Source organism: Escherichia sp. MOD1-EC6842 (genome assembly GCF_002965705.1).
GTDB lineage: Bacteria > Pseudomonadota > Gammaproteobacteria > Enterobacterales > Enterobacteriaceae > Escherichia > Escherichia ruysiae.
The window spans coordinates 229,862-285,371 of sequence record NZ_PTRF01000005.1 but is presented as its reverse complement, the minus strand read 5'-3'; the positions used below and the strand labels follow the sequence as shown (position 1 = coordinate 285,371).

Genomic DNA, 55,510 nt, shown 5'->3' with positions numbered 1-55,510 from the left:
TGCAGTGAAAGTTACCCTCGGTCCGAAAGGCCGTAACGTAGTTCTGGATAAATCTTTCGGTGCACCGACCATCACCAAAGATGGTGTTTCCGTTGCTCGTGAAATCGAACTGGAAGACAAGTTCGAAAACATGGGTGCGCAGATGGTGAAAGAAGTTGCCTCCAAAGCTAACGACGCTGCAGGCGACGGCACCACCACCGCAACCGTACTGGCTCAGGCTATCATCACTGAAGGTCTGAAAGCTGTTGCTGCGGGCATGAACCCGATGGATCTGAAACGTGGTATCGACAAAGCCGTTACCGCTGCAGTTGAAGAACTGAAAACGCTGTCCGTACCGTGCTCTGACTCTAAAGCTATTGCTCAGGTTGGTACTATCTCCGCTAACTCCGACGAAACTGTAGGTAAACTGATCGCTGAAGCGATGGACAAAGTCGGTAAAGAAGGCGTTATCACCGTTGAAGATGGTACTGGTCTGCAGGACGAACTGGACGTGGTTGAAGGTATGCAGTTCGACCGTGGCTACCTGTCTCCTTACTTCATCAACAAGCCGGAAACTGGCGCAGTAGAACTGGAAAGCCCGTTCATCCTGCTGGCTGACAAGAAAATCTCCAACATCCGCGAAATGCTGCCAGTTCTGGAAGCTGTTGCAAAAGCAGGCAAACCGCTGCTGATCATCGCTGAAGATGTTGAAGGTGAAGCACTGGCAACTCTGGTTGTTAACACCATGCGCGGCATCGTGAAAGTCGCTGCGGTTAAAGCACCGGGCTTCGGCGATCGTCGTAAAGCAATGCTGCAGGATATCGCAACCCTGACCGGCGGTACTGTAATCTCTGAAGAGATCGGTATGGAGCTGGAAAAAGCGACCCTGGAAGACCTGGGTCAGGCTAAACGTGTTGTTATTAACAAAGACACCACCACCATCATTGATGGCGTGGGTGAAGAAGCTGCAATCCAGGGCCGTGTTGCTCAGATCCGTCAGCAGATTGAAGAAGCAACTTCTGATTACGACCGTGAAAAACTGCAGGAGCGCGTAGCGAAACTGGCAGGCGGCGTTGCAGTTATCAAAGTAGGTGCTGCTACCGAAGTTGAAATGAAAGAGAAAAAAGCACGCGTTGAAGACGCCCTGCACGCGACCCGTGCTGCGGTAGAAGAAGGCGTGGTTGCTGGTGGCGGCGTTGCGCTGATCCGCGTAGCGTCTAAACTGGCTGATCTGCGTGGTCAGAACGAAGACCAGAACGTGGGTATCAAAGTTGCACTGCGTGCAATGGAAGCTCCGCTGCGTCAGATCGTCCTGAACTGCGGTGAAGAACCTTCTGTTGTTGCTAACACCGTTAAAGGTGGCGACGGCAACTACGGTTACAACGCAGCAACCGAAGAATACGGCAACATGATCGACATGGGTATTCTGGATCCAACCAAAGTTACCCGTTCTGCTCTGCAGTACGCAGCTTCTGTGGCTGGCCTGATGATCACCACCGAGTGCATGGTTACCGACCTGCCGAAAAACGATGCAGCTGATTTAGGCGCTGCTGGCGGTATGGGCGGTATGGGTGGCATGGGCGGCATGATGTAATTGCCCTGCACCTTGCAGAAATAAAGAAACCCTCAGGCAGAAATGTCTGGGGGTTTTTCTTTTGGTCATCTTTCTAGTATAAGATTCAGACACGGACGACACGAGTTGCGTCCAGCTCATTGATTATGGGGAATAACATGCACGTAAAATACTTAGCAGGGATTGTCGGTGCCGCGCTACTGATGGCGGGTTGTAGCTCCAGTAACGAATTGAGTGCTGCCGGTCAGAGTGTGCGCATTGTTGACGAGCAACCAGGTGCAGAGTGCCAACTGATTGGTACTGCGACAGGTAAGCAAAGTAACTGGCTTTCCGGGCAACATGGTGAAGAAGGCGGTTCTATGCGCGGCGCAGCAAACGATCTGCGCAACCAGGCGGCTGCAATGGGCGGTAACGTGATTTATGGCATCAGCAGCCCGTCGCAGGGAATGTTGTCCAGTTTTGTCCCGACGGATAGCCAGATTATCGGTCAGGTTTATAAGTGCCCGAACTGATGTGATCCAGAGGCTGGATGACAAACGTGTAATTGCCTGATGCGCTTCGCTTATCAGGCCTACATCGGGCATTGCAACTGATTGAATGCTCGAGAATTTGTAGGCCAGATAAGGCGTTTACGCCGCATCCGGCATGATCAACGATAACGTTATCAGTAATTTCAGGCTGGATGGCTCCAGCCTCGCATTCAAAAAGATGAGATTATTTCGCCTGTGGCGCGGCCTTGCTGATGGACTGAACTCGTAAGTGATGTATTGCGCGTAAGCATTGATCCTGAGTCAGTGGTTGGGCGTTATTCGCCGCTACGGTGCGAACATAGACCTGACATGGCACACCCGCGAGTTTTTTCAGCCGTGGGCTGAAATCAAGCATCCGGCGTGTGATAGCCTCAATTTCTTTACCCGCTGTCGCTTCACGCGTTTTCACCACCGCGCCGCTAAATTGTTCTTTACCACTTTCATCTTTAAAGCGATAAAGCACCGCCAGATAATGGCTAAACAGATTATGTTTCCATTCCGGCTGAGAATAGGTGTCATATTCCAGATTGCCATTGTCCTGGCAGTCGACGTCATATAACGGCAGGAAATCTAATAGCGATGTAATACGCAATGCCAGTTCACGCATTTCAGCATTATTAATTGCATGAATGATTGCTCGCGCCAGCATTTCAATCTGCAACTCATTGACAATTAATTCACATTTGCTGCCATCATGCAGAGTTAATGTGAATGTGAGATTTTCGCCCTGGTTATCGGTAAGTTCCAGAGTGTTGACCCGGCGATTAATATCGGCATTTTTAAGCTCATCAACCAGAATTTCTGGGATATTCTCTGCCATTTTCTTCATGACTTTATCGCGAGCCTGCTCATACTGAATACGTGTATCAGCATCCAGTTTATGCTTTTGATGCAGACGACTTTCCAGCGCAATCAGCAGGTCTCGCAGTTCCATGACAGACATAAAGAATAACGACTCTTTATTGCGAGGCTCTTTAATTTTCAGTGCCAGTGCAATGAAATTATTACTTTTGCGAATAACACCGGTATTAACACCCTTGATGCTTATGGCCATGTAGGTTCTCCCTAACCATTTCTCAATAAAATAATTAATTTTAATTAATAAGCCAGATAAATGAGCTTGGTAGTAATAGTTGTTAAAATAACATAAATAGCCGTGCTCACTCTATATAAACAGAAAAGAAAGGTTAATTATTGGTGTTGGCTATATAAAAAGTAAAAATAGCAACGTAAATGAATAATTAAAGGTTATGCAACGGGCAAAGATTAAACTTCTCTGTTTAGTGACCTGTCTCTGTTCTCGTGTTCGTTGCTCTTGGCGGATGCGGCGTAAATGCCTTATCCCGCCTACAGCTCATTGAGTTTCAATGCACGATGTAGGCCTGACAAGCGAAGCGCATCAGGCAATTTTCTGTTTAACTTCCCTGTTAATCAGTTACTGCTGGCGTAGCTGGAGATCCAGAGGCGTTTTGCTGGGTTCACCGCCAATCTCGCGCGCCAGTTTCGGCACCAGATATCCCGACACCAGTGTCAGTAACTCACGCATAATCTGCCGTGCTTCATCATCACTCACCATAAAATGCGCCGCGCCCTGCACTTTATCGAGCACATGCAGGTAATAGGGCATCACGCCCGCATCGAACAACGCATTACTCAGGTTTGCCAGCGTTTGCGCGTTATCATTCACGCCACGTAACAGAACGCTCTGGTTCAGCAAAGTAACGCCCACGCGGCGCAACTTAGCCATTGCCTGACGGAATGTTTCATCTACCTCATTGGCATGGTTGATGTGATTCACCAGCAAGATTTGCAACGTAGAACGGGCAAAGCGTTCAGCCAGCGACTCTGTGATGCGCGCCGGGATCACAATCGGCAGACGGCTGTGAATCCGCAGACGTTTGATATGCGGGATCGCCTCCAGTTGCGTCAGCAGCCAGTCCAGCTCGTGATCTTTCGCCATCAGCGGATCGCCGCCGGAGAAAATAATCTCGTCCAGTTCCGGATGCGCCGCAACATACTCAAGCGCCGCCTGCCAGTTACGCTTGTTGCCCTGATTTTCGGCATACGGGAAGTGGCGACGGAAACAGTAGCGACAATTTACCGCGCAGCCGCCTTTAACCAACAGTAGCGCCCGGTTGTGGTATTTATGCAACAAACCAGGCACTACGCTGTGCTGTTCTTCCAGCGGGTCGGTGGAGAATCCGGGCGCGACGACAAACTCATCTTGCGAGGTAAGTACCTGACGCAAAAGTGGATCGTCAGGATTGCCTTTCTCCATGCGATCGATAAATGAGCGGGGCACGCGCAGTGCAAACAGCTTTTTGGCGCTGCGTCCGGCCAACAGTTTTTCGTCCGCGTCTATATTCAAAAGACGCAGAAGTTCATCAGGATCGGTCACAACATCGGCAAGTTGCGTTAACCAATCTTCTCTGGATGGGGTATTTAGGGTTACAATATGCGCCATTTTGTGGCTTAGCTACCAATTAACAAATTTCAGAGGGCCTTATGGCAACGTACTATAGCAACGATTTTCGTGCTGGTCTTAAAATCATGTTAGACGGCGAACCTTACGCGGTTGAAGCGAGTGAATTCGTAAAACCGGGTAAAGGCCAGGCATTTGCTCGCGTTAAACTGCGTCGTCTGCTGACTGGTACTCGCGTAGAAAAAACTTTCAAATCTACTGATTCCGCTGAAGGCGCTGATGTTGTCGATATGAACCTGACTTACCTGTACAACGACGGTGAGTTCTGGCACTTCATGAACAACGAAACCTTCGAGCAGCTGTCTGCTGATGCAAAAGCAATTGGCGACAACGCTAAATGGCTGCTGGATCAGGCTGAGTGCATTGTAACTCTGTGGAATGGTCAGCCGATCTCCGTTACTCCGCCGAACTTCGTTGAACTGGAAATCGTTGATACCGATCCGGGTCTGAAAGGCGATACCGCAGGTACTGGCGGCAAACCGGCTACCCTGTCTACTGGTGCTGTGGTTAAAGTTCCGCTGTTCGTACAGATCGGCGAAGTCATCAAAGTGGATACCCGCTCTGGTGAATACGTCTCTCGCGTGAAGTAATGCGGTTGTGGTGCGGCCTGTTGGCTGCACCATCACTTATTCAGGTCAGAGATGATGAAACGCCTTATCGTTCTTGTTTTGCTTGCCAGCACGCTGCTTACGGGCTGTAACACCGCTCGGGGTTTCGGCGAAGACATCAAACATCTTGGTAATTCCATCTCCCGCGCTGCCAGCTAATTTATTCTTCACTTCCGAAAAATCATCAGATTTCCGTCATTTTTGGTGATGTTGTCTATTATTAATTTGCTATAGGCAAACACAAATAACATTACCTAAAAGGAAGACGTTATGGTTAAGAAGACAATTGCAGCGATCTTTTCTGTTCTGGTGCTTTCAACTGTATTAACCGCCTGCAATACCACGCGCGGCGTTGGTGAAGACATTTCTGATGGCGGTAACGCGATTTCTGGCGCAGCGACGAAAGCGCAGCAATAAGCAATAACGGTACGGCAGATTTGTCGTGCCGTTTGTTTTTCTCGGCGGTAATCACTGTCGTAACCGTTGAAATTTCCTCTTAAATCGGCAAAATACCTCCTTCACCATCAGCTTTGCAGGACGACCTGCAAACGCTTCTTTTCACCGGGGACGGCCCCAAATCTTCGGAGCCTGATATGTCCTGGATAATCTTAGTTATTGCTGGTCTGCTGGAAGTGGTATGGGCCGTTGGCCTGAAATATACCCACGGCTTTAGTCGTTTGACGCCGAGTGTTATTACTGTGACGGCGATGATTGTCAGTATGGCGCTACTTGCCTGGGCGATGAAATCGTTACCAGTAGGGACGGCTTATGCCGTGTGGACGGGTATTGGCGCAGTCGGCGCGGCCATCACCGGCATTGTACTGCTCGGTGAGTCCGCTAACCCGATGCGCCTGGCGAGTCTGGCGTTAATCGTATTGGGGATTATTGGTCTGAAACTCAGCACTCACTAACTACCGGGCTGCTGTACCCAAATAAACTTACTGACATCAAACCCTTCCCGGGTCGCGACTGCCAGCATCTCCTGTTTAACTTCGTCAGAAATGGTTGGCGTGCGAGAGAGAATCCACAGGTAATCGCGATCCGGGCCGCAAACCAGCGCATGGCGGTACTCCCGATCTAGCGCAATGACGTTATAGCCGCCATAGAAAGGGCCAAAGAACGACACTTTCAGCGCGGCGCGATGCGGGTCTCCCGTAAAGTACGCTTTTCCTTCGCTTTGCTGCCACATCTCTCTGTCCGGATTATAACCCTTGTTGATGACATTCAGGCCGCCGTCATCCCGCAGGCTATACGTCGCAGTCACTTTCTCCAGCCCGCGTTCAAAACGGTGATCAAAACGGGCAATCTCATACCACGTACCCAAATAGCGTTTGGTATCGAAATTATTTACCACAGTAACGCCACGAGGCGGTGTGGGAGAACTACAGGCAACGACCAGAAATGCCGCAGTCGCTGCGGCAACGAGAGGGAGCAGGCGCATAGATGTTTCCTTACTGGTTTTTTTCTAAGTGTAGATGACAGCAAGGAAAAGCGGATAAAAGGTCCGAAAATTCGAACCATCTGCGTTGTTATTGCAAAGCGTTGAGAATCTGCCAGGCGGCAGCGACTCTCGCTGGATTGGGATAGTTTTTGTTAGCCAGCATCACAATCCCCAGCTCTTTCTCTGGAATAAATGCGATGTAGCTACCAAATCCGCCGGTCGCGCCTGTTTTATGTACCCATGATGCTCGTACCGCAGGGGCGGGGGGCGTAATCGCTTTTACTGGTCGTGCTGCCAGCGCAATTTTACTGTCGCTGCCATTAATGATGCTGTCTGGATCTACCGGCCAGTCGAGCATTTCCCAGCCCAGACCTTGATACATGTCGCCAGTTTGCCAGTAGCGTGACTGCGCCAGCTGGATACCTTGCTGAAGTGTTTTGTCGTTGATATCACGGGGATTCATATTGCTCTGCGCCCAGCGAGCCATATCTTCAATGGTTGATTTCACACCGTAAGCTTCAGCATCTAACGCCCCTGGCGAAACATGCACGGCCTTGCCTTCACGATATCCCCAGGCGTAATTCTTTTCTTCTGCGGGCGGCACATTAATCCACGTATGGGTGAGTTTGAGTGGCTGGAAAACACGAGTTTGCATCGCCTGTTCAAAGCCCAAACCGGATGGTTTCACTGCCAGCGCACCGAACAAACCGATGCTGGAGTTAGCATACAGACGCTGTGTTCCTGGTGCCCAGGTGGGTTGCCAGTTTTGATAGAAACGTAGCAAGTCGCCTGAGGACTTCACTTCATCGGGCACCTGTAACGGCAGCCCGCCAGCGGTGTAGGTTGCAAGATGTAATAGCGTGATTCCGTTCCACTGTTTAGCAGTAAGTTCAGGCCAGTATTTTGTTGCGGGATCGCTTAGGTTGATTTCCCCTCGTGCAATAGCATCGCCACCGAGCACACCCGTAAATGTTTTGCTAACAGAACCTAACTCAAACAACGTTTGCTGTGTGACGGGCTGCTTTTTTGCTACGTCCGCATAGCCCCAGGTAAAGTAATAGGGCTTGCCCTGATAAATCACCGCCACCGCCATGCCAGGGATTTTGTGTTGCTCTATAAGCGGAGTCATTGTGCGATGCACAATATCGTTGAGCTGTTGGGGGGCGGAGAGTGCGGAGCAAGAGGCGGTAATTAATAAGGCGCAGAGCGTCGTTTTGAACATAGGGTCTGGTTTCCATACAAAACGGCCCGCCATAGGCGGGCCGGATTTACATTGGTGATGCGTTAGATTGTAACGATACCAATCAGCGTGACAACTGTCAGGATAGCAGCCAGACCGTAGAAAACCCATTTGCCCGCAGGCACGTGGATTTTCAGATCGTGCATCGCGTGATGCATACGGTGTAAACCACACCACAGCGGCAGGACGATCATCAGGAACAGGAATACGCGACCAATGAAGCTCTGTGCAAACGCCAGAATGCGCTCATAGCTCAGTGCATCGCCCGGAAACAGGCCCAGTGGTAGCAGAATGCCAACCAGCAGGATCATCACCGGCGCAATGATGGCGCTCCACATACCACCGGCCCCGAAGAGGCCCCAGAATACCGGTTCGTCAGAACGCTTTGGATTTGGATTAATCATCTCAGGCTCCTTACCAGTACAGGGCAACAAACAGGATTACGATGGTGGCAACCACAGTTACCGCCCAGAGACTTTTGATAATTGGCTCTGGTCCCATTTTTTCGTCTTTTACAATGATATTGGCCGCTTTCGGTGCCAGCTCAAACCAGGTTTTGGTGTGCAGCAGAGCTGCCGCCAGAGTGATCAGGTTAATGATCACAATAACCGGGTTTTGTAAAAAGTCGATGAATCCCGCCCAGGCTTCCGGGCCATTTTTCAGGGCAAACAGCCCGAAAATCAGTTCAATGCTGAACCACACAGCCGGAACCGCCGTGCCTTCGCGCAGCATGTAAAAGCGATAAAACGGCAACTTCTTCCACCAGGTGGACGTCATTGGCCGTACATACGGTTTACGTTTAGTCGTCATGTTGCACTCCTTAGCGTGGTTTCAGGGTCGCGATAAGAAAGTCTTTCGAACTTTCTACTTTGCCCTGCTGAATGGCCGCAGCCGGATCGACGTGTTTCGGGCAGACTTCGGAGCAGTAGCCCACGAAAGTACAGCTCCATACGCCGTTCTGGCTGTTTAACTGCGCCATACGCTCCTTCTTACCGTGGTCACGGCTATCTTCGTTATAACGATGCGCCAGCGTAATGGCAGCCGGACCAATGAACTCTGGGTTCAGGCCAAACTGCGGGCACGCGGCGTAGCACAGACCACAGTTGATGCAACCGGAGAACTGGTGATACTTCGCCATCTGCGCCGGGGTCTGGATGTTAGTACCCTGATCCGCAGTGCGGGAGTTGCCGATGATGTACGGTTTGATCGCTTCCAGACTTTCGATGAAGTGGGTCATATCGACGACCAGATCGCGTTCGATCGGGAAGTTAGCTAACGCTTCAACCTTCATACCGTCGGTGTAATCACGCAGGAAGGTTTTACATGCCAGTTTTGGCACGTTGTTAACCATCATGCCGCAGGAACCACAAATCGCCATACGGCAGGACCAGCGGTAGCTCAGGTCCGGTGCCAGGTTGTCTTTGATGTAGCCCAGCGCATCCAGTAATGAGGTAGTTGCGTCATAAGGCACTTCATAGAATGCGCTATGCGGTGCGGTATCGACTTCCGGGTTATAGCGCACCACCTCGATTTTCAGGTTCTTCATCTCAGCCATTCGCCTTCTCCTTCTTATTGGCTGCTTCCGCCTTATCGGCTGCATCCGCTTCGCCACCGTAAACGCGTTTAGCTGGCGGCAGCGTAGTAATCTTCACGTCGCTGTACTCCAGGCGGGTAGTGCCATCAGCATCGCGGAAGGCGAGGGTGTGTTTGAGGAAGTTGACGTCGTCACGCTCGGTGCAACCTTCGTCCAGACGCTGGTGTGCGCCGCGAGATTCTTTACGTGCCATTGCGGAGTGCGCCATACATTCAGCAACGTTCAGACCGTGACCCAGTTCAATGGTGTAGAGCAGGTCGGTGTTGAACACGCTGGAGGTATCGGTGATGCGCACGCGCTTGAAGCGTTCCTGCAGCTCCGCCAGTTTGTCGATGGTTTTCTGCATCAGTTCCGGTGTACGGTAGATACCGCAACCTTCTTCCATGGACTGACCCATTTCGTCGCGGATCTTCGCCCAGTTTTCGCCGCCATCCTGGTTAACCAGATCTTTCAGACGCTGCTCAACGCCAGCAACCTGGGCATTGATTGCCGCATCGTTGCCATTACCGGCGGTAGATGCGCGTTCCATAGCTTGCTCACCCGCCAGACGACCGAAGACCACCAGTTCTGCCAGCGAGTTGGAACCCAGACGGTTTGCACCGTGCAGACCAACAGAAGAACATTCGCCAACGGCAAACAGGCCTTTAATACGGGTTTCGCAGTTCTGATCGGTTTCGATACCGCCCATGGTGTAGTGTGCGGTCGGACGTACCGGAATCGGTTCTTTAACCGGATCGACGCCAACGTACGCTTTCGCCAGTTCACAGATGAACGGCAGACGTTCGTGCAGTTTTTTCTCGCCCAGATGACGCAGGTCGAGATAAACCACATCGCCACGTGGCGTGGAGATGGTGTTACCTTTACGCCATTCGTGCCAGAAGGCCTGAGAAACTTTGTCGCGCGGACCCAGTTCCATATATTTGTTTTTCGGCTCGCCCAGCGGCGTTTCCGGGCCCATACCGTAGTCTTGCAGATAACGGTAGCCGTTTTTGTTGACCAGAATACCGCCTTCACCACGGCAACCTTCGGTCATCAGGATACCGGAACCTGGCAGGCCGGTCGGGTGATATTGAACGAATTCCATATCACGCAGCGGAACGCCATGGCTCAGCGCCATACCCATACCGTCACCAGTTACGATACCGCCATTGGTGTTGTAGCGATATACACGACCCGCACCGCCGGTTGCCATGACTACCGCATTAGCGCGGATCTGTACCAACGTACCTTCCATCATGTTCATGGCTACCAGGCCGCGAACATGACCATCATCGACCAGAATATCCAGCACGAAGTGTTCGTCAAAACGCTGGATCTGCGGGAATTGCAGAGAGGTCTGGAACAGCGTGTGCAGCATATGGAAGCCGGTCTTATCGGCGGCGAACCAGGTACGCTCGATTTTCATGCCGCCGAAGCGACGTACGTTGACGCTACCATCCGGGCGACGGCTCCATGGGCATCCCCACAGTTCCAGTTGGGTCATTTCGGTTGGGCAGTGGTGGACGAAATAATCCACGACATCCTGCTCACACAACCAGTCGCCACCCGCTACTGTATCGTGAAAGTGATATTCGAAGCTGTCATGATCCTGCGCGACAGCGGCGGAGCCCCCTTCAGCGGCAACGGTATGGCTGCGCATCGGGTATACTTTTGAGATTAGTGCGATTTTTGCATTTGGATTTGCCTGCGCGGCAGCAATTGCAGCACGTAATCCCGCGCCACCGGCACCTACAATGGCAAGATCGGCTTGAAAGGTTTGCACGACATTCCTCCAGATTGTTTTTATCCCGCAGCACCGTACTTCAGGGTAAGTATCTGAAAGTTACGGTCTGCGAACGCTATTCCACTGCTCCTTTATAGGTACAACAGTATAGTCTGATGGATAAGTCTGAAATTTGACGAGATCGATTTTTTTAGCGTGCCAGGGGGCTAAATTATCACTGAAGATGATTAATTTAATTACTAAACCATCATATTGCGGTTTTTTTAGTCGCCGTCCACCGTTGATTGATTCCTGCGTAAAATTTGTCTCGCCGCCGCGTTGCGAGTAGACTTCGTGCCCTTGTTAAAAACTGGAGATTTTACTATGAGCGAAACGGCATCCTGGCAGCCGAGCGCGTCTATTCCTAACTTATTAAAACGTGCGGCGATTATGGCGGAGATCCGTCGTTTCTTTGCCGATCGTGGAGTGCTGGAGGTGGAGACGCCTTGTATGAGCCAGGCAACGGTAACCGATATTCATCTGGTCCCGTTTGAGACACGTTTCGTTGGCCCCGGGCATTCGCAGGGGATGAATCTCTGGTTAATGACCAGTCCGGAATACCACATGAAACGCCTGTTGGTGGCCGGTTGTGGTCCGGTATTCCAGCTGTGCCGCAGCTTCCGTAATGAAGAGATGGGGCGTTATCACAACCCTGAGTTTACTATGCTGGAGTGGTATCGACCGCACTATGATATGTACCGGTTGATGAACGAGGTGGACGATCTTCTGCAACAGGTGCTGGACTGCCCGGCAGCAGAAAGCCTCTCTTATCAGCAAGCCTTCTTGCGTTATCTGGAAATTGATCCGCTCTCTGCTGATAAAACGCAGTTGCGGGAAGTGGCGGCAAAGCTGGATCTCAGCAACGTTGCAGATACCGAAGAAGACCGCGACACGCTGCTGCAACTGTTGTTTACCTTTGGCGTGGAACCGAACATTGGTAAAGAGAAACCAACTTTTGTGTACCATTTTCCAGCCACTCAGGCATCACTGGCACAAATCAGTACCGAGGATCATCGGGTCGCAGAACGCTTCGAGGTCTACTACAAAGGTATTGAGCTGGCGAATGGTTTCCATGAATTGACGGATGCCCGTGAACAGCAACAACGCTTTGAACAGGATAACCGTAAACGTGCGGCACGTGGTTTACCGCAGCATCCTATCGACCATAACCTGATCGAAGCTCTTGAAGTTGGTATGCCCGACTGTTCCGGCGTGGCGTTAGGCGTTGACCGCCTGGTGATGTTAGCACTGGGCGCGGAGACACTGGCAGAAGTGATCGCCTTTAGTGTTGACCGGGCATAATTCTGAAAAATTGGCTAAAATCCAACACAGAATGGCGTAGCTGACGCCATTCTGTAGCATATGTTTTCATTTTTCCGCTAAAGCGCACAATTTAAGACTGGATGTTTGCTATCATCCAGGTATCAATTCTGTTTTAGTTTTATTGTTGCCCACCAATCGGTGGGTAGTGCAGTTAGTTGGCGCGTTTAATATGCGCGCTGAAATGAAGGATGATTTCATGCCTCACACGATAAAAAAGATGAGTCTAATTGGACTCATACTGATGATCTTTACTTCAGTATTCGGTTTTGCGAATAGCCCTTCGGCTTATTATTTAATGGGATATAGTGCGATTCCGTGGTATATATTTTCTGCATTATTATTCTTTATTCCATTCGCCTTAATGATGGCTGAAATGGGGGCTGCCTATCGCAAAGAAGAGGGCGGTATCTATTCCTGGATGAATAATAGCGTTGGACCACGTTTTGCTTTCATCGGCACATTTATGTGGTTTTCCTCTTATATCATTTGGATGGTGAGTACCTCCGCTAAAGTCTGGGTGCCGTTTTCTACTTTCCTCTATGGTAGCGATATGACCCAGCACTGGCGCATTGCTGGGCTTGAGCCTACGCAGGTGGTTGGGCTGCTGGCTGTAGCATGGATGATTCTGGTTACCGTCGTTGCCTCGAAAGGGATTAATAAAATTGCCCGTATTACTGCGGTGGGCGGTATTGCAGTAATGTGTCTTAATTTAGTATTGCTGTTAGTAAGCATTACTATTTTGTTATTAAATGGTGGGCATTTCGCGCAGGATATTAATTTCTTGGTATCACCGAATCCGGGATATCAGTCCGGTCTGGCGATGTTATCTTTTGTCGTATTTGCCATTTTTGCTTATGGCGGAATTGAGGCTGTAGGTGGGCTGGTAGATAAAACGGAAAACCCAGAAAAGAACTTTGCTAAAGGTATTGTTTTTGCCGCTATTGTTATTTCAATCGGTTATTCGTTAGCAATATTCTTATGGGGCGTCAGCACTAACTGGCAGCAGGTATTAAGTAATGGTTCTGTTAACCTTGGTAATATTACTTATGTGCTGATGAAGAGCCTGGGGATGTCTCTGGGTAATGCACTGCATTTATCACCTGAAGCGTCATTGTCGCTGGGCGTATGGTTTGCGCGTATTACCGGACTTTCCATGTTCCTTGCCTACACCGGTGCGTTCTTTACGCTTTGCTACTCACCACTGAAAGCGATTATTCAAGGGACGCCGAAAGCCTTGTGGCCGGAGCCGATGACGCGCCTGAACGCCATGGGGATGCCATCCATTGCTATGTGGATGCAGTGTGGGTTGGTTACTGTCTTCATCCTGCTGGTTTCCTTTGGCGGTGGCACCGCATCGGCGTTCTTTAACAAGCTGACGCTGATGGCGAACGTTTCCATGACCATTCCATATCTGTTCCTCGCGCTGGCTTTCCCGTTCTTTAAAGCGCGTCAGGATCTCGACAGACCGTTTGTGATTTTCAAAACGCATATGTCGGCAATGATCGCAACTGTGGTTGTTGTACTGGTGGTGACATTTGCGAACGTCTTCACCATCATTCAGCCTGTAGTTGAAGCCGGAGACTGGGACAGCACATTGTGGATGATTGGCGGGCCTGTCTTCTTCTCGCTGTTAGCGATGGCGATTTACCAGAACTATTGCAGCCGCATGGCGAATCAGCCTCAGTTAACTTTAGATTGATTATCTGCAATAACAACTCATCGCCAGTCCGGCGATGAGTTGTCAGGAAGAAATGCGTTATGGATGATACTCTCCGGAGCCGGAGATAACTGAAGATGAAGTTAAGCTGCTAAATTAGCCACGTTGGCGTCATTTGGCAGCTTCACACATTACAAACTTCCTGCCTGGCGACGTCTACCCGCAGAAGTTAATGTCCTTCCCGTTTGTTTACCGTTCAGACTTTCCAGACGCATCTGGAAAGGCGGGAATGGCATATCGATACCGTGGGCGTGGAAGCCTGCCAGAATCAGCTGGTGGATCTCATGGCGTAGCGGCATACGGTGACCCATCTCAGCGGCGTAAATACGCAGCTCGAAAATCTGAATCCCCTGTTGCAGATCCACCAGGAAGACTTCCGGTGCCGGATTGTCGATCACCAGCGAGCAGCGACGTGCTGCGGTGAGCAGGATCTCCGTCACTTCTTCACTGTTGGCATCGGCAGGAGCCGGAATCGTCAATACCACGCGCGTGACCGAGTCAGAGAGCGACCAGTTGATAAACTGCTCGGTAATAAATGCCTTGTTCGGCACGATAATCTCTTTACGATCCCAGTCGCTGATGGTGGTGGCGCGGGTGTTAATTTTCGTCACGCTACCAGTGAGATCGCGAATCGTCACCGTATCGCCAATGCGAATCGGTTTTTCGAACAGGATAATCAGGCCAGAGATAAAGTTGGCGAAAATCTCCTGCAAACCAAAACCGAGACCAACACCGAGCGCAGCGACCAGCCACTGCAATTTCGACCACTCAATACCAATCATTGAGAAGCCGACCAGCCCGCCAATCAGCATCAGCAGATATTTGGTGATGGTGGTGATGGCGTAGCCCGTACCCGGCGTTAAATCGAGGTGCTGCAAAATTGCCAGCTCCAGCAGCGCGGGCAGGTTGCGCACAAGCTGCGTGGTGATAATAAATACCAGAATGGCAATCAGCACCGCACCGAGGGTAATCGGTTCCAGACTTTCCACGCCCTGCACTGTTGATGTGACATCCCATAGCGAAATATTTTCGAGGAAGCCAAAAGCAGAATGGATTTCTGACCACAGCACGATGACCGAAAGCAGGGCGATCAGCATCAGGATTGAACGCACCAACCGCAAGGATTGCGCGCTGATAGCATCGAGATCGACTTCGCTTTCATCGACTTCAATTGCCCCTTCCGGGCTACTGTGATGATGCGCTTCTTCTTCGCCACGCGCACGTTGCGCTAACATCTCTGCCCGTCGATGCTTCGCCCGGTCAAACGCCAGCCTGCGGCGTTGGATCAGCATCCAGCGGCGGATAACGTGATAAACCACCAGCAACAGGAACCAGATGGCGACCGACGTTTCCAGCCTTGCCAGCAGAGCTTGCGCCGTTGCCAGATAACCCACCGCAGCGGCGAGAATTGCGACCAGCGGCGCGCCAATCATCATGTTCCACAACATATGGTTGGCAATATTGTCACCGCTACCTTCTTTGTTGAGATACAGCGGGATACCGGCTTTTTTCAGGCTGAGTGTGACTACCGCCAATGCACCGCAAATGAGGATAAAGCAAAGACGGCCCAGCGAACCGGAAAACTCGCGGTCGTCGAGATTATCGAACATCATCAGCGCCATAATCAGCGGCACAATAAGCCCGATGCTCATCAGATAGTAGCGCATCCCACGGGAAACCCGTTCGCGCGGCCAGCCAAAATGAGCGATAAACAAGCCGTTCGGGCGGGCAAAGGTGGCGCAAATCATCACTACCCACAGCAATGGCACGGTGGCCGTAACGCCATCGCCAATCGCCACCGCCAGCGGATAAGGCCACGCCTCGCGCAGCCCGTAGCCGAGCGTCATCCACAGCACTGGCAGCGGTGACGCGACGAGAATCGACCAGAAAAGGGTGCGCAACGTCAGCCAGAAGTGATCCTGAGTCACTTTGCCGACTTTCGCCGCCGAACGTTCAAGAAAACGGGTGAAATAGCGGCGCGAGTAAATACTGCAACCGACCAGAATCAACGCGCCAAACAGTGGCAAAATCGTCTCTTTGCTGGTCAGCATCATCATGGTGGCTTTACCCAACTGACTGAAGGTGTCCAGCGAGATCAGACGGCGTAGATCCTGGGCGATTTCCAGCGGCCAGGCGATGGTCATCGGGCGCACGTCAGAAGTCCAGAACAGATAGCGGTGCGTCGCTTCGTTCACCTCTTTCAGCGCATCTTCCAGTTGTCCGTTGGAGACTTTCAGCTTGGTCAGTTCAAGCAGTAGCGTGTCGCCACCCTGGAGTAAGGAGTTCAGTAACTCACGCTGAGTGCGTAGCTGTGCTTCCAGAATACGGTTTTGCTCGGCGGTCAGCGGCTGACCGTCGGCCTGATGGATTTGCCGTAGCAGCGGCTGTTTATTGAGGAGATCCTCATAACGTAACCGTTGCACGCGCAACTGCGCCATTTCAGTATCCAGTTGCTGCGGTTTGGGCATTTCCGGCAGTCGTGCCACTTGTGCCCGCAGTGCTTCGCCGAGCAGGTTTGACGAACCCAGCCATTGTGATTGTTCGCGTAGCGTATTCAGCGCCTGCCGAACCTGCAACGTCTGGCTGGTAGCCTGACGTTGCTGTGAAGCGACGAGATCCATCCGCTGCGCCTGCTGATTCAACGCCGCCGACAGCTCGCGGTTAATTTTGAATTGAGCGACGATATCTTTCGGCAAATCGGCACTGCTTTCTGCCAGTAATTCGGTGCTTTCCAGCGCCCGTTCCGCTTCCAGTTGGCGTTGGCTATTCAACTGGTTACGCAATGCCTGCAAATACGCATCCAGTTGTTGACTCTCTTTTTCTGCCAGTGCCGAACGCAGACGCGCCAGTTCCTGACGATTATTGGCAGAAAGTTGCGCCAGTTCGAGTTCATCGACCAATGACTTCAAACGCGCGGAGTCGGCCTGCAACGCGAAATTTTGCGCCTGATTAAGCGGACTATTTCCCGTAAGTGTCCCGAGACGACGCTCGATTTCATTCAACTGGCGGCGGGCGTCGGTTTGCTGTTGCGGTAGTTGATTTAGTGAATCCGCAATCTCGCGGGCGCGCTCCTGTTCTTGCTGAGCCTGACGGCTTTTATCCAGCAATTGACTACTGACCTGGAGAATTTCCTGATTCAGCGCGTCGGTAGACATCCCCGGCGACACGCTGCGCGGCTCATCACGCATGTTGTTCAACTGTGCGCGCAGAGTAGCGGAGAGTTTCGGGTAATTATCGATAACTTGCTGATATTGCTTGATGCGCTCAAGGGAGCTTTTTTGCTCCTCAAGCGCATTTAAGGCGGACTGGAGCGCCTCTACGACTTCTGGCTGCGCGGGCTTCGCCGCTTTTGCCTGCTCCAGTTCTTGTGAGATTTGTTTACTATCGGGGGCCGTCGCGGCGTACGCCCCCCAACTGAGGCACCAGGCCATCAGAAAAGTGATAATCAGGCGCACGTCAGCGTTTCCTTTGATGGATTAGACCTGGTCTTTTTTGTCGTCAACCAATGGGCTGGCGTCGTGTTCTGCCTCGATCTCTTCAGCAGGAAGCGGGGCTGGTTCAGCTTCTGGCGTAACAAAGGTTTCGGTAGATACTGCCAGCGGCTGACCAATTTTCGTGACAGACAGGCTTGCCAGTTGCTCAACCAGATTCACTTTACCTGGCGCAAACAAGTTGATAACGGTAGAGCCGAGTTTAAAGCGACCCATTTCCTGGCCTTTCAGCAGTGCCACCGAACCGTCGTTTTCCCCGGCAGGCCAGGTCCAGCGTTTGATGATGCCTTCGCGCGGCGGCGTAATGGTGCCAGCCCAGACAGTTTCAATGCTGCCAACAATCGTCGCCCCGACCAGAATCTGCGCCATCGGGCCAAATTCGGTATCGAACAGGCAGATTACGCGTTCGTTACGGGCAAACAGATTTGGCACGTTCTGGGCAGTGAGATGGTTAACGGAGAAGAGATCGCCCGGCACGTAGATCATCTCACGCAGGATACCGTTGCATGGCATATGTACGCGGTGATAGTCACGCGGGGAGAGGTAAGTGGTCACAAACGTACCATTACGGAAGAGATCCGCCATCAGGTAGTTACCCGCCAGCAGGGCTTCGAGGCTGTAGTTGTGGCCTTTCGCTTGCAAGATTTTATCTTCTTCGATTTTACCTAACTGGCTAATAACGCCATCGGCAGGCATGACCAGGACATTGGGATCGGTATCGATTGGGCGCACATCGTCACGCAACGGACGGACAAAAAATTCGTTAAAGGTGCGGTAACTGGCGGTGTCCGGTTTCTGCGCCTCTTTCATGTCGACCTTGTAGTATTTAACGAACAGATCGATAACCAGTTTTGTCAGCCATCCTGCCCGCTTGCTTGCGCCCCAACCCGCCAGGCGAGTAAGCCATAGTTTTGGCAGAATGTACTGTAGCGAAAGTTTAAATGAATTTAACAAGGTAGCCTCCAGGCCATTGTTTTGTCGTTCCTGATCCGGCGTTCATGCCGGATCCTGAAAAAAAGGGGGACGATTCTAACGACGGTTAGCTTAATTGTCAGTCATCCGTATCAGAAAAGTTTTTACGCGTTTTTACCTGCGCCATGCTTTCCAGAATACGGTGATAGTTTTCGAAACGAGTTTCCGCGATTTTCCCCTCATCAACCGCTTCACGGATTGCGCAGCCCGGATCGGTATCGTGTTTGCAATCGCGATATTTACACAGGCCTAAGTAATCATGAAATTCGACAAAGCCTTGAGTGATTTGTTCCGGCGCCAGGTGCCAGAGGCCGAATTCACGCACGCCAGGGGAATCAATCACATCGCCTCCGTGCGGGAAGTGATACAGCCGGGCAGCAGTGGTGGTGTGCTGGCCGAGACCGGAGTTGTCTGAGACATCGTTGGTCAGGATCTCTTTTTGCAGACCCAGCAGCGCGTTAAGCAGACTCGATTTGCCGACGCCAGACTGCCCGGCAAAAATGCTGATGCGCCCGGTCAACGCCTCTTCCAGCGGTTTCAGCCCATCCTGAGTATGACTGGAAACCATCAATACGCGATAACCGATATTGCGGTAGATATCCATCTGTTCGTTGACGAATGCCATGCCTTCGTCGTCCAGCAGATCTATCTTGTTGAGCACAATAATCGGCTCAATCTGCAAGGTTTCGCAGGCCACCAGGTAACGGTCGATAATATTGAGCGACAGCTCCGGCAAAATGGCGGAGACAATAACAATCTGGTCGATGTTGGCGGCAATAGGTTTCACGCCGTCGTAAAAATCCGGGCGCGTCAACACTGAGGTGCGCTCATGTACTGCTTCCACGATCCCTTTGACATTTACGCCTTCCGCCGCCGGTTTACCCGGACGCCAGACCACGCGATCGCCGGTCACCAGCGAACGGATAGTACGGCGAATATTGCAGCGGTGAACTTCGCCGTCTGCGGATTCCACATCAGCGTGCATACCAAAACGGCTGATGACGATACCTTCATCAGGCTCGCCAAACAGATTGTCGTCGTAATCGGGCTTCTCCTTAGACGTTTTAAGACGACGCTGGTGATTGGCGTTCACACGGCGCTGTTGGCCTTTGGAGAGTTTATTTTTACTCAATCGTACTGACTCCTGGTCGCCCCTGATGGGCAAAACATCTATGATACACGCAATTGTGGATCAATATAGTCACTGTGAATGGGTGGAAAAATAGCATGAGTGCCAATGAAAACAACCTGATTTGGATCGATCTTGAGATGACCGGTCTGGATCCCGAGCGCGATCGCATTATTGAGATTGCCACGCTGGTGACCGATGCCAACCTGAATATTCTGGCGGAAGGGCCGACCATTGCAGTACACCAGTCTGATGAACAACTGGCGTTGATGGATGACTGGAATGTCCGTACCCATACCGCCAGTGGGCTGGTGGAGCGCGTGAAGGCGAGCACAATGGGCGATCGCGAAGCAGAACTGGCGACGCTCGAGTTCTTAAAAGAGTGGGTGCCTGCGGGGAAATCGCCAATTTGTGGTAACAGCATCGGTCAGGATCGTCGCTTCCTGTTTAAATATATGCCGGAACTGGAAGCCTACTTCCACTACCGTTATCTCGATGTCAGCACCCTGAAAGAGCTGGCGCGCCGCTGGAAGCCGGAAATTCTTGATGGTTTTACCAAGCAGGGGACGCATCAGGCGATGGATGATATCCGTGAATCGGTGGCGGAGCTGGCTTACTACCGCGAGCATTTTATCAAGCTGTAAAACTTTGCCTGGGCACGTAACCGCCGGAATCCACTTGCGGCGGCGTGGGTTTGGCGCTAAATTGAACGTCTTGCTGATAATTTCAGCACTTGAGTTAAAAACTCAAAAAAAATTTTTTAGGGGGGTTGCAGAGGGAAAGATTTCTCGTATAATGCGCCTCCCGTAACGACGCAGAAATGCGAAAATTACGAAAGCAAAATTAAGTAGTACGCGGGAATAGCTCAGTTGGTAGAGCACGACCTTGCCAAGGTCGGGGTCGCGAGTTCGAGTCTCGTTTCCCGCTCCAAAATTTGAAAGTGCTGTAAAGCACAGACCACCCAAGCGGGAATAGCTCAGTTGGTAGAGCACGACCTTGCCAAGGTCGGGGTCGCGAGTTCGAGTCTCGTTTCCCGCTCCAAATTCTCCTCTCAATAAACTATCCACAGCGACGCAATGCGTTATTGCTGGTTTTTGTTGTCTCTGACAAACTCTTGTAAACAGAGTTATCCACAGGTTCAGGCTGTAATCTTAATTTCAGAAAAACTTCGCACGGTGAATAGTAAATTATTAACGTGTTGATATTTAAATTGAAAATTAAGGTTTCGATTTGTCGTATTGATCGCTTGACGATTTTTTCCGGCTTGAATTGCAATGCGTTTTTATTTTTATTCACAAGCTGTGGATGAATCAGGCATCACGCGGTAGTCCCTTTTCAATTACACGAACCAGACGCTGTTTTTTCGGTAATTGTACTTCGACCACGCAGGCATTTCGTCGCTCGATTTGCTGCGTAATCGCCCACGCTATGTGTTCATCAAGAAGTGGATGCTCACCTTTACGACTTTCCAGCGCCGCCAGAATCGCTTCATCCCAGGGCGCATTGCCTAATGCTACGGCGATATTACGCAGCCAGCGCAGGTGGCCTATACGGCGGATCGCTGAACCTTCTGTTATTTTTAAAAACTTCTCTTCGCTCCAGGCGAATAACTCAATGAGTTCCGGTGCGTGTAGTGGTTTGCGTGGGCTGAAATCGTCTTCAGTTGTCAGTTGCGAATAGCGATTCCACGGGCAGATAAGCTGACAGTCATCGCAGCCGTAAATACGGTTTCCCATTAATGGGCGTAACTCTTCCGGGATTGCCCCTTCCAGTTCGATGGTGAGATAAGAGATACAGCGGCGAGCATCAACGGTATATGGCTCGACAATGGCGCCGGTCGGGCAAATCGTCATACAGGCCACGCATTTACCGCATCCTTCCTCGACTGGTTGATCTACCGGTAACGGAATATCAACCAGCAGTTCGCCTAAAAAGAAGAACGAGCCGGCTTCGCGATTGAGGATAAGTGAGTGCTTACCTGTCCAGCCAAGTCCCGCTTTTTCAGCCAGCGGGCGCTCAAGAACAGGCGCAGAATCGACAAACGGTCTAAAATTCAGCGAAACACAATGTTGCTGAATCATCTCGCCCAGCTTTTTGAGTCGGTTGCGCAGAAGTTTGTGGTAGTCACGACCCAGCGCATAACGGCTAACATAGCCGAGTTTGGGATTTTTCAGCGTGCTGGCAAATGCGGCGTTGGCAGGCAGGTAGTTCATCCGCACGCTGATCACGCGCAGCGTACCGGGCAATAACTCGTGGGGGCGGGCGCGCAGCATACCGTGACGCGCCATCCAGTCCATTTCGCCGTGGTATTGTTTGTCCAGCCATGCTTGCAGTTTTGGCTCGGACTCGCTGAGATCGGTATCGGTAATACCCACCTGCTGAAAGCCCAGTTCCAGCCCCCACTGTTTAATTTTTTGCGCTAACTGATTGAGATCGAGGGGCTCTGACATGACGGACCATACAATGAAGAAAAACCCCGTAAGTATACCACACACCGTCTGGCACGCCGACGATATCCGACGTGGCGAACGCGAAGCGGCAGATGCGCTGGGGCTAACGCTTTATGAACTGATGCTTCGTGCGGGTGAAGCCGCGTTTCAGGTGTGTCGTACCGCTTATCCTGACGCCCGCCACTGGCTGGTGCTGTGCGGTCATGGCAATAATGGCGGCGATGGCTACGTGGTCGCGCGGCTGGCAAAAGCGGTCGGTATTGAGGTTACGTTACTGGCCCAGGAGAGCGACAAACCGTTACCGGAAGAGGCTGCGCTGGCACGCGAAGCATGGTTAAACGCGGGAGGCGAGATCCATGCCTCGAATATTGTCTGGCCAGAATCGGTAGATCTGATTGTTGATGCGCTGCTCGGCACCGGATTGCAGCAAGCGCCCCGCGAATCCATTAGCCAGTTAATCGACCACGCTAATTCCCACCCTGCGCCGATTGTGGCGGTAGATATCCCTTCCGGCCTGCTGGCAGAAACCGGCGCCACGCCAGGCGCGGTGATCAACGCCGCTCACACCATCACCTTTATTGCCCTTAAACCTGGTTTGTTAACCGGCAAAGCACGGGATGTTACCGGGCAACTGCATTTTGACTCGCTGGGACTGGACAGTTGGCTGGCAAGTCAGGAGACGAAAATTCAGCGGTTTTCGGCAGAACAACTTTCTCACTGGCTGAAACCGCGTCGCCCGACTTCGCATAAAGGCGATCACGGGCGGCTGGTGATTATCGGTGGCGATCACGGCACGGCGGGGGCTATTCGTATGACGGGGGAAGCGGCGCTGCGTGCTGGCGCTGGTCTAGTCCGAGTACTGACCCGCAGTGAAAACATTGCGCCGCTGCTGACTGCACGACCGGAATTGATGGTGTACGAGTTGACGGAGAAATCTTTAACTGAAAGCCTGGAATGGGCCGATGTGGTGGTGATTGGCCCTGGTCTGGGCCAGCAAGAGTGGGGGAAAAAAGCCCTGCAAAAAGTTGAGAGTTTTCGCAAACCGATGTTGTGGGATGCTGATGCATTGAACCTGCTGGCAATCAATCCCGATAAGCGTCACAATCGCGTGATCACGCCGCATCCTGGCGAGGCCGCACGGTTGTTGGGCTGTTCCGTTGCAGAAATTGAAAGTGACCGCTTACATTGTGCCCAACGTCTGGTACAACGTTATGGCGGCGTAGCGGTGCTGAAAGGTGCCGGAACCGTGGTCGCCGCCCATCCTGACGCTTTAGGCATTATTGATGCCGGAAATGCAGGGATGGCCAGCGGCGGCATGGGTGATGTGCTCTCTGGTATTATTGGCGCATTGCTTGGGCAAAAACTGTCGCCGTATGATGCAGCCTGTGCTGGCTGTATCGCACACGGCGCGGCGGCTGACGTGCTGGCGGCGCGTTTTGGTACGCGCGGGATGCTGGCAACCGATCTCTTTTCCACGCTACAGCGTATTGTTAACCCGGAAGTGACTGATAAAAACCATGATGAATCGAGTAATTCCGCTCCCTGATGAGCAGGCAACATTAGACCTGGGCGAGCGGGTAGCGAAAGCCTGCGATGGTGCAACCGTAATCTATCTGTATGGCGATTTAGGCGCAGGTAAAACCACCTTTAGCCGGGGCTTTTTACAGGCTCTGGGTCATCAGGGTAATGTCAAAAGCCCCACTTATACCCTGGTCGAACCCTATACGCTCGACAACTTAATGGTTTATCACTTTGATTTGTACCGCCTTGCTGATCCCGAGGAGCTGGAGTTTATGGGGATCCGCGATTATTTTGCCAACGATGCCATCTGCCTGGTGGAGTGGCCACAACAAGGTACAGGTGTTCTTCCTGACCCGGATGTCGAAATACACATTGATTATCAGGCACAAGGCCGTGAGGCGCGCGTGAGTGCGGTCTCCTCTGCGGGTGAATTGTTGCTGGCGCGTTTAGCCGGTTAACCTTTGAAGGTGGCGGGATGATGTATCGCATCAGAAATTGGTTGGTAGCGACGTTGGTGCTGCTGTGCGCGCAGGCTGGCGCCGCGACGCTCTCTGATATTCAGGTTTCTAATGGCAATCAACAGGCGCGGATAACGTTAAGTTTTATTGGCGATCCTGACTATGCATTTAGCCATCAAAGCAAACGCACCGTGGCGCTCGATATCAAACAAACGGGCGTGATTCAGGGGCTGCCGTTGTTGTTCAGCGGTAATAATCTGGTGAAGACGATTCGCTCTGGAACGCCAAAAGATGCGCAAACGCTGCGGCTGGTGGTCGATCTCACCGAAAACGGTAAAACCGAAGCGGTGAAGCGGCAGAATGGCAGCAATTACACCGTCGTCTTTACGATTAATGCCGATGCGCCACCACCGCCTCCGCCGCCGCCCGTGGTTGCTAAACGTGTTGAAACGCCTGCGGTTGTCGCACCGCGCGTCAGCGAACCGGCGCGTAATCCGTTTAAAACCGAGAGCAACCGGGCTACGGGTGTCATCAGTAGCAATACGGTGACGCGTCCGGCAGCGCGCGCGACGGCTAACACTGGCGAAAAAATTGTCATCGCCATTGATGCCGGACACGGTGGTCAGGATCCTGGCGCTATCGGCCCTGGCGGTACGCGGGAGAAAAATGTCACCATCGCCATCGCGCGTAAATTGCGTACTTTGCTCAATGATGATCCGATGTTTAAGGGCGTTTTAACCCGTGACGGGGATTACTTTATCTCGGTGATGGGGCGCAGCGATGTGGCACGTAAGCAAAACGCCAATTTCCTTGTGTCGATTCACGCTGATGCCGCACCAAACCGCAGTGCTACCGGCGCTTCCGTGTGGGTGCTCTCTAACCGTCGCGCAAACAGTGAAATGGCAAGCTGGCTGGAACAGCACGAGAAACAGTCGGAGCTGCTGGGCGGGGCAGGCGATGTGCTGGCGAACAGTCAGTCTGACCCGTATTTAAGCCAGGCGGTGCTGGATTTACAGTTCGGTCATTCCCAGCGGGTAGGGTATGATGTGGCGACCAGTATGATCAGTCAGTTGCAACGCATTGGCGAAATTCATAAACGTCGACCAGAACACGCCAGCCTTGGCGTTCTGCGTTCGCCGGATATCCCGTCAGTACTGGTCGAAACTGGTTTTATCAGCAACAACAGCGAAGAACGTTTGCTGGCGAGCGACGATTACCAACAACAGCTGGCAGAAGCCATTTACAAAGGCCTGCGCAATTACTTCCTTGCGCATCCGATGCAATCTGCGCCGCAGGGCGCAACGGCACAAACTGCCAGTACGGTGACGACACCAGATCGCACGCTGCCAAACTAAGGATAATTGATGCCAATTCAGGTCTTACCGCCACAACTGGCGAACCAGATTGCCGCAGGTGAGGTGGTCGAGCGACCTGCGTCGGTAGTCAAAGAACTGGTAGAAAACAGCCTCGATGCGGGTGCGACGCGCATCGATATTGATATCGAACGCGGTGGGGCGAAACTTATCCGCATTCGTGATAACGGCTGCGGTATCAAAAAAGATGAGCTGGCGCTGGCGCTGGCTCGTCATGCTACCAGTAAAATTGCCTCTCTGGACGATCTCGAAGCTATTATCAGCCTGGGTTTTCGCGGTGAGGCGCTGGCGAGTATCAGTTCGGTTTCCCGCCTGACGCTCACTTCGCGCACTGCGGAACAGCAGGAAGCCTGGCAGGCTTATGCCGAAGGGCGTGATATGGACGTGACGGTTAAACCAGCGGCGCATCCGGTGGGAACAACGCTGGAGGTGCTGGATCTGTTCTACAACACTCCGGCGCGGCGCAAATTCCTGCGCACCGAGAAAACCGAATTTAACCATATCGATGAAATCATCCGCCGCATTGCGCTGGCGCGTTTCGACGTCACTATCAACTTGTCGCATAACGGTAAAATTGTGCGCCAGTACCGCGCAGTGCCGGAAGGCGGGCAAAAAGAACGCCGTTTAGGGGCGATTTGTGGCACCGCTTTTCTCGAACATGCGCTGGCGATTGAATGGCAGCACGGCGATCTCACGCTGCGCGGCTGGGTGGCTGATCCGAATCACACCACGCCTGCACTGGCGGAAATTCAGTATTGCTACGTGAATGGGCGCATGATGCGCGATCGCCTGATCAATCACGCGATCCGCCAGGCCTGCGAAGACAAACTGGGCGCCGATCAGCAACCAGCGTTTGTGCTGTATCTGGAGATCGACCCGCATCAGGTGGACGTCAACGTGCACCCCGCCAAACACGAGGTGCGTTTCCATCAGTCGCGTCTGGTGCATGACTTTATCTATCAGGGCGTGCTGAGCGTGCTACAACAGCAACTGGAAACGCCGCTGCCGCTGGATGATGAACCACAACCTGCATCGCGCGCCATCCCGGAAAACCGCGTAGCCGCAGGGCGTAATCATTTTGCAGAACCGGCAGTTCGTGAACCGGTAGCTCCACGCTACACTCCTGCGCCAGCATCAGGCAGTCGCCAGTCTGCTCCCTGGCCGAACGCGCAACCGGGCTACCAGAAACAGCAAGGCGAAGTGTATCGCCAGCTTTTGCAAACGCCTGCGCCGATGCTCAAACCAAAAGCGCCAGAACCGCAGGAACTTACGCTGGCATCGAATGGTCAAAGCTTTGGTCGGGTGTTGACTATCGTCAATTCCGACTGTGCGCTGCTGGAGCGTGACGGCAACATTTCACTTTTAGCCCTGGCGGTAGCGGAACGTTGGTTGCGTCAGATGCAACTGACGCCGGGTGAGGCGCCGGTTTGTGCCCAGCCGTTGCTTATTCCGTTGCGGCTAAAAGTCTCTGGCGAAGAAAAATCGGCATTAGAAAAAGCGCAGTCCGCTCTGGCGGAGTTAGGCATTGAATTTCAGTCTGATGCGCAGCATGTGACCATCAGAGCCGTGCCTTTACCCTTACGCCAACAAAATTTACAAATCTTGATTCCTGAACTGATAGGCTACCTGGCGAAGCAGTCCGTATTCGGACCTGGCAATATTGCGCAGTGGATTGCACGAAATCTGATGAGCGAACATGCACAGTGGTCAATGGCTCAGGCCATTACCCTGCTGGCGGATGTAGAACGGTTATGTCCGCAGCTTGTGAAAACGCCGCCGGGTGGTCTGTTACAATCTGTTGATTTACATCCGGCGATAAAAGCCCTGAAAGATGAGTGATATCAGTAAGGCGAGCCTGCCTAAGGCAATTTTTTTGATGGGGCCGACGGCCTCCGGTAAAACGGCGTTAGCCATTGAGCTGCGTAAAATTTTACCAGTAGAGTTGATAAGCGTTGATTCTGCCCTTATTTACAAAGGGATGGATATCGGGACGGCGAAGCCGAACGCTGAAGAGTTACTCGCCGCGCCGCACCGATTGCTGGATATTCGCGATCCGTCGCAGGCTTATTCGGCTGCTGATTTTCGTCGCGATGCGCTGGCGGAAATGGCCGATATCACGGCGGCGGGGCGAATCCCGCTGTTAGTGGGCGGTACTATGTTGTATTTCAAGGCGTTACTGGAGGGGTTGTCGCCGCTACCGTCGGCGAACCCCGAAGTACGAGCCAGAATTGAGCAACAAGCGGCAGAGCAAGGTTGGGAGTCATTGCATCGTCAACTTCAGGAGATAGATCCTGTTGCGGCAGCAAGGATTCATCCAAATGATCCACAAAGGCTTTCCCGGGCACTGGAAGTTTTTTTCATTTCGGGTAAAACTTTAACGGAACTGACGCAAACGTCAGGAGACGCTCTACCGTATCAGGTGCATCAGTTCGCCATCGCCCCAGCGAGCCGTGAACTGCTCCATCAACGAATTGAGCAGCGTTTTCATCAGATGTTGGCTTCAGGTTTTGAAGCAGAAGTCCGGGCGCTTTTTGCCCGAGGAGATTTGCATACGGATTTGCCTTCCATTCGTTGCGTGGGTTATCGCCAGATGTGGTCTTACCTTGAAGGCGAAATCTCATACGATGAAATGGTTTATCGAGGTGTTTGCGCCACGAGACAGTTGGCGAAGCGGCAGATAACCTGGCTGCGTGGTTGGGAAGGGGTTCACTGGCTTGACAGTGAAAAACCAGAACAGGCGCGTGACGAAGTATTACAGGTTGTTGGTGCTATCGCAGGCTGAATGTGTACAATTGAGACGTATCGTGCGCAATTTTTTCAGAATCGAAAGGTTCAAAGTACAAATAAGCATATAAGGAAAAGAGAGAATGGCTAAGGGGCAATCTTTACAAGATCCGTTCCTGAACGCACTGCGTCGGGAACGTGTTCCAGTTTCTATTTATTTGGTGAATGGTATTAAGCTGCAAGGACAAATCGAGTCTTTTGATCAGTTCGTGATCCTGTTGAAAAACACGGTCAGCCAGATGGTTTATAAGCACGCGATTTCTACTGTTGTCCCGTCTCGCCCGGTTTCTCATCACAGTAACAACGCCGGTGGCGGTACCAGCAGTAACTACCATCATGGTAGCAGCGCGCAGAATACTTCCGCGCAACAGGACAGCGAAGAAACCGAATAAGGTTTCAGGCTGTTTTTTTTACACGGGGAGCCAGCGATCCTGCGTTCCCCGCTGATCTATTTAGAGGGTTATACGCTTGTTTGACCGTTATGATGCTGGTGAGCAGGCGGTACTGGTACACATCTATTTTACGCAAGACAAAGATATGGAAGACCTCCAGGAGTTTGAATCTCTGGTTTCTTCCGCCGGTGTCGAAGCATTGCAGGTGATTACCGGTAGCCGTAAAGCGCCGCACCCAAAGTATTTTGTAGGTGAAGGTAAAGCAGTTGAAATTGCGGAAGCCGTAAAAGCGACGGGTGCTTCGGTCGTTCTTTTTGACCATGCCCTGAGCCCGGCGCAGGAGCGTAACCTGGAGCGTTTGTGCGAGTGTCGTGTTATCGACCGCACCGGCCTTATTTTAGATATTTTCGCCCAACGTGCGCGTACCCATGAGGGTAAGTTGCAGGTTGAGCTGGCGCAGCTGCGCCATCTGGCTACGCGCCTGGTGCGTGGCTGGACCCACCTTGAAAGACAGAAAGGCGGGATCGGTTTGCGTGGTCCGGGTGAAACCCAGCTCGAAACCGACCGTCGTTTGTTGCGTAATCGCATCGTACAGATACAGTCGCGCCTGGAAAGAGTTGAAAAGCAGCGTGAGCAGGGGCGGCAATCACGTATCAAAGCCGACGTCCCTACTGTTTCGCTGGTGGGATATACCAACGCCGGTAAATCTACCCTTTTCAATCGCATCACCGAAGCGCGGGTCTACGCGGCAGACCAGTTGTTTGCCACCCTCGACCCGACGTTGCGGCGTATTGACGTCGCGGATGTCGGTGAAACCGTGCTGGCAGATACCGTAGGGTTTATTCGCCACCTGCCGCACGATCTGGTGGCGGCGTTTAAAGCCACGTTGCAAGAGACGCGGCAAGCCACATTGCTGCTGCATGTGATTGATGCGGCGGATGTGCGTGTACAAGAAAACATCGAAGCGGTGAATACGGTTCTTGAAGAGATCGATGCTCACGAGATCCCAACTCTGCTGGTGATGAACAAGATCGATATGCTGGAAGATTTCGAACCGCGTATTGATCGGGACGAAGAGAACAAACCGATCCGTGTCTGGCTTTCCGCACAGACCGGAGCGGGGATACCACAGCTTTTTCAGGCTTTGACGGAGCGGCTTTCCGGCGAGGTGGCGCAGCATACATTGCGTCTGCCTCCGCAGGAAGGGCGTCTGAGAAGTCGTTTTTATCAGCTTCAGGCAATAGAAAAAGAGTGGATGGAGGAAGACGGCAGCGTAAGTCTGCAAGTTCGTATGCCGATCGTTGACTGGCGTCGCCTCTGTAAACAAGAACCGACGTTGATCGATTACCTGATCTAACGGCGTAGCGTCTGAAGCGTGGAGTCATATCCTCTGGCGTCGAAAGACAACAGGGATCACCGCATAACAAATATGGAGCACAAACATGGCGTGGAATCAGCCCGGTAATAACGGACAAGACCGCGACCCGTGGGGAAGCAGCAAACCTGGCGGCAACTCTGAGGGAAATGGAAACAAAGGCGGTCGCGATCAAGGGCCACCTGATTTAGATGATATCTTCCGCAAACTGAGCAAAAAGCTCGGTGGTCTGGGCGGCGGTAAAGGCACCGGATCTGGCGGTGGCAGTTCATCGCAAGGCCCGCGCCCGCAGCTTGGCGGTCGTGTCGTTACCATCGCAGCGGCAGCGATTGTCATTATCTGGGCGGCCAGTGGTTTCTACACCATTAAAGAAGCCGAACGCGGCGTGGTAACACGCTTTGGCAAATTCAGCCATCTGGTTGAGCCGGGTCTGAACTGGAAACCGACGTTTATCGACGAAGTCAAACCGGTGAACGTGGAAGCCGTGCGTGAACTGGCCGCTTCTGGTGTGATGCTGACGTCGGACGAGAACGTGGTGCGCGTTGAGATGAACGTGCAGTACCGCGTAACTAATCCGGAAAAATACCTGTATAGCGTGACCAGCCCGGATGACAGCCTGCGTCAGGCTACCGACAGCGCCCTGCGTGGGGTTATCGGTAAATACACTATGGACCGCATTCTGACGGAAGGTCGTACCGTGATTCGTAGCGATACTCAGCGCGAACTGGAAGAGACTATCCGCCCGTATGACATGGGTATCACGCTGCTGGACGTCAACTTCCAGGCTGCTCGTCCGCCGGAAGAAGTAAAAGCGGCGTTTGATGATGCGATTGCCGCGCGTGAAAACGAACAGCAATACATTCGTGAAGCAGAAGCGTATACCAACGAAGTTCAGCCGCGTGCGAACGGTCAGGCGCAACGTATCCTCGAAGAGGCGCGTGCGTACAAGGCCCAGACCATCCTGGAAGCTCAGGGTGAAGTGGCGCGCTTTGCTAAACTTCTGCCGGAATATAAAGCCGCGCCGGAAATTACTCGCGAGCGTCTGTATATCGAGACGATGGAAAAAGTGTTGGGCAACACCCGCAAAGTGCTGGTTAACGATAAAGGTGGCAACCTGATGGTTCTGCCGTTAGACCAGATGCTGAAAGGTGGTAACGCCCCTGCGGCGAAGAGCGATAACGGTGCCAGCAATCTGCTGCGTCTGCCGCCAGCCTCTTCCTCCACAACCAGTGGAGCAAGCAACACGTCGTCCACCAGTCAGGGCGATATTATGGACCAACGCCGCGCCAACGCGCAGCGTAACGACTACCAGCGTCAGGGGGAATAACGATGCGTAAGTCAGTTATCGCGATTATCATCATCGTGCTGGTAGTGCTTTACATGTCTGTCTTTGTCGTCAAAGAAGGTGAGCGCGGTATTACGCTGCGTTTTGGTAAGGTACTGCGTGACGATGACAACAAACCTCTGGTTTATGAGCCGGGTCTGCATTTCAAGATACCGTTCATTGAAACGGTGAAAATGCTCGACGCGCGTATTCAGACCATGGACAACCAGGCCGACCGCTTTGTGACCAAAGAGAAGAAAGACCTGATCGTCGACTCTTACATCAAATGGCGCATCAGCGATTTCAGCCGTTACTACCTGGCAACGGGCGGTGGCGACATTTCGCAAGCGGAAGTGCTGTTGAAACGTAAGTTCTCTGACCGTCTGCGTTCTGAAATTGGTCGCCTGGACGTGAAAGACATTGTCACCGACTCCCGTGGTCGTCTGACTCTGGAAGTGCGTGACGCGCTGAACTCCGGTTCTGCGGGTACTGAAGATGAAGTCACTACCCCAGCAGCGGATAACGCCATTGCCGAAGCGGCAGAGCGTGTAACGGCTGAGACGAAGGGCAAAGTTCCGGTCATCAACCCGAACAGTATGGCGGCGCTGGGTATTGAAGTTGTCGATGTGCGTATTAAGCAGATCAACCTGCCGACCGAAGTGTCTGAGGCGATCTACAACCGTATGCGCGCCGAGCGTGAAGCAGTAGCGCGTCGCCATCGTTCACAAGGTCAGGAAGAAGCGGAAAAATTGCGCGCAACTGCCGACTATGAAGTGACCAGAACGCTGGCAGAAGCAGAGCGTCAGGGTCGCATCATGCGCGGTGAAGGTGACGCAGAAGCTGCCAAACTGTTTGCTGATGCATTCAGCAAAGATCCGGACTTCTACGCATTCATCCGTAGCCTGCGTGCTTATGAGAACAGCTTCTCTGGCAATCAGGACGTGATGGTCATGAGCCCGGACAGCGATTTCTTCCGCTACATGAAGACGCCGACTTCCGCAACGCGTTAATATAACGACTGCGGTACAGGTCAATAAAGCCACCGCATCCTCAGGGATGTCGGTGGTTTTCTTTTTCTATAAGGATAATGAATGAATTCGACAATCTGGCTGGCGCTTGCCCTGGTTTTGGTGCTGGAAGGTTTAGGGCCGATGCTTTACCCGAAGGCATGGAAGAAGATGATCTCTGCGATGACCAATTTGCCCGATAATATTTTACGTCGTTTTGGCGGTGGACTTGTGGTTGCGGGCGTTGTGGTCTACTACATGTTGAGGAAAACGATTGGCTGAACAAAAAACAGACTGATCGAGGTCATTTTTGAGTGCAAAAAGTGCTGTAACTCTGAAAAAGCGATGGTAGAATCCATTTTTAAGCAAACGGTGATTTTGAAAAATGGGTAACAACGTCGTCGTACTGGGCACCCAATGGGGTGACGAAGGTAAAGGTAAGATCGTCGATCTTCTGACTGAACGGGCTAAATATGTTGTACGCTACCAGGGCGGTCACAACGCAGGCCATACTCTCGTAATCAACGGTGAAAAAACCGTTCTCCATCTTATTCCATCAGGTATTCTCCGCGAGAATGTAACCAGCATCATCGGTAACGGTGTTGTGCTGTCTCCGGCTGCGCTGATGAAAGAGATGAAAGAACTGGAAGACCGTGGCATCCCCGTTCGTGAGCGTCTGCTGCTGTCTGAAGCATGTCCGCTAATCCTTGATTATCACGTTGCGCTGGATAACGCGCGTGAGAAAGCGCGTGGCGCGAAAGCGATCGGCACCACCGGTCGTGGTATCGGGCCTGCTTATGAAGATAAAGTGGCACGTCGCGGTCTGCGTGTTGGCGACCTTTTCGACAAAGAAACCTTCGCTGAAAAACTGAAAGAAGTGATGGAATATCACAACTTCCAGTTGGTTAACTACTACAAAGCTGAAGCGGTTGATTACCAGAAAGTTCTGGATGATACGATGGCAGTTGCCGACATCCTGACTTCTATGGTTGTTGACGTTTCTGACCTGCTCGACCAGGCGCGTCAGCGTGGCGATTTCGTCATGTTCGAAGGTGCGCAGGGTACGCTGCTGGATATCGACCACGGTACTTATCCGTACGTAACTTCTTCCAACACCACTGCTGGTGGCGTGGCGACCGGTTCCGGCCTGGGCCCGCGTTATGTTGATTACGTTCTGGGTATCCTCAAAGCTTACTCCACTCGTGTAGGTGCAGGTCCGTTCCCGACCGAACTGTTTGATGAAACTGGCGAGTTCCTCTGCAAGCAGGGTAACGAATTCGGCGCAACTACAGGTCGTCGTCGTCGTACCGGCTGGCTGGATACCGTTGCCGTTCGTCGTGCGGTACAGCTGAACTCTCTGTCTGGCTTCTGCCTGACCAAACTGGACGTTCTGGATGGCCTGAAAGAGGTGAAACTCTGCGTGGCTTACCGTATGCCGGATGGTCGCGAAGTGACTACCACTCCGCTGGCAGCTGACGACTGGAAAGGTGTAGAGCCGATTTACGAAACCATGCCGGGCTGGTCTGAATCCACCTTCGGCGTGAAAGATCGTAGCGGCCTGCCGCAGGCGGCGCTGAACTACATCAAGCGCATTGAAGAGCTGACCGGTGTACCGATCGATATCATCTCTACCGGCCCGGATCGTACTGAAACCATGATTCTGCGCGACCCGTTCGACGCGTAATTCTGGGACGCCCGGCAGATATTTTGCCTGCTGGGCTAACAGTGTGATACATTGCTGTGTCGGGTAAGCCATTACGCTATCCGACACAGTGTTAAATCCTCGCTTTTTTCCTTCCCCAAACTGAAATAAATTAGCGACACAGCTTGTGGCTGGTTTATCATCAATGTAAATGTATTTTTTCCCGATTTCCCTTTTGAGGTTGATGTGCAGTTAACGAGTTTCACTGATTACGGATTACGTGCGCTGATCTACATGGCGTCATTGCCAGAAGGGCGGATGACCAGTATTTCTGAAGTGACTGACGTCTACGGCGTCTCCCGTAATCATATGGTCAAAATAATCAATCAACTTAGTCGTGCCGGCTACGTGACTGCTGTTCGTGGAAAAAATGGCGGCATTCGCCTGGGTAAACCGGCGAGTGCGATACGTATTGGTGATGTGGTGCGCGAGCTGGAACCCTTATCGCTGGTGAATTGCAGCAGTGAGTTTTGCCACATTACACCTGCCTGTCGGTTGAAACAGGCACTTTCTAAGGCCGTGCAAAGTTTTCTTACGGAACTGGATAACTACACGCTTGCCGATTTGGTTGAAGAGAATCAACCGCTTTATAAATTATTGCTGGTGGAGTGACGAAAATCTTCATCAGAGATGACAACGGAGGAACCGAGATGTCACAAGATCCTTTCCAGGAACGCGAAGCTGAAAAATACGCGAATCCCATCCCTAGCCGGGAATTTATCCTCGAACATTTAACCAAACGTGAAAAACCGGCCAGCCGTGATGAGCTGGCTGTAGAACTGCACATTGAAGGCGAAGAGCAGCTTGAAGGCCTGCGTCGCCGCCTGCGCGCGATGGAGCGCGACGGTCAACTGGTCTTCACTCGCCGTCAGTGCTATGCGCTGCCGGAACGCCTCGATCTGGTGAAAGGTACAGTTATTGGTCACCGTGATGGCTACGGCTTTCTGCGGGTTGAAGGACGTAAAGATGATTTGTATCTCTCCAGCGAGCAGATGAAAACCTGCATTCATGGCGATCAGGTGCTGGCGCAGCCGCTGGGCGCTGACCGTAAAGGCCGCCGTGAAGCGCGTATTGTCCGTGTACTGGTGCCAAAAACCAGCCAGATTGTTGGTCGCTACTTTACCGAAGCGGGCGTCGGCTTTGTGGTTCCTGACGACAGCCGTTTGAGCTTCGATATCTTAATCCCGCCAGATCAGATCATGGGCGCGCGGATGGGCTTTGTGGTGGTGGTCGAACTGACCCAACGCCCGACTCGTCGTACCAAAGCGGTGGGTAAAATCGTCGAGGTGCTTGGCGATAATATGGGCACCGGCATGGCGGTTGATATCGCTCTGCGCACCCATGAAATCCCGTACATCTGGCCACAGGCCGTTGAGCAACAGGTTGCCGGACTGAAAGAAGAAGTGCCGGAAGAAGCAAAAGCAGGCCGTGTCGATCTGCGCGATTTACCGCTGGTCACCATTGATGGCGAAGACGCCCGCGACTTTGACGATGCAGTTTACTGCGAGAAAAAACGAGGCGGCGGCTGGCGTTTATGGGTCGCAATTGCCGATGTCAGCTACTATGTGCGTCCGCCAACGCCGCTGGACAGAGAAGCGCGTAACCGTGGTACGTCGGTCTACTTCCCGTCGCAGGTTATCCCGATGCTGCCGGAAGTGCTCTCTAACGGCCTGTGCTCGCTCAACCCGCAGGTAGACCGTCTGTGTATGGTGTGCGAGATGACGATTTCGTCGAAAGGCCGCCTGACTGGCTACAAATTCTACGAAGCGGTGATGAGCTCTCACGCGCGCCTGACCTACACCAAAGTCTGGCATATTCTGCAGGGCGATCAGGATCTGCGCGAGCAGTACGCCCCGCTGGTTAAGCATCTCGAAGAGTTGCATAACCTCTATAAAGTGCTGGATAAAGCCCGTGAAGAACGCGGCGGGATCTCGTTTGAGAGCGAAGAAGCGAAGTTCATTTTCAACGCTGAACGCCGTATTGAACGTATCGAACAGACTCAGCGTAACGACGCGCACAAATTAATTGAAGAGTGTATGATTTTGGCGAATATCTCGGCGGCGCGTTTCGTTGAGAAAGCCAAAGAACCCGCACTGTTCCGTATACACGACAAGCCGAGCACTGAGGCGATTACCTCTTTCCGCTCTGTACTGGCAGAGCTGGGGCTGGAACTGCCGGGCGGTAACAAGCCAGAACCGCGCGACTACGCGGAACTGCTGGAGTCGGTTGCCGATCGTCCTGACGCAGAAATGCTGCAAACCATGCTGCTGCGTTCAATGAAACAGGCGATTTATGATCCGGAAAACCGTGGTCACTTCGGCCTGGCATTGCAGTCCTATGCGCACTTTACTTCGCCGATTCGTCGTTATCCTGACCTGACGCTGCACCGCGCCATTAAGTATCTGCTGGCGAAAGAGCAGGGGCATCAGGGCAACACCACTGAAACTGGCGGCTACCATTATTCGATGGAAGAGATGCTGCAACTGGGTCAGCACTGTTCGATGGCGGAACGTCGTGCCGACGAAGCAACGCGCGATGTGGCTGACTGGCTGAAGTGTGACTTCATGCTCGATCAGGTTGGTAACGTATTTAAAGGTGTAATTTCCAGCGTCACAGGCTTCGGTTTCTTTGTTCGTCTGGATGACTTATTCATCGATGGTCTGGTTCACGTCTCTTCGCTGGACAACGACTACTATCGCTTTGATCAAGTCGGACAACGCCTGATGGGCGAATCCAGCGGCCAGACTTATCGCCTGGGCGACCGCGTGGAAGTTCGCGTCGAAGCGGTTAATATGGACGAGCGCAAAATCGACTTTAGCCTGATCTCCAGCGAACGTGCACCGCGCAACGTCGGTAAAACGGCGCGCGAGAAAGCCAAAAAAGGCGATGCAGGCAAAAAAGGCGGTAAGCGTCGTCAGGTCGGCAAAAAGGTAAACTTTGAGCCAGACAGCGCCTTCCGTGGTGAGAAAAAAGCGAAGCCGAAAGCGGCGAAGAAAGACGCGAAAAAAGCGAAGAAGCCATCGGCTAAAACGCAGAAAATAGCCGCTGCAACCAAAGCGAAGCGTGCGGCGAAGAAAAAAGTGGCAGAGTGATCATTACCCTCTTCAAACAGAAGAGGGTTAGTATTATGACCAACGCAAAAATTCACTCGGACAGTCCCCTCGCCCCTTTGGGGAGAGGGTTAGGGTGAGGGGAACAGGCCAGCACTGGCGCGTATAATTGCCCTCACCTGGGCCCATTCGCCTTCCAGGGGGAGAAAACCGTGCCCACGTTAACGAGTGAACTTGTTTGTCAGCAATCTCGCTCTCTTCAAAAAGAAGAGGGTGAATTATCCGTAGGCCAGATAAGCGTAGCGCATCAGGCAAAACGTAAACAACGAGTACATTAATGAGCGAAATGATTTACGGCATCCACGCAGTGCAGGCCCTGCTGGAGCGCGCCCCTGAACGTTTTCAGGAAGTCTTTATTTTAAAAGGCCGTGAAGATAAACGTCTGTTGCCGCTGATTCACGCCCTTGAGTCCCAGGGCGTGGTTATCCAGCTGGCAAACCGCCAATATCTCGACGAGAAAAGCGACGGTGCCGTGCATCAGGGCATTATCGCCCGCGTGAAGCCAGGACGGCAGTATCAGGAAAACGATCTGCCGGATCTGATCGCTTCGCTCGATCAACCGTTCCTGCTGATCCTCGACGGCGTAACCGATCCGCATAACCTTGGTGCGTGCCTGCGTAGCGCGGATGCCGCTGGCGTTCATGCAGTGATTGTGCCGAAAGATCGCTCCGCTCAACTCAACGCCACGGCGAAAAAAGTGGCCTGTGGTGCGGCAGAAAGCGTTCCGCTGATTCGGGTGACTAACCTGGCGCGCACTATGCGTATGTTGCAGGAAGAGAATATCTGGATCGTCGGTACGGCAGGTGAAGCGGATCATACGCTTTATCAGAGCAAAATGACCGGGCGCCTGGCGCTGGTGATGGGCGCGGAAGGTGAAGGTATGCGTCGCCTGACCCGTGAACATTGCGATGAACTGATTAGTATTCCGATGGCAGGTAGCGTTTCTTCCCTGAACGTTTCGGTTGCGACCGGAATTTGCTTATTTGAAGCTGTTCGCCAGCGTAGCTAATTTCTCTGAATTATAAAAAACCATCCATATTTGGATGGTTTTTTTTTATCTATAGCTGGTAAGATAATTACGCTCTATAAATATTCATTTTATTAATAATTAAATTTAATCTATATGGAATAATATATGACATGGAATCCGTTGGCGCTGGCGATGGCGCTGCAAGCCGTACCTGAACAAAATATTGATATAACAAATAGCGAAAACGCATTAATTATTAAAATGAATGATTATGGCGATTTGCAGATCAATATTCTTTTTACTTCTCGCCAGATGATTATCGAAACCTTTATTTGTCCGGTTTGCTATATCAGCAATCCAGATGAATTTAATACCTTCTTATTAAGAAATCAGAAGATGATGCCGCTGTCATCGGTAGGGATCTCCAGTGTGCAACAGGAAGAGTATTACATCGTTTTCGGGGCGTTATCGCTTAAATCTTCCCTTGACGACATCCTGCTGGAGATAACCACGCTGGTGGATAACGCATTGGATCTGGCTGAAATTACTGAAGAATATTCACACTAATTACAAGGATTCGTATTTATGGGGATTTTAAAAAGTTTATTTACGCTGGGGAAATCATTTATCGCGCAGGCGGAAGAGTCCATTGAAGAAACCCAGGGTGTGCGGATGCTGGAACAACATATTCGCGACGCTAAAGCTGAACTGGATAAAGCCGGGAAATCTCGCGTCGATCTGCTGGCACGAGTGAAATTAAGCAACGACAAACTGAAAGACTTACGTGCACGTAAAGCGGGTCTGGAAGCCCGTGCGCTGGAAGCGTTAAGTAAGAACGTTAATCCATCGTTGATTAATGAAGTTGCTGAAGAAATCGCGCGTCTTGAGAATCTTATTACCGCTGAAGAACAAGTATTGTCGAATCTGGAAGTTTCCCGCGATGGCGTGGAAAAAGCGGTTGCGGCGACGGCACAGCGTATCGCTCAGTTTGAGCAGCAAATGGAAGTTGTTAAGGCCACTGAATCTATGCAACGTGCGCAGCAGGCTGTGACGACATCTACAGTTGGCGCGTCTTCCAGCGTTTCGACAGCGGCAGAATCCTTAAAACGCCTGCAAACGCGTCAGGCCGAACGTCAGGCTCGTCTGGATGCTGCCGCACAGCTGGAGAAAGTCGCAGACGGTCGCGACCTCGATGAAAAGCTGGCGGAAGCCGGAATTGGCGGCACCAATAAAAGCAGTGCCCAGGATGTGCTGGCAAGACTGCAACGCCAACAGGGTGAGTAATTTTTTTGCCAGCCTCACTGCAAGGCTGGCAACTATTTTAAGGATAAAATATGTCTGGTTTTTTCCAGCGCCTGTTTGGCAAGGATGATAAGCCTGCTATTAATCGTGGTCCGCTGGGACTCCACCTCAATAGTGGCTTTACGCTCGACACGTTAGCGTTTCGTTTGCTGGAAGAGGCATTGCTGATCGAGTTACCGGGTGAAGAATATACCGTGGCCGCCGTCAGCCGCATCGATCTGGGGGGTGGTAGCCAGATTTTCCGTTACTACACCTCCGGCGATGAATTTCTACAAATCAACACCACCGGCGGCGAAGATATTGATGACATTGATGATATCAAGCTCTTTGTCTATGAAGAGAGCTACGGTATCAGCAAAGAAAGCCACTGGCGCGAGGCGATCAACGCCAAAGCGATGGGGGCGATAACCTTAAACTGGCAGGAAAAACGCTGGCAGCGATTTTTTAACAGTGAAGAACCGGGAAATATTGAACCCGTTTACATGCTGGAAAAAGTAGAAAATCAAAACCATGCCAAATGGGAAGTGCATAATTTTACCATGGGCTACCAACGGCAGGTGACCGAAGATACCTGTGAATATTTGCTGTTAAATGGTGAGGAATCTTTTAACGACCTCGGTGAACCGGAGTGGTTATTTTCTCGCGCGCTGGGTGTCGATATCCCACTGACATCACTTCATATTATTGGTTAATTACAGGGACGTTTACAATGCATATACTGGATTCACTCCTCGCTTTTAGCGCCTATTTTTTTATCGGCGTAGCTATGGTGATTATCTTTCTTTTTATCTATTCCAAAATTACTCCGCATAATGAATGGCAGTTGATCAAGAATAATAACACTGCGGCGTCGCTGGCGTTCAGCGGCACGTTGTTGGGTTACGTTATTCCATTATCCAGTGCGGCAATCAATGCGGTGAGTATTCCAGATTATTTTGCCTGGGGCGGAATCGCACTGGTAATTCAGTTACTCGTTTTTGCTGGCGTCAGACTTTATATGCCGGCATTAAGCGATAAAATTATTAATCACAACACTGCGGCAGGAATGTTTATGGGAACCGCCGCGCTGGCTGGCGGTATTTTTAACGCAGCTTGTATGACATGGTAATGGACGATCATGGCCAGAAAACGCAAATCAAGAAATAACAGTAAAATTGGTCACGGAGCGATCAGTCGCATTGGTAGACCGAATAATCCTTTTGAACCGCGTCGCAATCGCTACGCACAAAAATACTTAACGTTGGCGCTAATGGGCGGTGCCGCTTTTTTCGTATTGAAAGGTTGTGCCGATAGCGGCGATGTCGATAACGACGGCGACGGAACGTTTTACTCGACTGTGCAGGATTGTATTGATGACGGTAATAATTCAGATATCTGTGCGCATGGCTGGAACAACGCCAAAGCGGCGTTTTATGCCGATGTTCCGAAGAATATGACTCAGCAGAATTGTCAGTCTAAGTATGAAAATTGTTACTACGACAACGTTGAACAGAGTTGGATCCCGGTAATATCTGGATTTTTATTAAGCCGGGTTATTCGTAAAGATCGCGATGAGCAGTTTGTTTATAACAGCGGCGGTTCCTCTTTTGCTTCGCGCCCCGTCTGGCGCAACACTTCCGGTGATTACTCCTGGCGCTCCGGTTCTGGCAAAAAAGAGTCTTACTCCTCGGGCAGCTTTACCACCAGAAAAGCCTCAACGGTTTCGCGCGGCGGCTATGGTCGCTCCTCCAGCGCCCGTGGGCATTGGGGAGGCTAATCATGCTGAGACATAACGTCCCTGTGCGGCAGGATCTTGACCAGATCGCCGCCGACAACGGTTTCGACTTTCATATTATCGATAATGAGATCTATTGGGATGAGAGTCGAGCCTATCGCTTTACTCTGCGCCAGATTGAAGAGCAGATCGAAAAACCAACCGCAGAGTTACATCAGATGTGCCTTGAGGTGGTGGATCGTGCGGTTAAAGATGAACAGATCCTGACGCAACTGGCGATCCCGCCATTGTACAGGGATGTGATTGCTGAAAGCTGGCGGGCGCGCGATCCTTCGCTGTATGGTCGGATGGATTTTGTCTGGTGTGGTAATGCGCCGGTGAAGCTGCTGGAGTACAACGCCGATACGCCAACCTCGTTGTATGAATCGGCTTATTTCCAGTGGCTTTGGTTGGAGGATGCGCGGCGCAGCGGCGTTATTCCACGTGACGCCGATCAGTACAATGCCATTCAGGAACGCCTCATCTCGCGCTTTAGTGAACTTTACAGTCGGGAGCCGTTTTATTTTTGCTGCTGTCAGGACACCGATGAAGACAGGAGTACCGTGCTGTACTTGCAGGACTGCGCCCAGCAGGCAGGGCAGGAGTCGCGGTTTATCTACATTGAAGATCTTGGCCTGGGCGTCGGCGGCGTGCTGACCGATCTTGATGATAACGTCATCCAGCGTGCATTTAAGCTGTATCCGCTGGAGTGGATGATGCGTGACGATAACGGTCCTCTGCTGCGCAAGCGCCGTGAGCAATGGGTGGAGCCGCTATGGAAAAGCATATTGAGCAATAAAGGGTTAATGCCGTTGCTTTGGCGCTTCTTCCCTGGTCATCCTAACCTTCTGGCCTCCTGGTTTGAGGGCGAAAAACCGCAGATTGCCGCTGGCGAAAGTTATGTGCGTAAACCGATCTACTCGCGCGAAGGCGGCAACGTCACCATTTTCAACGGTCAGAATGATGTCGTTGACCATGCTGATGGTGATTACGCCGATGAACCGATGATCTACCAGGCATTTCAACCGCTGCCGCGTTTTGGCGATAGCTACACACTGATTGGTAGCTGGATTGTCGATGATGAAGCGTGCGGAATGGGTATTCGCGAAGATAACACGCTGATCACTAAAGACACTTCGCGTTTTGTTCCGCATTACATTGCGGGTTAAGAATGTTTTAGCAATCTCTTTCTGTCAGGAATCCGTGGCAGTGACCATACTAATGGTGACTGCCATTGATGGAGGGAGACACAGTGCACTGGCAAACTCACACCGTTTTCAATCAACCGATACCATTAAATAACAGCAACTTATACCTGTCTGATGGCGCGCTCTGTGAAGCGGTAACGCGTGAAGGTGCTGGCTGGGATAGCGATTTTCTTGCCAGTATTGGTCAGCAGTTAGGAACGGCTGAATCCCTTGAACTGGGGCGGCTGGCAAATGTGAATCCGCCTGAATTGTTGCGCTATGACGCGCAGGGGCGCCGTCTGGACGATGTGCGTTTTCATCCTGCATGGCACCTGCTGATGCAGGCGCTATGTACTAATCGGGTACACAATCTGGCCTGGGAAGAAGACGCTCGCTCCGGCGCATTTGTGGCGCGGGCGGCGCGTTTCATGTTACATGCGCAGGTTGAGGCTGGGTCGTTATGCCCGATAACGATGACCTTTGCCGCCACGCCATTGTTGTTACAGATGCTACCCGCGCCGTTTCAGGACTGGACCACGCCACTGTTGAGCGATCGCTACGATTCCCACTTATTGCCAGGCGGGCAAAAACGCGGCCTGTTGATTGGCATGGGAATGACGGAAAAGCAGGGCGGCTCTGATGTTATGAGCAATACCACACGGGCAGAGCGTCTGGAAGATGGCTCTTATCGGCTGGTGGGGCATAAATGGTTTTTCTCGGTGCCGCAAAGCGATGCGCATCTGGTGCTGGCGCAGACCACGGGCGGTCTGTCCTGCTTTTTTGTGCCGCGATTTTTGCCTAACGGGCAACGCAATGCGATTCGCCTCGAGCGGCTGAAAGATAAGCTGGGTAATCGCTCTAACGCCAGTTGCGAAGTGGAGTTTCAGGACGCCATTGGCTGGTTGTTGGGGCAGGAAGGAGAAGGTATTCGCCTGATCCTGAAAATGGGCGGGATGACGCGTTTTGATTGCGCCCTGGGTAGCCATGCCATGATGCGCCGTGCATTCTCGCTGGCGATTTATCATGCACATCAACGCCATATTTTTGGTAATCCATTGATCCAACAGCCTCTGATGCGTCATGTCTTAAGTCGTATGGCGCTTCAGCTTGAAGGGCAAACGGCATTGCTGTTTCGTCTGGCGCGGGCGTGGGATCGACGCGCCGATGCCAAAGAAGCCCTGTGGGCGCGCTTATTCACCCCAACGGCGAAGTTTGTGATTTGCAAAAGTGGTATTCCGTTTGTGGCTGAAGCGATGGAAGTGCTGGGCGGAATTGGCTATTGCGAGGAGAGCGAGCTGCCGCGTCTTTATCGGGAGATGCCGGTAAACAGTATTTGGGAAGGTTCTGGCAACATCATGTGTCTGGATGTGCTGCGCGTTCTCAATAAGCAGGCGGGCGTATACGACTTACTGTCGGAAGCGTTTATGGAAGTGAAAGGGCAAGATCGTTATTTTGATCGTGCGGTTCGTCGATTACAGCAGCAACTGCGCAAACCTACTGAAGAGCTTGGGCGAGAGATCACTCATCAGCTATTCCTGCTGGGTTGCGGCGCACAAATGTTGAAATATGCTTCACCGCCAATGGCACAGGCGTGGTGTCAGATAATGTTAGATACGCGCGGTGGCGTGCGGGTGTCAGAGCAGATCCAGAATGATTTATTACTGCGGGCGACGGGAGGCGTGTTTTTGTAAGCGAGTACGCCTGATACGACGCTGGCGCGTCTTATCTTAGGATCTGTAGGCCGGATAAGGCGCAGGCGCCGCATCCGGCATTGTTTATTCGATGTTGATGACATTCATGCATACAGTATCGCCTGTACGCGCCAGTTATCGGGCTGCTGGTCTTCGTACATGGTAATAATGCGATACCATGATGCCCCCTGTTCATCGGCCTTTAACGCCACGATACGTTCCACGTCCTGCGGATCCCCTGAAATATTGTTAACCGAGATCTGACCTATTTCATTCAGGCCCGTCACGCAGTCAGCACTGGCGAATTCTGCAGACTGTGCCGTGGCGCTCGCAGGATAAGTCACTAATTGTAGCGAGGGTGAGGCAAGTAATTGTTTCATCGTCAGCTCCATTTTTCGTTTCCCCACATGATGCAGGGCATTCCATCGCGGTAATAAACGCCCGAGCTTCCAGCCGGTAATTTATTGTGCACAGGTAAACGCATAGGGACGCAAAGCAATGTAAAGCTGGCTATGTAAGTTGTCTGATTTATTTACGGTATATACTCGTCATACTTCAAGTTGCATGTGCTGCACCTGCGTTCACTCACCCCAGTCACTTACTTATGTAAGCTCCTGGGGATTCACTCGCTTGTCGTCTTCCTGCAACTCGAATTATTTAGAGTATAAAATGGCTTGTGAATACCACTGTCCTGTCACGATGGTTTCATCCACCATGACGACAACGTAATAATCAGCTTTTGCAGCGACAGCTTTCGCTCTGATTTCTGCTAATGCGTCATCCGGAGAGCCCCGAACCATCGTGCTTACGCTACCTATTCGCTGCAACCCCTGGGTTTGGTCGCGGCGAATCTCTTGCGGATGATCCGTTACTGGCGGCGCTGGCTGTGGCGTACCTTGCAGTGCGCTACAGGCGCTTAACATCAACACCAATAATAAACTGGCAAACCGGGAAATAACGCTATTACGTTTCCTGCTAACCATAGTGTAGTGCCTTATTAATTTAACTTTGGGGGAATGTTCCCGAATTGTTACCTGGTACGCGATTTTCGAATGAAAACTTAGCGAAAGCGTAATCCACATCTCAACATTATGAACTAATACTGCCAGCAGAAACTTGTGCTAAGGATTTGTTCATGTCATACCAGACCCAAAGGAGAAATAGATGATTGAATTAGAATCGCGCGTGCTGGCAGATATTCCCGTTCTTCACGCTTATCCCACAGGGCAAAAAGAAACACCGTTACCATGCGTGATTTTTTATCACGGTTTTACTTCATCCAGCCTGGTGTATAGCTATTTTGCCGTCGCGTTGGCACAGGCTGGTTTGCGGGTGATTATGCCGGATGCGCCCGATCACGGTAGCCGTTTTAGTGGCGACGCACCGCGACGGTTAAATCAATTCTGGCAAATCTTGCTACAAAGTATGCAGGAATTCACTACCTTACGTGCGGCAATAGCCGAAGAAAAATGGCTGCTTGATGAACGCCTGGCGGTTGGTGGCGCATCGATGGGCGCGATGACGGCGCTGGGGATTGCCGCTCGCCACCCCACGGTGAAATGTACCGCCAGCATGATGGGATCGGGCTATTTCTCATCGCTTGCCCGTTCTCTGTTTCCGCCGCTAATACCCGAAACCGCAGCACAGCAGAATGAATTTAATAACATTATCGCGCCACTGTTGGAGTGGGAAGCAACAAACCACCTGGAACAACTCGGGGACAGGCCGCTCCTGCTGTGGCATGGCCTTGACGACGACGTCGTGCCTGCCGACGAATCACTACGTTTGCAGCAGGCATTAAGAGAAACGGGACGGGATAAACAGTTAACCTGTTCATGGCAGCCAGGCGTGCGCCACCGTATTACACCTGAGGCGTTAGATGCCGCCGTGGCATTTTTCCGCCAGCATCTTTAAACACGCAGAATGCTGACCCCTTGCGCTTCCAGTTGTTGCAGGATTTCCGGGTTAGCATTTTTGCCGGTGATCAGCATATCGATTTGATCGGCACGGCTAAAGAGCATCCCCGCACGTTCGCCAATCTTACTGCTATCGACCAGCACCACCAGTTTCCCTACCACGCTCAGCATCTTCTGCTCTGCCATTGCTGTCAGCATATCGGTTTTATATAACCCTTCTGCGGTCAGCCCTTTGCCACTGGTAAACATCCAGTGCCCGGCATAGAGACTATTTTCGCTGCCCTGTGGACTTAAGGTGATGGACTGACTTTTGTTATATTGCCCGCCCATGATGATCACGCTTTCATGTTCCTGATCGATCAGGTAATTCGCCAGCGGTAGGTAATTAGTGATGATTTGCACCGGCTTGCCACACATTTCCCGTCCGAGCAGGAACGCGGTGGAACCGCAGTTAATGACCACGCTTTCGCCTGGGTTGACCAGTTGTGAGGCCGCTTTGGCGATACGTACCTTTTCATCGTGATTTTGCGCCTGATGCAGATTCATCGGCGTCCAGCGCGGTCGCTGCTGGGTAATCGCTTCTGCGCCATTGCGCACTTTTTTCAGTTTGCCGCTTTCGTCGAGTTTATTGATATCACGCCGCGCGGTAGCAGGGGAAATTCCCAGACGCTCAACGACTTTCTCAACAGTCACAAAGCCCAGTTGTGCGAGCATTTCCAGGAGAATTTGATGTCTTTGTGCTTCAGTCATGAGCTATTCCGATAAAATTTGATTTTTTTAGATGATATTTGAAATAGCCAGAAAATACTACGCCGGATAGCGCGAACATCTTTACGCTATCCGGTATAAGCGACAGATTACAGGAACGATTTGAACGGCAGATCCGGTTCAATGGTGAAGCAATCGTCAAAACCGCGCGGATAATGGTACTCGAAATTGTCTTTATCCAGCGGCCATGTGAACTTGCCGCCAACCTGCCAGATAAACGGCTTGAAGCCATATTTCAGACGATCTTTTTTCATCTCCCACAGCACGCGGATCTCTTGCGGATCGGCCTGGAAGTTTGACCAGATATCGTGGTGGAACGGGATAACCACTTTCGCATTAAGGGCTTCACCCATACGCAGCATATCGGCACTGGTCATTTTGTCGGTAATACCGCGTGGGTTCTCACCGTACGAGCCTAACGCCACATCGATCTGATGCTCGTTACCATGTTTCGCATAGTAGTTAGAGTAGTGGGAATCGCCACTGTGATACAGGGAGCCGCCAGGCGTTTTGAACAGGTAGTTCACCGCGCGATCGTCCATGCCGTCCGGCAGTACGCCAGCCGCTTTTTGATCCGCAGGCAGAGTGATCAGTGCAGTACGGTCGAAAGCGTCAAGCGCATGAATTTCAATGTCTTTCACTTTTACTACATCGCCCGGTTTGACCACGATGCAACGTTCTTTCGGCACGCCCCAGCCAATCCATAAATCCACGCAGGTTTTCGGCCCGATAAACGGTACGTCATCAGCGCAGTTCTGCATCACGGCGGCTGCCACGTTCACGTCGATATGATCGTTGTGATCGTGAGTCGCCAGCACCGCGTCGATCTGGCGAATCGCAAACGGATCAAGAACAAACGGCGTGGTACGCAGGTTTGGTTGCAGTTTTTTCACGCCCGCCATGCGCTGCATCTGGTGACCCTGTTTCATCAGCGGGTTGCCGTGACTTTGTTTGCCAGTACCGCACCAGAAATCGACGCAAACGTTGGTGCCACCTTCTGATTTCAACCAGATCCCGGTACAGCCGAGCCACCACATCGCGAATGTGCCTGGTGCGACCTGCTCCTGTTCAATTTCTTCATTCAGCCAGCTACCCCACTCCGGGAAAGTACTCAGGATCCAGGATTCACGGGTGATACTTTTCACTTTACTCATCGCCATTTACCTTCATGATGGTTCAATTTGAATCAATAATTGATTGGTTTTGATTAATCCTGACACTATTTTTTCAGGAAGGCAATGACCATTTTTTGACTTTCGGCCTGGTGAGTTGTTGTGAATTTTGGCTGTGGAAAGATTTAATGGAATGTGTAAACAAATTAACTGAATGAATTTAAATGATTAATTGTTTCTTTATGTGAATCACATACTTTCGTTGTGGAATTATTTGCGTGCCGCGTCACATTTAATCATAAATAATCTTGTTGTGATTACTTTTGAAAATTAGAGTGAGTGCACAACATTCCGGGTGTGTGGAATACCCGGTTACCTCTTCTTCAGGAGATCGTTATGGAGATCCTCTACAACATCTTTACCGTGTTTTTTAACCAGGTCATGACCAATGCCCCGTTACTGCTGGGTATTGTGACCTGTCTGGGCTATATCCTGCTGCGCAAAAGTGTCAGCGTGATTATCAAAGGTACGATTAAAACCATTATTGGTTTCATGTTGTTGCAGGCAGGGTCCGGCATCCTGACCAGCACCTTCAAACCGGTGGTGGCGAAAATGTCGGAAGTTTATGGCATTAACGGTGCGATTTCAGATACCTATGCCTCAATGATGGCCACTATCGAGCGTATGGGCGATGCCTATAGCTGGGTGGGGTACGCGGTGCTGTTGGCTCTGGCGTTGAACATCTGTTATGTGCTGCTGCGTCGTATTACCGGCATTCGCACCATCATGCTGACTGGTCACATTATGTTCCAGCAGGCCGGGCTGATTGCCGTTACGTTGTTTATTTTCGGCTACTCCATGTGGACGACCATTATCTGCACTGCGATTCTGGTTTCGCTCTATTGGGGCATCACCTCCAACATGATGTACAAGCCGACTCAGGAAGTGACGGACGGCTGCGGTTTCTCCATTGGTCACCAGCAGCAGTTTGCATCATGGATTGCCTACAAAGTCGCGCCGTTCCTGGGCAAAAAAGAGGAGAGCGTTGAAGACCTCAAATTGCCGGGCTGGCTGAACATTTTCCACGATAACATCGTCTCCACGGCGATTGTGATGACCATCTTCTTTGGCGCCATTCTGCTCTCCTTCGGTATCGACACCGTACAGGCGATGGCAGGCAAAGTGCACTGGACGGTCTACATCCTGCAAACCGGTTTCTCCTTTGCGGTAGCGATTTTCATCATCACTCAGGGCGTGCGCATGTTTGTGGCGGAACTCTCTGAAGCATTTAACGGTATCTCCCAGCGACTGATCCCTGGTGCGGTTCTGGCGATTGACTGTGCGGCTATCTATAGCTTCGCGCCGAACGCCGTGGTCTGGGGCTTTATGTGGGGCACCATCGGTCAGTTGATTGCGGTTGGCATCCTGGTCGCCTGTGGCTCTTCGATCCTGATTATTCCTGGCTTTATCCCAATGTTCTTCTCCAACGCCACCATCGGCGTGTTCGCTAACCACTTCGGTGGCTGGCGCGCGGCGCTGAAGATTTGTCTGGTGATGGGGATGATTGAAATCTTCGGCTGTGTCTGGGCGGTGAAACTCACCGGTATGAGCGCCTGGATGGGGATGGCGGACTGGTCGATTCTGGCGCCGCCAATGATGCAGGGCTTCTTCTCCATCGGTATCGCCTTTATGGCCGTCATCATCGTCATTGCACTGGCTTATATGTTCTTCGCTGGCCGCGCGCTGCGCGCAGAAGAAGATGCAGAAAAACAACTGGCAGAACAGTCTGCTTAACAAGGAGTTTTGATTATGACCGTACGTATTCTGGCTGTGTGTGGCAACGGACAAGGCAGTTCCATGATCATGAAGATGAAAGTGGATCAGTTTTTAACCCAGTCGAACATCGACCACACGGTAAATAGCTGCGCGGTTGGCGAATACAAAAGCGAGTTGAGCGGTGCGGATATCATCATCGCATCCACACATATCGCGGGTGAAATCACCGTTACTGGCAACAAATATGTGGTTGGCGTGCGCAACATGCTCTCTCCTGCCGACTTTGGCCCGAAACTGCTGGAAGTGATCAAAGAGCATTTCCCGCAGGACGTGAAGTAAGGGCGCGCTATGAAATTACGTGATTCGCTGGCGGAAAATAAATCCATCCGTCTACAGGCTGAGGCTGAAACCTGGCAGGAAGCGGTAAAAATTGGTGTTGATCTGCTGGTGGCGGCGGACATTGTCGAGCCGCGTTACTACCAGGCGATTCTGGATGCGGTTGAACAGCACGGCCCGTACTTTGTGCTCGCGCCAGGCCTGGCAATGCCGCACGGACGCCCGGAAGAGGGCGTCAAAAAAACCGGCTTTGCACTGGTGACGCTGAAAAAGCCACTGGAGTTCAACCACGAAGATAACGACCCGGTAGATATCCTCATCACGATGGCGGCGGTCGATGCCAACACTCACCAGGAAGTGGGCATCATGCAAATCGTCAACCTGTTTGAAGATGAAGAGAATTTCGACCGTTTACGTGCCTGCCGTACCGAGCAGGAAGTACTGGATTTAATTGACCGCACTAACGCGGCTGCTTAAGAAGGAATTGAAGATGTCATTACCCATGTTGCAAGTCGCGCTGGACAACCAGACTATGGATAGCGCCTACGAAACCACTCGCCTGATTGCTGAAGAAGTCGACATTATCGAAGTGGGCACCATTCTTTGCGTAGGCGAAGGCGTGCGTGCGGTTCGCGATCTGAAAGCACTCTACCCGCATAAAATTGTGCTGGCAGACGCCAAAATTGCCGATGCGGGCAAAATTCTTTCTCGTATGTGTTTTGAAGCCAACGCTGACTGGGTGACCGTGATTTGCTGTGCGGATATCAATACCGCCAAAGGCGCGCTGGACGTGGCAAAAGAGTTTAACGGTGACGTACAGATCGAACTGACCGGTTACTGGACCTGGGAACAGGCGCAGCAGTGGCGCGATGCAGGCATTCAGCAAGTAGTATATCACCGCAGCCGTGACGCGCAGGCCGCAGGCGTGGCGTGGGGCGAAGCGGACATTACCGCGATCAAACGTCTTTCCGATATGGGCTTCAAAGTGACCGTCACCGGTGGCCTGGCGCTGGAAGATCTGCCGCTGTTCAAAGGTATTCCGATTCATGTGTTTATCGCAGGTCGCAGCATCCGTGACGCTGCGTCTCCGGTTGAAGCCGCGCGTCAGTTCAAACGTTCCATCGCCGAACTGTGGGGCTAAGGAGCGGATATGTTGTCCAAACAAATCCCGCTTGGCATCTATGAAAAAGCACTCCCCGCCGGGGAGTGCTGGCTGGAACGGCTGCAACTGGCAAAAACGTTAGGCTTCGATTTTGTCGAGATGTCGGTGGATGAAACGGACGATCGCCTGTCGCGCCTCGACTGGAGCCGCGAGCAGCGTCTGGCGCTGGTGAATGCGATTGTTGAAACCGGCGTGCGCGTGCCGTCTATGTGCCTTTCTGCCCACCGTCGTTTCCCGTTGGGCAGTGAAGATGACGCGGTGCGGGCGCAGGGGCTGGAAATTATGCGCAAAGCTATCCAGTTCGCGCAGGACGTCGGCATTCGCGTGATCCAACTGGCGGGCTATGACGTTTACTACCAGGAAGCCAATAACGAAACGCGTCGTCGTTTCCGTGACGGCCTGAAAGAGAGCGTTGAGATGGCGAGTCGCGCGCAGGTGACGCTGGCGATGGAGATCATGGATTATCCCCTGATGAATTCCATCAGTAAGGCGCTGGGTTACGCACACTATCTCAACAACCCGTGGTTCCAGCTCTACCCGGATATCGGCAACCTGTCGGCGTGGGACAACGACGTGCAGATGGAATTGCAGGCTGGAATAGGGCATATCGTCGCGGTGCATGTGAAAGACACCAAACCGGGCGTCTTCAAAAACGTACCGTTTGGCGAAGGCGTTGTGGATTTCGAACGTTGCTTCGAAACGCTCAAACAGAGTGGCTATTGCGGGCCGTACCTGATTGAGATGTGGAGCGAAACGGCGGAGGACCCGGCGGCGGAAGTGGCAAAAGCGCGTGATTGGGTGAAAGCGCGCATGGCCAAAGCAGGCATGGTGGAGGCGGCATAATGCAAAAGCTGAAACAGCAGGTGTTTGAAGCCAACATGGATCTGCCGCGTTACGGGCTGGTGACCTTTACCTGGGGCAACGTCAGCGCCATTGACCGCGAACGCGGGCTGGTGGTGATCAAGCCCAGCGGCGTCGCCTACGAAACCATGAAAGCAGACGATATGGTGGTGGTTGATATGAGCGGTGAAGTGGTAGACGGGCGGTATCGTCCCTCTTCAGACACCGCGACGCATCTCGAACTCTACCGCCGTTACCCGTCGCTTGGCGGCATCGTGCATACCCACTCCACTCATGCCACCGCATGGGCGCAGGCGGGGCTGGCTATCCCTGCGTTAGGCACCACGCACGCCGATTACTTCTTTGGCGACATCCCGTGTACGCGTGGATTAAGCGAAGAAGAAGTGCAGGGCGAGTATGAACTGAACACCGGCAAAGTGATTATCGAAACGCTGGGCGATGCCGAGCCGCTGCATACGCCGGGAATTGTGGTGTATCAGCACGGGCCATTTGCCTGGGGGAAAGATGCTCACGATGCGGTGCATAACGCGGTGGTGATGGAAGAAGTGGCAAAAATGGCGTGGATTGCGCGCGGCATTAACCCACAACTGAATCACATCGACAGTTATCTCATGAACAAACACTTCATGCGTAAGCACGGGCCCAACGCCTATTACGGGCAGAAGTAATCAGTGCGCCCCGGAATTATTACCTCCTGAGGGATGTAATTGGTCTGATTCCGGGGCCTCTTCAGTTAAAAAATCGTATAAACAACAGGTGTTTTTATGACTATCAGTGGATTGTTTGTCAGAACTGATCCGCAACGTCGCCGGTATGGCGTGGCGTTACTGGTGGGGGTTCTTTCAGGAATTATTTCGGCATTTGTTAAATGGGGAGCAGAAGTTCCGTTGCCGCCACGCACATTTTCCGGTGGTCGTGATGAATTTAATCCGCCGTATATCTTTTTACGGGATTATTTAGGCATCGATCCAACACAAACGGTGTATACATTCTCGGAACATATCATTAACCCGGTAATGGTAACGCATATCATCTTCTCACTGGTTTTTGCGATAGGCTATTGTGTGGTCGCGGAAATTTTCCCGAAAGTGAAATTATGGCAGGGGGTATTAGCAGGGCTTATTGTGACAGTAGCAGTTCACGGTATTTTTTGCCCGGCGCTGAATTTAACGCCACCACTCAGTCAACTGCCTTTCGACGAATATGTCTCTGAAATTCTTGGGCATATTTTCTGGTTCTGGGTAATAGAAATAATGCGCCGCGACTTACGTAATCGCATTACCCATGAGCCGGACCCGGAAGTCGTTATTCGTTGAATGTCCGCGTAAAAAAGCCCCCTGAGAAGGGGGCAAAGCAAACTATGGCAATATTTCGTTGGTTATACCTGGTGCTAGCGATAAATATCCGCGCTGGCGTGCATGTTGCCGTTACTCCCCGGTTCCCGCATTAGAATCACGTGGTAGTACGTTGCGCCCTGCGCATCGGTCTCTTCATTTAATGCCTGACGTGCTTCACTCTCAGTGGCGAAATTATGATTGATATAAATCACGCCTAAGCTTTGCACATCGTCCATATTTCTGGCCTGGTGGTTATTAATTTCAATAGCTGCCCATGTATTTGCACTTAGCAAAAGCACAGCCAGAAGGGCTAAAACACGACTGAACATAGATACCTCCTCGACGGCTGTCTTTGTACGCGCTCCTCTGTGATGATCTTCTGATTTAATTTTAATCAATGATAAAGAAGTTGATGGTGACCATTTCTGATGCAGTTGTTCAAAAAAATACCGTAATGGAATGTGATGAACTTCAAATCAGCGGGTTAGTACGATTTGGTGAAAGATGAGATTTATTTGTCGGCTGGCCTTGAGTTTAACGGAGCATACCAGTACTATAACGCGTCATTTTTCAGCCGACCTTTAACACGTTCCTTGCCTCCCCGGGATTCGGCTGACCCAGACAGGAGGCTGAATAATCCGTAAGGAGCAATTCGATGCGTCATTACGAAATCGTTTTTATGGTCCATCCTGACCAGAGCGAACAGGTTCCGGGCATGATCGAGCGCTACACTGCTGCCATCACTGGTGCAGAAGGCAAGATCCACCGTCTGGAAGACTGGGGTCGCCGTCAGCTGGCTTACCCGATCAACAAACTGCACAAAGCACACTACGTTCTGATGAACGTTGAAGCTCCGCAGGAAGTGATCGATGAGCTGGAAACTACCTTCCGCTTCAACGATGCCGTTATCCGCAGCATGGTTATGCGTACCAAGCACGCTGTTACCGAAGCATCTCCGATGGTTAAAGCGAAAGACGAGCGCCGTGAGCGTCGCGATGATTTCGCAAACGAAACCGCTGATGATGCTGAAGCTGGGGATTCTGAAGAGTAATTTCTGATGACCAACCGTCTGGTGTTGTCCGGCACCGTGTGCAGGACTCCCCTTCGAAAGGTCAGTCCATCAGGAATTCCTCACTGCCAGTTCGTGCTTGAGCATCGTTCTGTGCAGGAGGAAGCCGGTTTTCACCGGCAGGCGTGGTGCCAAATGCCCGTTATTGTTAGCGGACACGAAAACCAGGCCATTACTCACAGTATAACGGTCGGCAGTCGCATAACCGTTCAGGGGTTCATTTCATGCCACAAGGCAAAGAACGGACTGAGCAAAATGGTTTTGCATGCCGAGCAGATTGAATTGATAGATTCTGGAGACTAGCCATATGGCACGTTATTTCCGTCGTCGCAAGTTCTGCCGTTTCACCGCGGAAGGCGTTCAAGAGATCGACTATAAAGATATCGCTACGCTGAAAAACTACATCACCGAAAGCGGTAAGATTGTCCCAAGCCGTATCACCGGTACCCGTGCAAAATACCAGCGTCAGCTGGCTCGCGCTATCAAACGCGCTCGCTACCTGTCCCTGCTGCCGTACACTGATCGCCATCAGTAATCGGTCACGGTCCATTAATACGACTTTGAGAGGATAAGGTAATGCAAGTTATTCTGCTTGATAAAGTAGCAAACCTGGGTAGCCTGGGTGATCAGGTAAACGTTAAAGCGGGCTATGCTCGTAACTTCCTGGTACCGCAGGGTAAAGCTGTTCCAGCTACCAAGAAAAACATTGAATTCTTCGAAGCACGTCGCGCTGAACTGGAAGCTAAACTGGCTGAAGTTCTGGCAGCTGCTAATGCTCGCGCTGAGAAAATCAATGCACTGGAAACTGTTACCATCGCGTCTAAAGCTGGCGACGAAGGTAAGCTGTTCGGTTCCATCGGTACTCGCGACATCGCTGACGCTGTAACTGCAGCTGGCGTTGAAGTGGCTAAGAGCGAAGTTCGTCTGCCGAAC

60 protein-coding genes and 2 tRNA genes (2 of these 62 cut by a window edge) are annotated in these 55,510 nt (G+C 51.9%); 45 read left to right on the top strand and 17 right to left on the bottom strand.

What is annotated here, in order from left to right; all coding sequences use genetic code 11:
* Together groL and A7Z29_RS08790 are read left to right on the top strand one after the other, a co-directional pair.
* Positions 1-1,573 carry the 3' portion of a chaperonin GroEL gene (gene groL / locus A7Z29_RS08800; protein WP_000729121.1) on the top strand. The gene continues 74 nt to the left of window position 1, outside the view, so the window shows 1,573 of its 1,647 coding nt (coding positions 75-1,647); its start codon lies beyond the left edge, outside the window; the stop codon is at positions 1,571-1,573.
* Between the two features lie 137 nt (positions 1,574-1,710).
* Positions 1,711-2,064, top strand: a complete 354-nt coding sequence (locus A7Z29_RS08790) for a DUF4156 domain-containing protein (protein ID WP_000558209.1) — start codon at positions 1,711-1,713, stop codon at positions 2,062-2,064.
* 202 nt (positions 2,065-2,266) lie between these two features.
* Here the strand turns inward: A7Z29_RS08790 and A7Z29_RS08785 are convergent, their stop codons facing one another.
* Together A7Z29_RS08785 and epmB are read right to left on the bottom strand one after the other, a co-directional pair.
* On the bottom strand, positions 2,267-3,136 hold the full coding sequence (locus A7Z29_RS08785; protein WP_105290106.1) for a YjeJ family protein: 870 nt from the start codon (positions 3,134-3,136) through the stop codon (positions 2,267-2,269).
* Positions 3,137-3,517: 381 nt separating this feature from the next.
* Complete coding sequence (epmB, locus tag A7Z29_RS08780) at positions 3,518-4,546, bottom strand: EF-P beta-lysylation protein EpmB (protein ID WP_000940512.1); 1,029 nt, start codon at positions 4,544-4,546, stop codon at positions 3,518-3,520.
* 41 nt (positions 4,547-4,587) lie between these two features.
* Here epmB and efp point away from each other — a divergent pair, with 41 nt between their 5' ends.
* From efp to sugE, 4 genes are all read left to right on the top strand, one after another.
* Entirely contained in the window at positions 4,588-5,154 is a 567-nt protein-coding gene (gene efp, locus A7Z29_RS08775) for an elongation factor P (protein WP_000257278.1), read from the top strand.
* Positions 5,155-5,205: 51 nt separating this feature from the next.
* Entirely contained in the window at positions 5,206-5,331 is a 126-nt protein-coding gene (gene ecnA, locus A7Z29_RS08770; RefSeq protein WP_000977757.1) for a lipoprotein antitoxin entericidin A, read from the top strand.
* Positions 5,332-5,442: 111 nt separating this feature from the next.
* Positions 5,443-5,589: a lipoprotein toxin entericidin B gene (gene ecnB / locus A7Z29_RS08765; RefSeq protein ID WP_000239596.1), complete on the top strand. Its 147-nt coding sequence runs from the start codon at positions 5,443-5,445 to the stop codon at positions 5,587-5,589.
* Between the two features lie 176 nt (positions 5,590-5,765).
* Positions 5,766-6,083 carry a quaternary ammonium compound efflux SMR transporter SugE gene (gene sugE / locus A7Z29_RS08760; protein WP_000118482.1) on the top strand — a complete coding sequence of 106 codons (318 nt, stop codon included), beginning with the start codon at positions 5,766-5,768 and terminating at the stop codon, positions 6,081-6,083.
* On the opposite strand, the gene blc is transcribed toward sugE, so the two are convergent.
* The 6 genes from blc to frdA all read right to left on the bottom strand — a co-directional run bounded on the left by blc (position 6,080) and on the right by frdA (position 11,209).
* The gene (gene blc / locus A7Z29_RS08755) at positions 6,080-6,613 is read right to left on the bottom strand and encodes a lipocalin Blc (RefSeq protein WP_001238383.1); all 534 of its coding nucleotides are present in this window, start codon (positions 6,611-6,613) and stop codon (positions 6,080-6,082) included. The genes sugE and blc overlap by 4 nt on opposite strands.
* An 88-nt stretch (positions 6,614-6,701) precedes the next feature.
* On the bottom strand, positions 6,702-7,835 hold the full coding sequence (locus A7Z29_RS08750) for a BlaEC family class C beta-lactamase (protein ID WP_105290105.1): 1,134 nt from the start codon (positions 7,833-7,835) through the stop codon (positions 6,702-6,704).
* Between the two features lie 62 nt (positions 7,836-7,897).
* On the bottom strand, positions 7,898-8,257 hold the full coding sequence (gene frdD / locus A7Z29_RS08745; RefSeq protein ID WP_010344911.1) for a fumarate reductase subunit FrdD: 360 nt from the start codon (positions 8,255-8,257) through the stop codon (positions 7,898-7,900).
* A 10-nt stretch (positions 8,258-8,267) separates the two neighbouring features.
* Positions 8,268-8,663, bottom strand: coding sequence for a fumarate reductase subunit FrdC (gene frdC, locus A7Z29_RS08740; protein WP_000208753.1), 396 nt, complete (start codon positions 8,661-8,663; stop codon positions 8,268-8,270).
* Positions 8,664-8,673: 10 nt separating this feature from the next.
* Complete coding sequence (gene frdB, locus A7Z29_RS08735; protein WP_000829498.1) at positions 8,674-9,408, bottom strand: fumarate reductase iron-sulfur protein; 735 nt, start codon at positions 9,406-9,408, stop codon at positions 8,674-8,676.
* On the bottom strand, positions 9,401-11,209 hold the full coding sequence (frdA, locus tag A7Z29_RS08730; protein ID WP_001192969.1) for a fumarate reductase (quinol) flavoprotein subunit: 1,809 nt from the start codon (positions 11,207-11,209) through the stop codon (positions 9,401-9,403). The genes frdB and frdA overlap by 8 nt, the downstream gene beginning before the upstream one ends.
* 324 nt (positions 11,210-11,533) lie before the next feature.
* Between frdA and epmA the strand changes: the two genes are divergently transcribed.
* Together epmA and yjeM are read left to right on the top strand one after the other, a co-directional pair.
* Positions 11,534-12,511: an elongation factor P--(R)-beta-lysine ligase gene (gene epmA, locus A7Z29_RS08725; RefSeq protein ID WP_000004775.1), complete on the top strand. Its 978-nt coding sequence runs from the start codon at positions 11,534-11,536 to the stop codon at positions 12,509-12,511.
* A 217-nt stretch (positions 12,512-12,728) separates the two neighbouring features.
* Entirely contained in the window at positions 12,729-14,231 is a 1,503-nt protein-coding gene (yjeM, locus tag A7Z29_RS08720; RefSeq protein WP_010344917.1) for a glutamate/gamma-aminobutyrate family transporter YjeM, read from the top strand.
* Positions 14,232-14,380: 149 nt separating this feature from the next.
* On the opposite strand, the gene mscM is transcribed toward yjeM, so the two are convergent.
* The 3 genes from mscM to rsgA form a co-directional block, all read right to left on the bottom strand.
* Positions 14,381-17,704, bottom strand: a complete 3,324-nt coding sequence (gene mscM / locus A7Z29_RS08715) for a miniconductance mechanosensitive channel MscM (protein WP_001236786.1) — start codon at positions 17,702-17,704, stop codon at positions 14,381-14,383.
* Positions 17,705-17,725: 21 nt separating this feature from the next.
* Positions 17,726-18,694 (bottom strand): archaetidylserine decarboxylase, encoded by a 969-nt coding sequence (asd, locus tag A7Z29_RS08710; RefSeq protein WP_000934903.1) that lies wholly within the window; start codon positions 18,692-18,694, stop codon positions 17,726-17,728.
* Between the two features lie 97 nt (positions 18,695-18,791).
* A complete protein-coding gene (rsgA, locus tag A7Z29_RS08705; RefSeq protein ID WP_000041984.1) occupies positions 18,792-19,844 on the bottom strand; it encodes a small ribosomal subunit biogenesis GTPase RsgA in 1,053 nt (350 codons plus the stop codon).
* 95 nt (positions 19,845-19,939) lie between these two features.
* Between rsgA and orn the strand changes: the two genes are divergently transcribed.
* From orn to A7Z29_RS08685, 4 genes are all read left to right on the top strand, one after another.
* The gene (orn, locus tag A7Z29_RS08700) at positions 19,940-20,485 is read left to right on the top strand and encodes an oligoribonuclease (protein WP_001275617.1); all 546 of its coding nucleotides are present in this window, start codon (positions 19,940-19,942) and stop codon (positions 20,483-20,485) included.
* A gap of 210 nt (positions 20,486-20,695) precedes the next feature.
* A tRNA-Gly gene (locus A7Z29_RS08695) sits at positions 20,696-20,771 on the top strand.
* A 35-nt stretch (positions 20,772-20,806) separates the two neighbouring features.
* Positions 20,807-20,882 (top strand) — tRNA-Gly (locus tag A7Z29_RS08690).
* A 233-nt stretch (positions 20,883-21,115) separates the two neighbouring features.
* Positions 21,116-21,169: a hypothetical protein gene (locus tag A7Z29_RS08685; protein WP_100664635.1), complete on the top strand. Its 54-nt coding sequence runs from the start codon at positions 21,116-21,118 to the stop codon at positions 21,167-21,169.
* Here the strand turns inward: A7Z29_RS08685 and queG are convergent.
* Positions 21,152-22,291: a tRNA epoxyqueuosine(34) reductase QueG gene (gene queG / locus A7Z29_RS08680; protein ID WP_105290104.1), complete on the bottom strand. Its 1,140-nt coding sequence runs from the start codon at positions 22,289-22,291 to the stop codon at positions 21,152-21,154. The two genes, A7Z29_RS08685 and queG, sit on opposite strands and share 18 nt — an antisense overlap.
* Between queG and nnr the strand changes: the two genes are divergently transcribed.
* The 21 genes from nnr to A7Z29_RS08575 all read left to right on the top strand — a co-directional run bounded on the left by nnr (position 22,290) and on the right by A7Z29_RS08575 (position 44,240).
* Positions 22,290-23,837: a bifunctional ADP-dependent NAD(P)H-hydrate dehydratase/NAD(P)H-hydrate epimerase gene (gene nnr, locus A7Z29_RS08675; RefSeq protein WP_105290103.1), complete on the top strand. Its 1,548-nt coding sequence runs from the start codon at positions 22,290-22,292 to the stop codon at positions 23,835-23,837. The genes queG and nnr overlap by 2 nt on opposite strands.
* Positions 23,809-24,270 carry a tRNA (adenosine(37)-N6)-threonylcarbamoyltransferase complex ATPase subunit type 1 TsaE gene (gene tsaE, locus A7Z29_RS08670; protein ID WP_000981977.1) on the top strand — a complete coding sequence of 154 codons (462 nt, stop codon included), beginning with the start codon at positions 23,809-23,811 and terminating at the stop codon, positions 24,268-24,270. Before nnr ends, tsaE begins: the two co-directional genes overlap by 29 nt.
* Positions 24,271-24,287: 17 nt before the next feature.
* Positions 24,288-25,625: an N-acetylmuramoyl-L-alanine amidase AmiB gene (gene amiB, locus A7Z29_RS08665; RefSeq protein ID WP_105290102.1), complete on the top strand. Its 1,338-nt coding sequence runs from the start codon at positions 24,288-24,290 to the stop codon at positions 25,623-25,625.
* 9 nt (positions 25,626-25,634) lie between these two features.
* Positions 25,635-27,482 carry a DNA mismatch repair endonuclease MutL gene (gene mutL, locus A7Z29_RS08660; RefSeq protein ID WP_105290101.1) on the top strand — a complete coding sequence of 616 codons (1,848 nt, stop codon included), beginning with the start codon at positions 25,635-25,637 and terminating at the stop codon, positions 27,480-27,482.
* Complete coding sequence (gene miaA / locus A7Z29_RS08655) at positions 27,475-28,425, top strand: tRNA (adenosine(37)-N6)-dimethylallyltransferase MiaA (RefSeq protein WP_001280351.1); 951 nt, start codon at positions 27,475-27,477, stop codon at positions 28,423-28,425. The genes mutL and miaA overlap by 8 nt, the downstream gene beginning before the upstream one ends.
* A gap of 85 nt (positions 28,426-28,510) precedes the next feature.
* Entirely contained in the window at positions 28,511-28,819 is a 309-nt protein-coding gene (gene hfq, locus A7Z29_RS08650) for an RNA chaperone Hfq (RefSeq protein ID WP_001051883.1), read from the top strand.
* 76 nt (positions 28,820-28,895) lie between these two features.
* A complete protein-coding gene (gene hflX / locus A7Z29_RS08645) occupies positions 28,896-30,176 on the top strand; it encodes a ribosome rescue GTPase HflX (protein WP_105290100.1) in 1,281 nt (426 codons plus the stop codon).
* An 85-nt stretch (positions 30,177-30,261) separates the two neighbouring features.
* Positions 30,262-31,521: an FtsH protease activity modulator HflK gene (gene hflK / locus A7Z29_RS08640; protein WP_000312488.1), complete on the top strand. Its 1,260-nt coding sequence runs from the start codon at positions 30,262-30,264 to the stop codon at positions 31,519-31,521.
* A 2-nt stretch (positions 31,522-31,523) separates the two neighbouring features.
* On the top strand, positions 31,524-32,528 hold the full coding sequence (gene hflC / locus A7Z29_RS08635; protein ID WP_001232412.1) for a protease modulator HflC: 1,005 nt from the start codon (positions 31,524-31,526) through the stop codon (positions 32,526-32,528).
* Between the two features lie 81 nt (positions 32,529-32,609).
* On the top strand, positions 32,610-32,807 hold the full coding sequence (locus A7Z29_RS08630; RefSeq protein WP_001089295.1) for a DUF2065 domain-containing protein: 198 nt from the start codon (positions 32,610-32,612) through the stop codon (positions 32,805-32,807).
* A gap of 103 nt (positions 32,808-32,910) precedes the next feature.
* Complete coding sequence (purA, locus tag A7Z29_RS08625; protein WP_000527955.1) at positions 32,911-34,209, top strand: adenylosuccinate synthase; 1,299 nt, start codon at positions 32,911-32,913, stop codon at positions 34,207-34,209.
* Positions 34,210-34,413: 204 nt separating this feature from the next.
* On the top strand, positions 34,414-34,839 hold the full coding sequence (gene nsrR / locus A7Z29_RS08620; protein ID WP_001177639.1) for a nitric oxide-sensing transcriptional repressor NsrR: 426 nt from the start codon (positions 34,414-34,416) through the stop codon (positions 34,837-34,839).
* A gap of 38 nt (positions 34,840-34,877) precedes the next feature.
* Positions 34,878-37,319, top strand: coding sequence for a ribonuclease R (gene rnr / locus A7Z29_RS08615; RefSeq protein ID WP_000076288.1), 2,442 nt, complete (start codon positions 34,878-34,880; stop codon positions 37,317-37,319).
* A 295-nt stretch (positions 37,320-37,614) separates the two neighbouring features.
* The gene (gene rlmB, locus A7Z29_RS08610) at positions 37,615-38,346 is read left to right on the top strand and encodes a 23S rRNA (guanosine(2251)-2'-O)-methyltransferase RlmB (protein ID WP_001293282.1); all 732 of its coding nucleotides are present in this window, start codon (positions 37,615-37,617) and stop codon (positions 38,344-38,346) included.
* A 126-nt stretch (positions 38,347-38,472) separates the two neighbouring features.
* The gene (locus A7Z29_RS08605; protein ID WP_105290099.1) at positions 38,473-38,874 is read left to right on the top strand and encodes a YjfI family protein; all 402 of its coding nucleotides are present in this window, start codon (positions 38,473-38,475) and stop codon (positions 38,872-38,874) included.
* Between the two features lie 18 nt (positions 38,875-38,892).
* The gene (locus tag A7Z29_RS08600; RefSeq protein ID WP_105290098.1) at positions 38,893-39,591 is read left to right on the top strand and encodes a PspA/IM30 family protein; all 699 of its coding nucleotides are present in this window, start codon (positions 38,893-38,895) and stop codon (positions 39,589-39,591) included.
* 50 nt (positions 39,592-39,641) lie between these two features.
* Entirely contained in the window at positions 39,642-40,301 is a 660-nt protein-coding gene (locus A7Z29_RS08595) for a YjfK family protein (protein ID WP_000012524.1), read from the top strand.
* A gap of 17 nt (positions 40,302-40,318) precedes the next feature.
* Positions 40,319-40,717 (top strand): DUF350 domain-containing protein, encoded by a 399-nt coding sequence (locus tag A7Z29_RS08590; protein ID WP_000547757.1) that lies wholly within the window; start codon positions 40,319-40,321, stop codon positions 40,715-40,717.
* Between the two features lie 9 nt (positions 40,718-40,726).
* The gene (locus A7Z29_RS08585) at positions 40,727-41,365 is read left to right on the top strand and encodes a DUF1190 domain-containing protein (protein ID WP_000101662.1); all 639 of its coding nucleotides are present in this window, start codon (positions 40,727-40,729) and stop codon (positions 41,363-41,365) included.
* Positions 41,366-41,367: 2 nt separating this feature from the next.
* Positions 41,368-42,531: a glutathionylspermidine synthase family protein gene (locus A7Z29_RS08580; RefSeq protein WP_105290097.1), complete on the top strand. Its 1,164-nt coding sequence runs from the start codon at positions 41,368-41,370 to the stop codon at positions 42,529-42,531.
* Positions 42,532-42,614: 83 nt separating this feature from the next.
* A complete protein-coding gene (locus A7Z29_RS08575; protein WP_105290096.1) occupies positions 42,615-44,240 on the top strand; it encodes an isovaleryl-CoA dehydrogenase in 1,626 nt (541 codons plus the stop codon).
* Between the two features lie 104 nt (positions 44,241-44,344).
* On the opposite strand, the gene yjfN is transcribed toward A7Z29_RS08575, so the two are convergent.
* Entirely contained in the window at positions 44,345-44,620 is a 276-nt protein-coding gene (yjfN, locus tag A7Z29_RS08570; protein WP_010348195.1) for a DUF1471 family protease activator YjfN, read from the bottom strand.
* Positions 44,621-44,893: 273 nt separating this feature from the next.
* A complete protein-coding gene (gene bsmA / locus A7Z29_RS08565; RefSeq protein WP_000254628.1) occupies positions 44,894-45,223 on the bottom strand; it encodes a biofilm peroxide resistance protein BsmA in 330 nt (109 codons plus the stop codon).
* 181 nt (positions 45,224-45,404) lie between these two features.
* On the opposite strand from bsmA, the gene yjfP reads away from it, so the two are divergent.
* Positions 45,405-46,154, top strand: a complete 750-nt coding sequence (yjfP, locus tag A7Z29_RS08560) for an esterase (protein ID WP_105290095.1) — start codon at positions 45,405-45,407, stop codon at positions 46,152-46,154.
* Here yjfP and ulaR read toward each other — a convergent pair.
* A complete protein-coding gene (gene ulaR, locus A7Z29_RS08555; protein ID WP_000133636.1) occupies positions 46,151-46,906 on the bottom strand; it encodes an HTH-type transcriptional regulator UlaR in 756 nt (251 codons plus the stop codon). The two genes, yjfP and ulaR, sit on opposite strands and share 4 nt — an antisense overlap.
* A 107-nt stretch (positions 46,907-47,013) precedes the next feature.
* A complete protein-coding gene (ulaG, locus tag A7Z29_RS08550) occupies positions 47,014-48,078 on the bottom strand; it encodes an L-ascorbate 6-phosphate lactonase (protein WP_001295191.1) in 1,065 nt (354 codons plus the stop codon).
* 354 nt (positions 48,079-48,432) lie between these two features.
* Between ulaG and ulaA the strand changes: the two genes are divergently transcribed.
* From ulaA to A7Z29_RS08515, 7 genes are all read left to right on the top strand, one after another.
* Positions 48,433-49,830 (top strand): PTS ascorbate transporter subunit IIC, encoded by a 1,398-nt coding sequence (gene ulaA, locus A7Z29_RS08545; protein WP_001355100.1) that lies wholly within the window; start codon positions 48,433-48,435, stop codon positions 49,828-49,830.
* Between the two features lie 15 nt (positions 49,831-49,845).
* Positions 49,846-50,151, top strand: coding sequence for a PTS ascorbate transporter subunit IIB (ulaB, locus tag A7Z29_RS08540; RefSeq protein WP_000218362.1), 306 nt, complete (start codon positions 49,846-49,848; stop codon positions 50,149-50,151).
* Between the two features lie 9 nt (positions 50,152-50,160).
* Positions 50,161-50,625: a PTS ascorbate transporter subunit IIA gene (ulaC, locus tag A7Z29_RS08535; protein WP_000776514.1), complete on the top strand. Its 465-nt coding sequence runs from the start codon at positions 50,161-50,163 to the stop codon at positions 50,623-50,625.
* A gap of 13 nt (positions 50,626-50,638) precedes the next feature.
* Positions 50,639-51,289, top strand: a complete 651-nt coding sequence (ulaD, locus tag A7Z29_RS08530) for a 3-keto-L-gulonate-6-phosphate decarboxylase UlaD (RefSeq protein ID WP_000056760.1) — start codon at positions 50,639-50,641, stop codon at positions 51,287-51,289.
* A gap of 9 nt (positions 51,290-51,298) precedes the next feature.
* Positions 51,299-52,153: an L-ribulose-5-phosphate 3-epimerase UlaE gene (gene ulaE / locus A7Z29_RS08525; protein ID WP_000949498.1), complete on the top strand. Its 855-nt coding sequence runs from the start codon at positions 51,299-51,301 to the stop codon at positions 52,151-52,153.
* Entirely contained in the window at positions 52,153-52,839 is a 687-nt protein-coding gene (ulaF, locus tag A7Z29_RS08520; RefSeq protein WP_001170794.1) for an L-ribulose-5-phosphate 4-epimerase UlaF, read from the top strand. Before ulaE ends, ulaF begins: the two co-directional genes overlap by 1 nt.
* Before the next feature lie 96 nt (positions 52,840-52,935).
* A complete protein-coding gene (locus A7Z29_RS08515; RefSeq protein WP_000155761.1) occupies positions 52,936-53,487 on the top strand; it encodes a YagU family protein in 552 nt (183 codons plus the stop codon).
* A gap of 74 nt (positions 53,488-53,561) precedes the next feature.
* Here the strand turns inward: A7Z29_RS08515 and yjfY are convergent, their stop codons facing one another.
* Positions 53,562-53,837 (bottom strand): DUF1471 family protein YjfY, encoded by a 276-nt coding sequence (gene yjfY / locus A7Z29_RS08510; RefSeq protein ID WP_000492914.1) that lies wholly within the window; start codon positions 53,835-53,837, stop codon positions 53,562-53,564.
* Positions 53,838-54,163: 326 nt separating this feature from the next.
* Between yjfY and rpsF the strand changes: the two genes are divergently transcribed.
* The 4 genes in view from rpsF to rplI are tightly spaced (at most 41 nt apart) and all read left to right on the top strand, a layout consistent with a single transcriptional unit that may run on beyond the window.
* On the top strand, positions 54,164-54,559 hold the full coding sequence (gene rpsF, locus A7Z29_RS08505) for a 30S ribosomal protein S6 (protein ID WP_001216676.1): 396 nt from the start codon (positions 54,164-54,166) through the stop codon (positions 54,557-54,559).
* 6 nt (positions 54,560-54,565) lie between these two features.
* Positions 54,566-54,880, top strand: coding sequence for a primosomal replication protein N (gene priB, locus A7Z29_RS08500; RefSeq protein WP_001296681.1), 315 nt, complete (start codon positions 54,566-54,568; stop codon positions 54,878-54,880).
* Positions 54,881-54,884: 4 nt separating this feature from the next.
* Positions 54,885-55,112, top strand: a complete 228-nt coding sequence (rpsR, locus tag A7Z29_RS08495) for a 30S ribosomal protein S18 (protein ID WP_000135199.1) — start codon at positions 54,885-54,887, stop codon at positions 55,110-55,112.
* Positions 55,113-55,153: 41 nt separating this feature from the next.
* Positions 55,154-55,510, top strand: partial view of a 50S ribosomal protein L9 gene (rplI, locus tag A7Z29_RS08490; protein WP_001196062.1) — the 5' portion only. 93 nt of this gene lie beyond the right edge of the window; only the first 357 of its 450 coding nucleotides appear in the window; its start codon is at positions 55,154-55,156; the stop codon falls past the right edge of the window.

Excerpts from the sequence above, each read along its gene's own strand:
- A7Z29_RS08790 (WP_000558209.1), top strand. The coding sequence starts at position 1,711 with ATGCACGTAAAATACTTAGCAGGGATTGTCGGTGCCGCGCTACTGATG.
- A7Z29_RS08785 (WP_105290106.1), bottom strand. The coding sequence starts at position 3,136 with ATGGCCATAAGCATCAAGGGTGTTAATACCGGTGTTATTCGCAAAAGT.
- epmB (WP_000940512.1), bottom strand. The coding sequence starts at position 4,546 with ATGGCGCATATTGTAACCCTAAATACCCCATCCAGAGAAGATTGGTTA.
- efp (WP_000257278.1), top strand. The coding sequence starts at position 4,588 with ATGGCAACGTACTATAGCAACGATTTTCGTGCTGGTCTTAAAATCATG.
- ecnA (WP_000977757.1), top strand. The coding sequence starts at position 5,206 with ATGATGAAACGCCTTATCGTTCTTGTTTTGCTTGCCAGCACGCTGCTT.
- ecnB (WP_000239596.1), top strand. The coding sequence starts at position 5,443 with ATGGTTAAGAAGACAATTGCAGCGATCTTTTCTGTTCTGGTGCTTTCA.
- sugE (WP_000118482.1), top strand. The coding sequence starts at position 5,766 with ATGTCCTGGATAATCTTAGTTATTGCTGGTCTGCTGGAAGTGGTATGG.
- blc (WP_001238383.1), bottom strand. The coding sequence starts at position 6,613 with ATGCGCCTGCTCCCTCTCGTTGCCGCAGCGACTGCGGCATTTCTGGTC.
- A7Z29_RS08750 (WP_105290105.1), bottom strand. The coding sequence starts at position 7,835 with ATGTTCAAAACGACGCTCTGCGCCTTATTAATTACCGCCTCTTGCTCC.
- frdD (WP_010344911.1), bottom strand. The coding sequence starts at position 8,257 with ATGATTAATCCAAATCCAAAGCGTTCTGACGAACCGGTATTCTGGGGC.
- frdC (WP_000208753.1), bottom strand. The coding sequence starts at position 8,663 with ATGACGACTAAACGTAAACCGTATGTACGGCCAATGACGTCCACCTGG.
- frdB (WP_000829498.1), bottom strand. The coding sequence starts at position 9,408 with ATGGCTGAGATGAAGAACCTGAAAATCGAGGTGGTGCGCTATAACCCG.
- epmA (WP_000004775.1), top strand. The coding sequence starts at position 11,534 with ATGAGCGAAACGGCATCCTGGCAGCCGAGCGCGTCTATTCCTAACTTA.
- yjeM (WP_010344917.1), top strand. The coding sequence starts at position 12,729 with ATGCCTCACACGATAAAAAAGATGAGTCTAATTGGACTCATACTGATG.
- orn (WP_001275617.1), top strand. The coding sequence starts at position 19,940 with ATGAGTGCCAATGAAAACAACCTGATTTGGATCGATCTTGAGATGACC.
- nnr (WP_105290103.1), top strand. The coding sequence starts at position 22,290 with ATGACGGACCATACAATGAAGAAAAACCCCGTAAGTATACCACACACC.
- queG (WP_105290104.1), bottom strand. The coding sequence starts at position 22,291 with ATGTCAGAGCCCCTCGATCTCAATCAGTTAGCGCAAAAAATTAAACAG.
- tsaE (WP_000981977.1), top strand. The coding sequence starts at position 23,809 with ATGATGAATCGAGTAATTCCGCTCCCTGATGAGCAGGCAACATTAGAC.
- amiB (WP_105290102.1), top strand. The coding sequence starts at position 24,288 with ATGATGTATCGCATCAGAAATTGGTTGGTAGCGACGTTGGTGCTGCTG.
- mutL (WP_105290101.1), top strand. The coding sequence starts at position 25,635 with ATGCCAATTCAGGTCTTACCGCCACAACTGGCGAACCAGATTGCCGCA.
- miaA (WP_001280351.1), top strand. The coding sequence starts at position 27,475 with ATGAGTGATATCAGTAAGGCGAGCCTGCCTAAGGCAATTTTTTTGATG.
- hfq (WP_001051883.1), top strand. The coding sequence starts at position 28,511 with ATGGCTAAGGGGCAATCTTTACAAGATCCGTTCCTGAACGCACTGCGT.
- hflK (WP_000312488.1), top strand. The coding sequence starts at position 30,262 with ATGGCGTGGAATCAGCCCGGTAATAACGGACAAGACCGCGACCCGTGG.
- hflC (WP_001232412.1), top strand. The coding sequence starts at position 31,524 with ATGCGTAAGTCAGTTATCGCGATTATCATCATCGTGCTGGTAGTGCTT.
- A7Z29_RS08630 (WP_001089295.1), top strand. The coding sequence starts at position 32,610 with ATGAATTCGACAATCTGGCTGGCGCTTGCCCTGGTTTTGGTGCTGGAA.
- purA (WP_000527955.1), top strand. The coding sequence starts at position 32,911 with ATGGGTAACAACGTCGTCGTACTGGGCACCCAATGGGGTGACGAAGGT.
- rnr (WP_000076288.1), top strand. The coding sequence starts at position 34,878 with ATGTCACAAGATCCTTTCCAGGAACGCGAAGCTGAAAAATACGCGAAT.
- rlmB (WP_001293282.1), top strand. The coding sequence starts at position 37,615 with ATGAGCGAAATGATTTACGGCATCCACGCAGTGCAGGCCCTGCTGGAG.
- A7Z29_RS08605 (WP_105290099.1), top strand. The coding sequence starts at position 38,473 with ATGACATGGAATCCGTTGGCGCTGGCGATGGCGCTGCAAGCCGTACCT.
- A7Z29_RS08600 (WP_105290098.1), top strand. The coding sequence starts at position 38,893 with ATGGGGATTTTAAAAAGTTTATTTACGCTGGGGAAATCATTTATCGCG.
- A7Z29_RS08595 (WP_000012524.1), top strand. The coding sequence starts at position 39,642 with ATGTCTGGTTTTTTCCAGCGCCTGTTTGGCAAGGATGATAAGCCTGCT.
- A7Z29_RS08590 (WP_000547757.1), top strand. The coding sequence starts at position 40,319 with ATGCATATACTGGATTCACTCCTCGCTTTTAGCGCCTATTTTTTTATC.
- A7Z29_RS08585 (WP_000101662.1), top strand. The coding sequence starts at position 40,727 with ATGGCCAGAAAACGCAAATCAAGAAATAACAGTAAAATTGGTCACGGA.
- A7Z29_RS08580 (WP_105290097.1), top strand. The coding sequence starts at position 41,368 with ATGCTGAGACATAACGTCCCTGTGCGGCAGGATCTTGACCAGATCGCC.
- yjfN (WP_010348195.1), bottom strand. The coding sequence starts at position 44,620 with ATGAAACAATTACTTGCCTCACCCTCGCTACAATTAGTGACTTATCCT.
- bsmA (WP_000254628.1), bottom strand. The coding sequence starts at position 45,223 with ATGGTTAGCAGGAAACGTAATAGCGTTATTTCCCGGTTTGCCAGTTTA.
- yjfP (WP_105290095.1), top strand. The coding sequence starts at position 45,405 with ATGATTGAATTAGAATCGCGCGTGCTGGCAGATATTCCCGTTCTTCAC.
- ulaR (WP_000133636.1), bottom strand. The coding sequence starts at position 46,906 with ATGACTGAAGCACAAAGACATCAAATTCTCCTGGAAATGCTCGCACAA.
- ulaG (WP_001295191.1), bottom strand. The coding sequence starts at position 48,078 with ATGAGTAAAGTGAAAAGTATCACCCGTGAATCCTGGATCCTGAGTACT.
- ulaA (WP_001355100.1), top strand. The coding sequence starts at position 48,433 with ATGGAGATCCTCTACAACATCTTTACCGTGTTTTTTAACCAGGTCATG.
- ulaB (WP_000218362.1), top strand. The coding sequence starts at position 49,846 with ATGACCGTACGTATTCTGGCTGTGTGTGGCAACGGACAAGGCAGTTCC.
- ulaC (WP_000776514.1), top strand. The coding sequence starts at position 50,161 with ATGAAATTACGTGATTCGCTGGCGGAAAATAAATCCATCCGTCTACAG.
- ulaD (WP_000056760.1), top strand. The coding sequence starts at position 50,639 with ATGTCATTACCCATGTTGCAAGTCGCGCTGGACAACCAGACTATGGAT.
- ulaE (WP_000949498.1), top strand. The coding sequence starts at position 51,299 with ATGTTGTCCAAACAAATCCCGCTTGGCATCTATGAAAAAGCACTCCCC.
- ulaF (WP_001170794.1), top strand. The coding sequence starts at position 52,153 with ATGCAAAAGCTGAAACAGCAGGTGTTTGAAGCCAACATGGATCTGCCG.
- A7Z29_RS08515 (WP_000155761.1), top strand. The coding sequence starts at position 52,936 with ATGACTATCAGTGGATTGTTTGTCAGAACTGATCCGCAACGTCGCCGG.
- yjfY (WP_000492914.1), bottom strand. The coding sequence starts at position 53,837 with ATGTTCAGTCGTGTTTTAGCCCTTCTGGCTGTGCTTTTGCTAAGTGCA.
- rpsF (WP_001216676.1), top strand. The coding sequence starts at position 54,164 with ATGCGTCATTACGAAATCGTTTTTATGGTCCATCCTGACCAGAGCGAA.
- priB (WP_001296681.1), top strand. The coding sequence starts at position 54,566 with ATGACCAACCGTCTGGTGTTGTCCGGCACCGTGTGCAGGACTCCCCTT.
- rpsR (WP_000135199.1), top strand. The coding sequence starts at position 54,885 with ATGGCACGTTATTTCCGTCGTCGCAAGTTCTGCCGTTTCACCGCGGAA.